This is a genomic window from Paenibacillus sp. FSL R7-0273, from assembly GCF_000758625.1.
GTDB lineage: Bacteria > Bacillota > Bacilli > Paenibacillales > Paenibacillaceae > Paenibacillus_AQ.
This window is the reverse complement of the sequence record NZ_CP009283.1, coordinates 3871383-3929053: the sequence shown is the minus strand read 5'-3', so window position 1 is coordinate 3929053 and position 57671 is coordinate 3871383. Positions and strand designations below refer to the sequence as shown.

The 57671-nt window shown below is 53.3% G+C and carries 34 protein-coding genes (2 of these 34 cut by a window edge); 1 reads left to right on the top strand and 33 read right to left on the bottom strand.

What is annotated here, in order from left to right:
* The 6 genes from R70723_RS16640 to R70723_RS16615 all read right to left on the bottom strand — a co-directional run.
* Positions 1–167 carry the 5' portion of an extracellular solute-binding protein gene (locus tag R70723_RS16640; RefSeq protein WP_039873545.1) on the bottom strand. Its footprint begins 1489 nt before the window's first position, so the window shows 167 of its 1656 coding nt (coding positions 1–167); it begins with the start codon at positions 165–167; its stop codon lies beyond the left edge, outside the window.
* A 40-nt stretch (positions 168–207) separates the two neighbouring features.
* On the bottom strand, positions 208–1101 hold the full coding sequence (locus R70723_RS16635; protein ID WP_047171146.1) for a carbohydrate ABC transporter permease: 894 nt from the start codon (positions 1099–1101) through the stop codon (positions 208–210).
* A gap of 17 nt (positions 1102–1118) precedes the next feature.
* Positions 1119–2084, bottom strand: coding sequence for an ABC transporter permease (locus R70723_RS16630; protein WP_039873542.1), 966 nt, complete (start codon positions 2082–2084; stop codon positions 1119–1121).
* 263 nt (positions 2085–2347) lie between these two features.
* On the bottom strand, positions 2348–3982 hold the full coding sequence (locus tag R70723_RS16625; RefSeq protein ID WP_331281942.1) for an extracellular solute-binding protein: 1635 nt from the start codon (positions 3980–3982) through the stop codon (positions 2348–2350).
* Positions 3983–4004: 22 nt separating this feature from the next.
* Positions 4005–6260, bottom strand: a complete 2256-nt coding sequence (locus R70723_RS16620; protein ID WP_231574739.1) for an AraC family transcriptional regulator — start codon at positions 6258–6260, stop codon at positions 4005–4007.
* A 257-nt stretch (positions 6261–6517) separates the two neighbouring features.
* Positions 6518–8440, bottom strand: a complete 1923-nt coding sequence (locus tag R70723_RS16615) for a right-handed parallel beta-helix repeat-containing protein (RefSeq protein WP_039873536.1) — start codon at positions 8438–8440, stop codon at positions 6518–6520.
* On the opposite strand from R70723_RS16615, the gene R70723_RS16610 reads away from it, so the two are divergent.
* Entirely contained in the window at positions 8416–9318 is a 903-nt protein-coding gene (locus R70723_RS16610) for a helix-turn-helix domain-containing protein (RefSeq protein ID WP_231574738.1), read from the top strand. The genes R70723_RS16615 and R70723_RS16610 overlap by 25 nt on opposite strands.
* Positions 9319–9460: 142 nt before the next feature.
* Here the strand turns inward: R70723_RS16610 and R70723_RS16605 are convergent, their stop codons facing one another.
* The 27 genes from R70723_RS16605 to R70723_RS32120 form a co-directional block, all read right to left on the bottom strand.
* Complete coding sequence (locus R70723_RS16605; RefSeq protein WP_039873535.1) at positions 9461–11419, bottom strand: ABC transporter permease; 1959 nt, start codon at positions 11417–11419, stop codon at positions 9461–9463.
* On the bottom strand, positions 11409–12173 hold the full coding sequence (locus tag R70723_RS16600; RefSeq protein WP_039873534.1) for an ABC transporter ATP-binding protein: 765 nt from the start codon (positions 12171–12173) through the stop codon (positions 11409–11411). Before R70723_RS16600 ends, R70723_RS16605 begins: the two co-directional genes overlap by 11 nt.
* A gap of 69 nt (positions 12174–12242) precedes the next feature.
* Positions 12243–13274, bottom strand: coding sequence for a sensor histidine kinase (locus R70723_RS16595; RefSeq protein ID WP_039873533.1), 1032 nt, complete (start codon positions 13272–13274; stop codon positions 12243–12245).
* The gene (locus R70723_RS16590; protein ID WP_231574737.1) at positions 13271–13984 is read right to left on the bottom strand and encodes a response regulator transcription factor; all 714 of its coding nucleotides are present in this window, start codon (positions 13982–13984) and stop codon (positions 13271–13273) included. The genes R70723_RS16595 and R70723_RS16590 overlap by 4 nt, the downstream gene beginning before the upstream one ends.
* A gap of 39 nt (positions 13985–14023) precedes the next feature.
* Positions 14024–14272 carry a phosphopantetheine-binding protein gene (locus R70723_RS16585; RefSeq protein WP_039873530.1) on the bottom strand — a complete coding sequence of 83 codons (249 nt, stop codon included), beginning with the start codon at positions 14270–14272 and terminating at the stop codon, positions 14024–14026.
* Complete coding sequence (locus R70723_RS16580; protein WP_039873528.1) at positions 14269–15651, bottom strand: coproporphyrinogen-III oxidase family protein; 1383 nt, start codon at positions 15649–15651, stop codon at positions 14269–14271. The genes R70723_RS16585 and R70723_RS16580 overlap by 4 nt, the downstream gene beginning before the upstream one ends.
* Complete coding sequence (locus R70723_RS32125; protein WP_156123823.1) at positions 15648–18485, bottom strand: non-ribosomal peptide synthetase; 2838 nt, start codon at positions 18483–18485, stop codon at positions 15648–15650. The genes R70723_RS16580 and R70723_RS32125 overlap by 4 nt, the downstream gene beginning before the upstream one ends.
* Before the next feature lie 6 nt (positions 18486–18491).
* Complete coding sequence (locus R70723_RS16570) at positions 18492–18758, bottom strand: acyl carrier protein (protein WP_039873527.1); 267 nt, start codon at positions 18756–18758, stop codon at positions 18492–18494.
* A gap of 29 nt (positions 18759–18787) precedes the next feature.
* Positions 18788–20416: an amino acid adenylation domain-containing protein gene (locus R70723_RS16565; RefSeq protein ID WP_039878892.1), complete on the bottom strand. Its 1629-nt coding sequence runs from the start codon at positions 20414–20416 to the stop codon at positions 18788–18790.
* A complete protein-coding gene (locus R70723_RS16560; RefSeq protein WP_052421349.1) occupies positions 20409–21563 on the bottom strand; it encodes an acyl-CoA dehydrogenase family protein in 1155 nt (384 codons plus the stop codon). The genes R70723_RS16565 and R70723_RS16560 overlap by 8 nt, the downstream gene beginning before the upstream one ends.
* A gap of 25 nt (positions 21564–21588) precedes the next feature.
* Positions 21589–23217, bottom strand: a complete 1629-nt coding sequence (locus R70723_RS16555) for a class I adenylate-forming enzyme family protein (RefSeq protein WP_039873525.1) — start codon at positions 23215–23217, stop codon at positions 21589–21591.
* 21 nt (positions 23218–23238) lie between these two features.
* Positions 23239–24279, bottom strand: coding sequence for a hypothetical protein (locus R70723_RS16550; protein WP_039873524.1), 1041 nt, complete (start codon positions 24277–24279; stop codon positions 23239–23241).
* 16 nt (positions 24280–24295) lie between these two features.
* On the bottom strand, positions 24296–25369 hold the full coding sequence (locus R70723_RS16545) for a 3-oxoacyl-ACP synthase III family protein (protein ID WP_081957403.1): 1074 nt from the start codon (positions 25367–25369) through the stop codon (positions 24296–24298).
* Between the two features lie 25 nt (positions 25370–25394).
* On the bottom strand, positions 25395–25664 hold the full coding sequence (locus tag R70723_RS16540; protein ID WP_039873521.1) for an acyl carrier protein: 270 nt from the start codon (positions 25662–25664) through the stop codon (positions 25395–25397).
* Between the two features lie 24 nt (positions 25665–25688).
* Positions 25689–26696, bottom strand: coding sequence for an electron transfer flavoprotein subunit alpha/FixB family protein (locus R70723_RS16535; RefSeq protein ID WP_081957402.1), 1008 nt, complete (start codon positions 26694–26696; stop codon positions 25689–25691).
* Entirely contained in the window at positions 26693–27520 is an 828-nt protein-coding gene (locus R70723_RS31625; RefSeq protein WP_047171145.1) for an electron transfer flavoprotein subunit beta/FixA family protein, read from the bottom strand. Before R70723_RS31625 ends, R70723_RS16535 begins: the two co-directional genes overlap by 4 nt.
* Positions 27521–27526: 6 nt before the next feature.
* A complete protein-coding gene (locus tag R70723_RS16525) occupies positions 27527–28039 on the bottom strand; it encodes a flavodoxin family protein (protein WP_039873520.1) in 513 nt (170 codons plus the stop codon).
* 80 nt (positions 28040–28119) lie between these two features.
* Positions 28120–28926 carry a 4'-phosphopantetheinyl transferase family protein gene (locus tag R70723_RS16520; protein WP_052421347.1) on the bottom strand — a complete coding sequence of 269 codons (807 nt, stop codon included), beginning with the start codon at positions 28924–28926 and terminating at the stop codon, positions 28120–28122.
* A gap of 10 nt (positions 28927–28936) precedes the next feature.
* On the bottom strand, positions 28937–29716 hold the full coding sequence (locus R70723_RS16515; protein WP_039878884.1) for an enoyl-CoA hydratase-related protein: 780 nt from the start codon (positions 29714–29716) through the stop codon (positions 28937–28939).
* An 8-nt stretch (positions 29717–29724) separates the two neighbouring features.
* The gene (locus R70723_RS16510) at positions 29725–30957 is read right to left on the bottom strand and encodes a hydroxymethylglutaryl-CoA synthase family protein (RefSeq protein WP_039873517.1); all 1233 of its coding nucleotides are present in this window, start codon (positions 30955–30957) and stop codon (positions 29725–29727) included.
* Positions 30958–32262, bottom strand: a complete 1305-nt coding sequence (locus R70723_RS16505; protein WP_047171144.1) for a beta-ketoacyl synthase N-terminal-like domain-containing protein — start codon at positions 32260–32262, stop codon at positions 30958–30960. It lies immediately after the preceding gene.
* Positions 32249–32503 carry an acyl carrier protein gene (locus tag R70723_RS16500; RefSeq protein WP_197071782.1) on the bottom strand — a complete coding sequence of 85 codons (255 nt, stop codon included), beginning with the start codon at positions 32501–32503 and terminating at the stop codon, positions 32249–32251. The genes R70723_RS16505 and R70723_RS16500 overlap by 14 nt, the downstream gene beginning before the upstream one ends.
* The gene (fabD, locus tag R70723_RS31620; RefSeq protein ID WP_052421345.1) at positions 32500–35988 is read right to left on the bottom strand and encodes an ACP S-malonyltransferase; all 3489 of its coding nucleotides are present in this window, start codon (positions 35986–35988) and stop codon (positions 32500–32502) included. Before fabD ends, R70723_RS16500 begins: the two co-directional genes overlap by 4 nt.
* Before the next feature lie 29 nt (positions 35989–36017).
* A complete protein-coding gene (locus R70723_RS16490) occupies positions 36018–36695 on the bottom strand; it encodes an MBL fold metallo-hydrolase (protein WP_039873516.1) in 678 nt (225 codons plus the stop codon).
* 141 nt (positions 36696–36836) lie between these two features.
* Positions 36837–39431 carry an alpha/beta fold hydrolase gene (locus tag R70723_RS16485; RefSeq protein WP_179088001.1) on the bottom strand — a complete coding sequence of 865 codons (2595 nt, stop codon included), beginning with the start codon at positions 39429–39431 and terminating at the stop codon, positions 36837–36839.
* Positions 39432–39445: 14 nt separating this feature from the next.
* Complete coding sequence (locus tag R70723_RS16480) at positions 39446–48448, bottom strand: SDR family NAD(P)-dependent oxidoreductase (protein WP_039873511.1); 9003 nt, start codon at positions 48446–48448, stop codon at positions 39446–39448.
* A 53-nt stretch (positions 48449–48501) separates the two neighbouring features.
* Positions 48502–57671 carry the 3' portion of an SDR family NAD(P)-dependent oxidoreductase gene (locus R70723_RS32120; protein WP_052421344.1) on the bottom strand. The gene runs 43 nt beyond the window's last position, so 9170 of the gene's 9213 nt are visible here — the last part of the coding sequence; the start codon falls outside the window, past its right edge — the gene reads right to left on this strand; its stop codon occupies positions 48502–48504.

The window sequence follows — 57671 nt, the reverse complement described above, 5'->3', positions numbered from 1 at the left end:
TAATCCGGATAATTACCTTCCGCTGACTCTGCGGCAGGGCTGCTTGTGGCACTGTTTGCCGGCGATTTTGAAGGAGTATTTGCTGCATTATTATTCGAACACGCTCCGGCAAGGCTGGCTGTCACCAATAATGCCAGACTCAAACCCATATACTTTTTCTTATTCACGAATGACCCTCCTAAATTAATAATCGGATTCTGGAAAATCCTATTCCTTTACTGCCCCTTGCAAGGTACCTTTGACAAAGTAATTCTGAACAAAGGGGTACACGCAAAGAATGGGAATCGTTGCAAAGACAACACATGCCGCTTTCAGCACCTCGGGGTTGGTCAGTGACACTGAAGTAATCTCATTCTGGAAGCTTTCACTTGCTTGAACTACCAAATAATAGAGTTTTAATTGCAGCGGTCTCAGATCAATATTCTGTTTGATGTAGAATAAAGCATCCCCATACGAGTTCCAACGGCCTACTGCGTAGAAAAGAGAAAGCGTCGCGATAATCGGCTTGGATAATGGCAGGACGATACTGAACAGGACCCGATAGTGGCCTGCCCCGTCAATACGGGCCGATTCCTCCAGGCTGTCCGGAACGCTCCCTGCAATTGAGTTTTTAAAGATCAAAAGATTGAATGCACTGAAGGCACCTGGCAGGATCAGTGACCAAATGGTATCAAGCATATTCAAATTGTTAATCAGCAAGTAATCCGGGATCATCCCGCCGCCAAAGTATAAGGTAAACATAAAGAGAAAGCTTATCACAGTGCGGCCCTTAAATTGCTTGCGGGATAAAGGGTAGGCTGCACATACCGTGACAATCATGCCGATTATCGTGAACAACACCGTAATTAGAATCGAGACATACAGCGATCTTATAATGCTCGCATCGGCAAAGATTTTGAAATAGGCATCGAAATTGATCCCTTTTGGAATTAGAAATACCTTGTTCCCTATGACGTAGTTGTTGTCACTAAGTGATTTGGCAATCACATGCAAAAAGGGGAAAAGGCATGATAACGATGCGAGAAGTATGAATAATCGAATGAGCAAATCCCAGATATCTATTCGGCACCGTCCAACATAGTGGTTAACAGACGGTTTAATGGTAATACGCCTCCTTTCTAAATCAATCCGTCTTCACCTAATTTCTTGGCGACACGATCGGCTATCAGTACCAGTGCGACCCCGATTACAGCCTGGAATAATCCTAGAGCTGTCGCACGGCTAAAGTTTCCATTCTCAATCCCCCATCTGAATACAAGAACAGGAATTGTGGTCGTAAACTCGGTTGTCGCTTGATTGCTAAGCGTAAAGACTTTTTCGAACGATCCGCCCATAATCCCGCCTAAGCTCAGAATCATCAGCGTCACGATGGTCGGACGGATACTCGGTAATGTGATGTTCCACATTTTGCGCAATCTCCCGGACCCATCCACTGTTGCAGCTTCATACAGCTCCGGGTTAATCCCGCTGATCGCAGCCAGATAGATAATAGATCCCCAGCCCATGTTTTGCCATACTCCAATGGCCAGATAAGTGAACAACCATTGCGTATCTTCCTGAAGAAACGGGATCCGGTTACCACCTAACTGAGCGATTAGATTATTGATCATCCCGCTGCCTTGGCCAAGCAGCTGATAGGCGATTCCGCCGATAATAACCCATGACAGAAAGTGCGGGAGATAGAGCAAAGTCTGGTTCACTCGTTTGAATACCATGCCTTTGATTTCATTCAATAATAACGCCAGCATGATTGGCATGAAGAAGCCTAGAATCAAATCCAAAATATTGAGCAGCAGTGTATTACGCACTGCGAGCGCAAAATCAGGCTTTGCAAACAAACCTCTAAAAACGTCCAATCCAACCCATTCGCTCCCCAGGAAACCGTTTGCAATTTTATAATCCTTGAAAGCAATAATGAGCCCAAACATGGAAGCGTACTTAAAGACCAGCACAAAGGCGAAAGGTATTAGCACTAAAGAGTAAAGCTGCCAGTCTCTTCTTATGTAATACCCGGCCCCCTTCTTACGTCTTGCATTTAATAAAGCGGTCTCATCCGTGGTAATGATATTACCTGCAGTCTTCATATTTTCACCCCCTTATACCCTCATGTCCGAAAACCATTTTTTAGCTCCGGCTTCCACTAGGTTAGCTCTACATCAATGGGATGGTAAATCACGAGTATTGATTAACGATGTCAGATTCTGATTTTTTTGCGCTTTTAGAGCGTTTTTGAACGGAAAGGTATCAATTCATGCCGTTATAATCAATTATTGCTATGCTTTTGATACAAAAATAACAAAAAAACACACGCCGTGTTACTGGCGCATGTTCGTCATTAGAGAATTCATTAATATATTTTATATTGACCCGCGTTAATCGCCTGCTGCTTCTCGTCCAAAATTTCCTGATAACCCGCTTCGAGGTATTTTATTATTGCCGCCTCATACTTAGCTTCGAATTGCTCCTCTGGTGCCAGGATGATATCTAGATAAAGCTCCTGAAATAGATGGCTTAAATCCGTTTTATATTCATTGACCTTCGTTAATACAACGCTAAACAGAGGATCTGTTATACCGTATGCCATCACTTCTTTCTGGTACTTGAGCATGTCCTTCACAATATACTCATAGCCTGCAGGCGACCAGTTTATCATATTTGCCTTGAGCGTAAGCTCAGGTGTTCTAAATAAAGGGGTTTCAGTCACCAGTGCCCAATAGTCTTTATTGTTGTTCTGCGATAATTGAGATTCACCTTTGTAATTCGGATCTTTATGCGGAAGGCCATCGGCGTCCAGAGAGTAGTTCTGTCCTTCAATCCCATTCTGAAGCAGGAACAGATGGTCAGGCTGGCTTATCCACTCCAGATACATCCATAAGGCCGCGCGTTCTTCGGAAGATGTTGCATTGTTTATCCCCATGATGAAGCCAAACGGCCAGTCAGCCCGTCCCAGCGGGACTTTCCCTTCGGGCACAGCGCTTGTTGGAGGCAATACAGCAAACTCGGCTTCCGGATTATTCATTAATGTTGCTTCAAAAACGTCGGTATTGCTTGTCAGATACATCCCGAATGTCCCTGCTTTACCCGCGACAAACTCAGCCTTGGCTTTGTTTTCATCATCGCGCAAATAGAATTCTTTATCAATTAGACCGTTATGATATTGATAGCTCAGATTGCGCAGCCAGGCCTCGGATGCTGAGGTTGTAAAATCCGCCACTGACAGATCTGCATATAACGCATGCTCTTTCGGGTTAATAGGCCAGTCACGGAATGGAGCGCTATAAGTAAAAACATTTCTTGTCAGTGCGCTACCGGCAAAGCCGATTTCGGCTTCCTTCCATTTCACGAGCATTTCGTTGAATTTCTCCAGGGAAATAAGATTCTCAACCTTCATGCCAACCTTCTCTACCCAATCTTTTCGAATGATATTGACATAGTTTCCATATCCGGGGCGGTCGGCAAAGAAAAAGATATTTTCCCCGTTGATACGGCCGTATTGCTTTATCGTACCGCTCATCTTGTTCCAATAGGTTGGGGCGTAAAACTCCGCTTCTTCCCAGTCCAGTTCCTGCATGACGCCTTCCCCGTAATAGGCAAGCGCCTGGGGCATGTCATAATGGACAATAAGATCCGGTGCTTTTCCCGAGGCGAGCAGCTGCTCGTAATTCTTCACTTCATTCACACGGGAAATCGGGATATACCTTACTTCAATATTATAGGTATCGCCGAATTCCTTTTGAATCCAGCGTGTATAGTAGTTATCAGTTACGTTCCAGCCCTCAAATGCCCGTTCATAGACCGGGATTTCAAGAGTAACTTTTTCAGGGAAACCTGATGAATAATCGGGATACTTCACCGCCACATTTACATTGTGAGTGTCAGACAGATTATATACCGTGATATCCTCGTTCCTGCAGCCCGCCAGAAGAATAAATATCACTGCTGTTATCATGAACCTAGCGATCATTTTCCATATGCGCATCATATCCCCTCCATCGCACGTTATTCTATATACTCTGATTTCTGTCGGCTTTGTACGTGCTGGGTGCTACTCCTTCAAATTTGCGGAAAAAGTGATTTAAGCTTCTGACATTGTAATACCCGACCTCGGATGCAATTTGGGTAATCGTCTTTTCGCTCTCCAGAAGCAGCTGTTTAGCTCTCTCAATCCTTAGCTGATTAATATAATCAATCAGGCTTTTTCCGGTTTGCTCATACACGATTTTCCGCATATAGGAATAGCTTATTCCTATACTTTTCGCCATCTCTTCAAACATGATTTCCTCACGGTAATGCTTATGGATATACTCAATAATCCGATCAGCATATTTATTAGATTCACCTGATTTCCTTCCAAGAAACCCGACGATTTCTCCGTAGAAAAGATGAAGATATTCCTCCAGCTCATTTTGCGTTTCAATAACAGAGAGGGTAGCATAGATGCTAGGCTTCCCTGCGAACAATTTAGAGGTGTTCACATCATTTTCTTGAAGATACTTAATCGTAACACCTGCCAATTGGGAATAGATGAACAGTATATTTTCATAAGAAACGTACTCGGCGTTGTTGATTTCCATACGGATAAGATCCAATTCTTTGATAATAATGTCCAGATCACGGTTCACAAGGAAATTCAGGATGCGCCGCTCGCTGGCCAAGGGGTACATGTACTTGGTATCGTGACATGACTCTTCCTTCCATGGCAGGATACGCCCGCTTCCGGCAGCAATCCGAAGTTTAATGGCTTCGGTTGCTTCAACGAGCTGATCTGACACCAACCGGATGTCATCCCCCTGCGTACTGATACCAATCGTGACGGTTTGCTGAAAGACAGCTGCTGCCTCTTCCCGGATTTGATCGAGTACAGAATAGAATTTGTTCTCGTTGTTGTTCCATATGGCTTCTCTATAATTCATTATTATTGCAAAATAACCGTTATCCTGATAGACACAATGTCCAAGCACCTCATCGGAAAAATACTGATAACAGCGTGCAATAAACATCAGGCGGTGATAACTGCGGGTCTCGAAATTATTGTCGGCAGCATACTGCCTGTACCCGTCAATAGAGACAACAGCAACCAGGAAATACGTTTCAGGAAACAAATCTGCTACCTGGCCGTTTACTTCCCCGCGCAGCAGATTATGAATGGCGAGGCTGCGGGCATCCTGCTCACGTTCATTTAATAACCGCTGAAGTCCCTCTTCCTCTTCCTGCATCTGTTTGAATGCTGAATTCAGCAGCGTTAGTTCATTTTTATCCCGTGATCGCATGCCCGGCTGGATACGTATCTTCTGAACCAGTTCTCTAACCGGTCTGGAAAACCATGTTGCAAGAACCACCGCCAGCAGAGTTCCCGCAAAAATCAGACCTATGGTCAACATGATCAGATTTTTCTGAGTGGCAAGAGGCTGATTCAGAAGATAATCAAGCGAATATATGCTTATATAAAGCCAGCCGTATTCCTTGGATTGGGACCAGGCGTACAACGTCCGTTCCCCATTGTCCTCATGGATGGTATAACCTTTTGAGGCTTTCTGATCCGCAATTTGACGTATAAGCGCATCCTTTTTCCCGTTTGTAAGCAGCTTGCTTTTATCAGGATGAGATATGATCATACTGTCAGCGTCCAAGAGATAATATTCCTGCGCACCTGAATTGTCAGACTGAAGATATTGCTCGATCTGACTCTCTCTTAAATTCACAACGATCGTGCCCTGCGTAGAAGTCGCCAGACGATTTAAAGGCAGGACTAAAGAAATTACATTTATACCGGAATCCAGCTTGCGGGGATACCATATACCATTGATTCCCTTCTGTCTGGCATAAGCCTTCTCTAACCAGTCAATAGATTCATACTTATCCAGACTGGTGATGCTTTTATCGGTAGAAATGACGTAATCGGAATTTTGGAGATAAAAGTAGGATGAATACACGCCATCTACACTCTGATTGAGGTAAGTTAATTCCTCCATTACGTTCATTCCTCTGCTCAAACTTTCATAGTCGGTTTTAAGCTGCTCAAAGGATTGAAACGGGCGGAGCTGATCAAAGATGCTTGTACCGCCTAGCCGCACAGTGCTTTGGGACAAATTAAGCAATGCATTCTCATAAAGCTTCCGATACGTATTCAATTCAGCCAGTGAAAAATCGGCGATAGCGTGTTCAGAATTTCTCACAAGTTGAGTTGAGCTATACCAGGTTGACAGTGCCGTCGGAATGGCCATAACGAAGAAAAGGATGCATACCAGCTGCAGCACCATTGGAATTCGCTTCATAGTACTCCCCCTCTGTGTCTAATACGGTTATATTATTCTGCTGCAGCTATTTTTGCAGGAGTATAAAACGCTTTCAAGAATGAGTGTAATTTGTTTCTGGAAGCTTTGACACGTTTAGTATATCAGTCTTTCTGGCTCTAAAGTGGAAAAGTTTACATTTTCTCCATCCAATAAGCAGAAAGCTTCTAGCACGAATAATGAAAAGCAACAGACCTGCCTATGGGCAGGTCTTGATTAGATTCTTACCAGATTCTGATATAATTCTTACCGCTTTTCAGCTGCGTAATCGGTCCGGCCGGACTTTGGGCATTCAGTGCTTCGTCCAGAAAGTCGGTATCCAGAATGACTTCACTGCCATCCGGATTCTCAAACTCAGCATCGACGATCCGGACACGGGGCAAGGTAGCCGTAGACTGGATTTCCCCTTTAAAATCCTCGTAGCCTACAGGCAGGTTAATGGCCAAATAGCCCTCTCCCCCCAAGTCAATAACACTCAGTTTGGGATTAAAATCTTCGTCCACAAGCTTGTGCTCTTCCCGTTCATAGGGCTCTGCTCCATTTAAGTACGCATTTCTGTTAATGTAAACAGGCTGCCCTACACGTTCGAACTCCTCGACGTCACCGTTCTGCTTGTTGGCTTCCTCGATATACTCCGGTAAAGAAGAGGTGTACTGTTTGTAATGTGAAGTTCCAGCGCCTTCAAAGGCTTCACCGCCGACAAACAGGTTGTTGTAATAACGGTCGTCTCCGCCGTATGTCAATGCAAAACCGGCTATTTTCGTGCTGTGAGGAAGATGATACTGGGTAGAACGGTTGAGAACCTTGCGCTGGTGCATTTTTCCCCCGATTAAATTGTTAATATAAGCCCCGCCTTGAGCCACGTTGTCCAGGGCATTATCAGAAGTTAATATATTGTGGTCTACGATATAGGGACCATGGCTGACTTCAATAAACAAGTCGCGGTGGTTGCGGTAGAACAGATTTTTACTGATCCTTGTACCCTGTGTCTGCCAATCCAGCCAGATGCCCAGCGTACAGTCATGAATACGGTTATGGTGAATATGAACATCAATCGGGGCGTGCAGCTTAATGCCCGCAATTTCGTGTCCCCAGAATTCACGTTTTACCGCGATATTATAAATATGGTTATGGTGAATTTCACTAAATATGCAGCCCATATGGCCTACGATGGCATTTTGCCCGCAATCGTATATGGTATTGTTCCGGATGATGTGAGAACCGATATTTTCTTTGCTCCAGCCCATGCGTTCAGCGGTAAAAACAGACTCCAGCTGGTATTGGTATCCGGGCTTGTCCTTGCGCAGCGAGCGGTAATTTTGGCCTGTGGAAGCTTCTTTTCCGATACTGACAGCACTGCATTTGGCATCGTGAATAATGTTGTTTTCGATAATCCAGCCTTTGCTCCAGTTAGCACCGATCAGACCCGGCTGATCCGCAGTCGGTGGCGCCCATGGTGTAGCGGCATGGGCCATCTCAAACCCCCGTACCGTAATGTAATCGACTCCGGTCACTTCGGGATAGAAACAGGATCTGCGGACATTAATTTCTACCAGCTCCTGATTGGGATCTGCGTTCTGGAAATTCGCATAGAGGATCGTATACTCTTCGTTCACCTCCGCATACCAGACATAAGTAGTCTGCTTCGGATCGGGAAGAGGGACCGTTTGCTGTGTCCAGAGATCATGGGTTTCCGTTCTTTCCGCGGGCTCTGCAAGCTGATCGTAAGAGCTTACCTCATAAAGAGACTTACCGTTCAAATAGACGTCCCCAAGATGCTTCGTTTCCTCGACTGTAACCAGCCAATCACCGAATATCTCCTCGACATAAGGATTGAAGGCACCGAATATGGAAGACGGGAGTACCGCTGTCCATATATTTCCCTCAACAGGTTCCCACTCCCGGACATGCTCGGAGCCTTTGATGACCACCTTTTCACCGGCTGCAGCCTGATATGTAATTCTCCTGCTGTTGCTAAGTCCTTTGTTCCTTGGTTTTACCCATTCCCGGTATATGCCTTCATGTACGGTCACCGTATCCCCAGCAACAGCGGCAGATGCCGCTTGATTGATCGTCAAAAAGGGATCGCTTATCGTCCCCTGTCCCTGGTCAGAACCGTTTTTTGCCACATGATATTCCACTGCCATTAACCTCCTGCGGATTAAGATATCCCGATTATAAAAAAACTACGGGTGGTTATTCTACGCATTACATAGTACACTTTGAGACAATATTAGTGTTTAAGAGAAGGAGAGAGAAGGGCGTGGAGCCTATATTTGAAAAACATGGTGTGATTGAAAAAGACTATTTCACTCATTTCCGGCTCAGCAGCTATCAATTCCCCCTGCATTTTCACCGGGCGTACGAGTTTATTTACGTCAACGACGGAAAGCTTTCCGTAAGAGTTGATGAACGGGAGTATGAGGCTACAAGCGGAGATATGGTCATTATTTTTCCTAATCAGCTGCATGAATTCCGAACGATAGGACACTCCCTGATTACGGTGATCCTGTTTGCGCCGGAATGGGTGAGTGATTTTTATACGGACTATAAGGGTTTTGTTCCTGCAGATAATATACTTAAAACCAAGACTGAACCTGACCCGGAGTCGCTGGAAACGAAATACGCGCGTAAGAGCTTCCTGTACGGCGTTTGTGCGGAACTGATCCGCCGGATGCCATTTACAGAGGTTCAATATTCACCGCAAACGAAAATACTTTATAAAATCCTGCTGTTCGTGGAAGTAAATCACAGCTCGGATTGTACGTTAAAAGTAATGTCCCAACAGCTTCAGTACGACTATTGCTATCTTTCAAAGCTGTTTGTCCGGTTGATGAAAATGTCCTTCACCGATTATTTGAACCGCTACCGGATTTCACAAGCGTGTTATTTATTAAAAAATTCCTCTCAAACCATTGGCGAAGTAGCCAGTCAATGCGGCTTTAACAATTTAAGGTCCTTTCACCGGAATTTCCGGGTTATTACCCGTCAGTCACCAACAGAATACCGGACTTCGCGCAATTAAGGCATTAATAAAACAGAAAACCCGCGCTGGGCGCGGGCTCTTGTGGGACAAAGGTCCTAATATAATCTCTAAAATAATATTATTTTTGGGGCTAAACTTGTTTAAATATGGAATTCTTCAGATCTGCTTCCCTGCTCCGCTATTAGGCCGCGCTCGTCAGCTTTCTCAGCACTTCCTGGCTGTATTTACGTTTGGTAATCAGATAGAAGCTGAGCTGGAAGACAAAGTAGATGCCCACCACGATGGTGGTGTTGGTCATGAATTCGCCTATGATATCAGAGCCGCTCATGACATGGGTAATCAGATAAATGAAGCAGTAGCCGAACACGCTGCCCAGCAGCAGCGGGACAAAGAAGGTAATCAGCAGTTCCGCTGACACGACGCCGCGTATTTCCTTGTCGCTAATGCCGACTTTGTACAGCTTGCGGAAGAACACTGTGGCATTGCCCATTTCGGTATATTGCTTGAAGTACAGCACCATGCCTCCGGCAACGAAGAATAACACACCAATCATGGTCGTGATGAAGACAAACAGCGAATAGTTTTTCTTCAGCTCCTTGTAGGCATCCACCTTGGAGGCAACCTGGAACAATTGGCCGCTGCCTTCCTTATCCATGGCATTCAGGGTATCCTTCAGTTTGAGAACAACGCCTTCCGTGCCTTTCCACGATTCAAAATTAATGCCGTAATGGGTGCCGGCTGCAGCCGGACTCACCTTGGCCTGCATATCCGCATAATCTTGGTTGCTTACGACAATGCCTGAACTCGTCGGATAGGCGCTGGCCGTGGCGATCCAATCACCGTGATAGGAACCGGTTATTTTGTAATTGAACGTTTGCGTTCCATCCGTAAACTGGATGTCCGCGCCCTGCTCGATGCCGTGTGAGCCCGGTTCCCAGGCTGTTACGATGTTAAGGGCTTCTCCGGTACCAACCTGAACCTCTTCCCCGGTTAACGTATTGTACATATCTTGCGAAACTATCGGCTTCGTCTTTAAGACATCATACTTGTCGCCTTCCAGATTCATTTTCAGGTTAAGGAAGCTGGTTTCTTTAATATCCTTGAGCGGATCGGAGGCTTGCTTCAGCAGCCCTTCCAGCTCATTCGCCGGAATCTCATGAATGCCCGCGACTGAAACGAACTCAATATCGTATTTGTTGCGCTCGGCGATGCTTTCCGACAATTGCAGCAGCGAGAACGGCGAAGCCACCAGGAAGATGGTCATGCCGCTCAGAATGCTCAGGATGAACATGATACGTTTGTTCTGATTGAACTTATGGTTGATCTCGGTGATCGACAGAATGTGGTGATAGTAAAACTTTTTATTCTTCAGGAAGCTGATCAGTGTGTTTCCAAGATGGGAGATGACCATATAGATGCCGATGAAGCTCATGAGGATATAGGTGATGATCATAAAAGGATTGGTGTTCAGGCTCTCATGATTGGAGATGATGACCAGCAGGACAACCGATGCCAGCACAAGCCCCACACCCACAAGTCCGAGTCTGCCCTCATGCTTCTTGGCCTTATTGTCTGTCCGGCGGGAATCCTTCATCAGCTCCGCAATGTCCAGCTTGCCGACCTTTACACTTGAGATCATCTGCGAGATGGCGAAGATAAGCGTGAAGACAACCGCCGTCACGACAAAGCTGGCTGCGCTGAGGGAATAGGATACTCCCTGCAGATCCAGAAGGTCAATGGCAACATTCTGAAACAGCCGCGAAAAAATCGAACCGGTCACAATGCCCGCAATCATGGAAGAAACGCTGATGATCAGGTTCTCGAGCAAAATGATTTTTTGGAGATCGTTCTTGTGCATGCCCAGGGACATGAAGATGGCGAACTCCTTGCTTCTTGCCTTGATAAATGAAGAATGCGCATAATTGATGAAAAAGATGGAGAACAGCGTGAGCGCGGCCAGACTCAGCATCAGCACAATCTGTATGACATCCTCGGTCGCCGCTTCACGGACGCTGGTATTGAACAGCAGGGCTGCATACAGGAAAAAAATTGTAATTGCAAATGTGCTGCAAATGAAATAGGAGAAGAAATTGCGGACATTGCGCTTGAAGTTCTTGATGGTCACATCTCTAAACGTCATTGCGTTCCCCTCCGATGACTGCCAGACAGTCAAGGATTTGATCAAAGAATTCCTTGCGCACGCCGGTGCTGACAATTTCCATGCAGATCGCGCCGTCTTTAATGAAGATGATTTTTTTGCAGAAGCTTGCGGCAAAGGCGTCGTGGGTAACCATCAGGATGGTGCTGTTGCGCTCCTGGTTCATTTTTTCAATACATTTCATAACCGCATTGGAGGATTTGGAATCAAGATTACCCGTAGGCTCATCGGCAAAAATAATATCCGGATCATTGACCAGCGCCCGGCTGACCGCCACACGCTGCTGCTGGCCGCCCGAAATGTTGTAAGGATATTTATTTCCGATATGGTCGATGTCGAACAGGCGCATTAGCTCCTCGCTCTTGGCTTCCATTTCTTCCTTGTCCCGCTTGTCAAGGATCATAGGCAGCATGACATTTTCCTTAAGGGTCAGGCTGTCCATAAGGTTGAACTCCTGGAAGACAAAGCCGAGATGCTTTCTGCGGAAAAGCGCCATTTCATTTTTGTCGAGTGAAGTGATATTTTTGCCCGCAATGTACACTTCGCCATAGCTGGGCTTGCCGATGCCGCTCAGAATATTAAGCAGGGTGGTCTTGCCGCTGCCGGAAGGGCCCATGATGCCGATGAAGTCCCCCTCTTCCACATTGAAGCTGACCGAATCCAGTGCAACCGTTGTGTTATCGCCGTTCTGTACACCGTATACCTTCTTAACCTCTCTGACTTCCAATACGCTCACAGTTTCATCTCCCTTATGTTCTCGGTAATAGCTTTATTGTATTGAAAGCAGCCAATTACTTCCATTCATTTACGTTACGCTTTCTTTCATTTTTGAAAGGTAAGAAACCGTCACCTCAGTGCCGACGTTGATTTCTGAAGCGATTTTCAGGCCATGGCCCAGCTTCCGGGCGATTTCCGAAGTAACGTAAAGTCCGATGCCGGTGGCCTGGCTGTGGGTTCTTCCGTTTTTTCCGGTGAAAAAAGGCTGGAAGACGCGCTGCAGGTCCACTTTTTCAATGCCGATCCCTTCATCACGGATGGACAACACCACCTGGTCCCCGTTCTGGTCGATCCGGAAATGGATGTATTTCGTCTCCTCCTTGGAGGCGGAATATTTAATGGCGTTGGAGATGATCTGCTCCAGCATGACCGCATTCCATTTGCTGTCCGTCATGACCATGACGCGCTCATACCTGCACTCCACCATGGGATAGACATTGTTGTAGATATACTGGTTACGTTTGCTGTTAATAACCCCGCGCAGCGATTCCAGCAGGTTCACCGGCTCGGGGGTATAATCCCGGGTAAAGTGCTCCAGCCGGAAAAACTTCAGCATCTGGTTCAGCATGTTCAGAATCAGATCCTTCTCTTCCTCAATATGCTGGAGCGCCTGGGCGTTCAGCGGGCTGTTCATTTTATGATTTTGCAGAATCAGATCAATTACGGAAAGCGGCGTCTTTAAATTATGTATCCACTGGGAAATAAGCTTATGATTGTTGTCCGTCTGCGTTTTAATTTCGTAGATCTGATCCTGATACGTGCGGTGAATGCGGTAAATCAGGTCAATCACCGCCTGCTGCCCGTAAGTGAAGCCCTTTTCCTCGACCTCAACATTGTCCGAAAGACGCTGAATCTCCCGGTGGGTTGATACGTAACGTACCAGGCGGAAGCACATAAAGATGACAAAAAGATAGAAATAAATACTGAGCATATAGGTAAGCTGAACACTGCTGCTAATGTAGAAATTGCAGTAAACACTAACCAGAATATGGCTAAGAAAATAAACGAAAGTAAAGGACAGATGATCGCGCAGAAATCCCCGGAACAGCTTCATGCTCATGACCGGCTCCCTCCTGTCTGGCCCAGCTCGAAAATATAGCCGACTCCCCGCTTCACCTTGATGACATCCTGGAAACCCAGATTTGCAAGCTTGCTCTTCACCCGGGTCACATTGACGGTCAGCGTATTGTCGACCACGAAATGGACATCATCCCACAGTTCCTCCAGCAGCTCTTCTCTCGAAACAATCGTATCCTTCTTCTCCATCAGCTTCTTCAGCAGCTTGTACTCATTCTTGCTCAGCTCTTCCACCATTCCGTTGTGGGAAATGCTGAAATTACGGTCGTCAAGGTGGATGGGGAGTGTCTCCTTCTCGGCCTCAGGCTTGCCGGAATACTCCCCGTACCCTCTGCGCAGAATTGCCATGATCTTGGCCAGCAGCACCTGAATGTTCAGGGGCTTGACGATATAATCGTCGGCTCCCAGCTCCATGCTCAGCACTTGGCTGGATTCCTCGTCCCTGGCGGAGATGATAATAATCGGTACGGTCGTCTTCCGCCGGAATACACGGCAGTAATAGAAGCCATCGTAATACGGCAGATTGAGGTCGAGCAGCACAAGCTGGGGTGCTTCCTGCTCGAAAATTTTTTCCACCTGGAGGAAATCAACCACCTCAACCACCGCATAGCCGTATTTCTGTAAAATGTCCGTCATCAGGGTACGGATTTTGATATCATCTTCAACAATCATGATTTTGAACAATGAAGTCACCTCGTAAAAGCCCGGATGAGAACAGGATACGTCCTCCGCTTAAGAAGCCTCGGCCAGCTTGCCGTCGACAAAGCCGATTATGGTCTCAATACTCGCGAAGTTCTCATGGATCAGTTCCTCGGGCAGGATTATGATGTTGAATTCCGTCTCCAGTCTGGAGACCAGCTCTAAAAGCCCCAAAGAAGTCAGCAGCCTGGATTCAAAAATATCCGTCCCGGGCGACAGCTCGGCCGCCGGGATGCGGGTCAGCCCCGCTACGATCATTGTAACTTGTTCTTGTCTTTTCATATACTGTTTTCTCCAATCCTGGTGGATTTATAGTAGATATCAAAGGCAAAGGCGATAGTGCGGATAAAATGCTTGCCGGTATCCGTAACCGTAATGAGTGCGGTGTCCACGCCCTCCAGCAGTCCATCCTTCTCCATGCCTCTAAGGAGCGTCAGCTCCCCGGCAAAATAACGGTCGAAATCAATGCCAAACTGTGTGCGGATGGCAGTTTTGTCGATGGGAGAGCCGCCGAGCAGATTTTTGAGCACAATCTCCTCGCGAATCAGATCATCGCCGGACAGTTCGTGGGTTTTGCCGCTTTCAATAGGAAATAAGGAGTGGCTGAGCAGCTCATAATACCGGTCCATCGGCGCCACATTCTTGTAATACCTGCCTCCCACCTTGCTGACAGCGGATTTGCCCAGGCCGAGCAGATCGTGGGAGGTTTCCTCGGAGGAGCCCATGAAATCCCGCGCTCCCCTGTGGCCTGGGGTGAGAGAGGGATGGGTTTCACGCCCGTTTCTGCGGATAAACGTATCCGAACCAAGCTCCTCATAGTCTGCTGACAGATAACGCCGCGCCAGGTCGTAAAGCAGTGAGACAATATACGAATTGGGCAGGCTAAGCAGCGGAATCTTGCGCTGCAGCGGATAGACGGCGGGATAATGGGCGTAGGGAAAAGCAACGATTTTGTCGGGAGCCATCTTTACGATCTCCTGCAGCGTCCGCTCGAACTCTCCCAGGCCCTGAAACGGCAGACCGTAGCACAGATCCACGTTGACGATAAAGCCCATGCTCCGGGCCAGGCCGATCAGTTCCCTCGCCTCCTCCACATCACAGTCCCGGTGGATGGCGCTGAGCACTCTTTTGTCAAAATCCTGAATCCCGAAGCTGATGTAATTAAAGCCCAGCTCTTTCAGCAGGCGAAGCTTCGATTCCGTAACGATCCGTTTGTCGGGATAAGCCTCCAGCTTGATGCGGGCGTCCGCTGTAAATTCAATATACCTGCTGAGAATGCCGTGCAGCCGCTCGATTTGCGGTTCGCTCAGATAAGCCGGCGTTCCGCCCCCCCAGTGCATATTGTCCGATACTACCTTTGTGCTGCGGCCGCCAAGCTTCAGCTCCAGCTCCTTCTCCAGTGCATCAATATAAAGCTCCTTGTCTTCTTCCTTGCCGCCCAGCACCCGGTCACAGCAGCAGTAATAGCAGACGGTCCGGCAAAATGGAATATGAACATATATTTGCGCCGACTGCAGTCCGGCGAGGTCGGAAGCGATAATAGCCACCGGCGCCTCCTGCCGCCACTGGCTGTCCACGGGATAGCTGAGATACATAGGCTGGTTATACTCGTTGTATTTCCGCGTTAAGAAATCCAGCCGGTTTACAAGCGCCTGATTCATAAATAAGCCTCCTCTCCAAGCTCGTTATTCTGCACAGATCCGCACAGCATTTCGGCCAGCTCCCGTTCCTGATCCTTTATCTGCTGAAGCAGGTGCAAATGGGCTTCCCGGCGCTCCGGCGGCAGCATGATGCCTTTATGGTGGCGGATCAGGTCGCTGCGGATTTCCAGCCAGCCATCCAGAACAGCCTGGACAAGCGCAAGCATAGGAGGATCAGGAAAAAGCTGTTCCAGCCGGTGCTTCTCAGCCCGCTTGCAGTCGATTATTGACGTTACATTCGTTGCCAGGCCTGCGGCGGACTGTGAATGCTCTGTCCATTCCAGCAGGGCATAGGCGGCAGTGAAGCTGGACAGCGCGTCCAGGCCGCCAAGTATGGAAGGCTTATGTGCTGCTGCCAGCGCGGCCAGTTCAGACCGTTCAGCGGCCGGATCATATTTAAACGGCTCCTGCTCAGCGGGAAATTCGATCCAGGTATAGGCGTCTGCCGGACTTTGCAGATGCTCCCGGTAGCCGAGGCAGCTGTTCAGCAAATCGTGTGCGGCAATGCTCCGTTCCTTGTAATTGAGCGCATGCTCGTGGCTGTGCTCCAGAATGAAATACTTGCCGGAAGCTTCATCCTTTCCGTAGACCAGCAGGGTATGGGGAATATGCCGTTTCATGTAAGCGTCCCGGCGGTCCGGCTGGTAATAGCTGTCCACCCATACGATGAACAGGCTCTTACGGTTCAGGCCGTCGTCCAGCTGGGCAAGCAAAGCGCCGCTGTGCGGGAAATGCCGGAAATCGGCATTCAGCTGCACTCTGCGCAGAACCGCCTCGGGCGGTTCGTTTACCAGAGGCTCAAGGGCGATCAGCTCCCCGTCGTGCCTGCCCTGGGTGGAATAGGCGAAGATTTCGCTGCATAAATAGGCATTCGGATTGCGGCCGAAATAGTCCAGTACCGGAAATAGGGAATTGTAGAGGCAGCTTTTGTAATAAAACAGATTGAACGGTCTTGGCTTAAGTGCTGCGTTGATGGGTATACCGGCTGCTTCGGAGGCAGAGCGCTCTCCAGCCTTCCCCCCGCTTACGAGTGGAATTTCTTCCAGTAGCCGGGCCTGGCCCCGGATGGTCGGATGCCCGGTAACCTCCTCAAAGGATAGGTTAAATCCCGCCTGCAGCAGCTCGCTGTGTAAAGCTACAGCTTCAATGGAGCTTCCGCCGATCTCATAGAAATCATGCTCCGCACCGATGTTCCGGATGGGCAGTACCTTTTCCCACAGCCGGAGAATGTCCAGCTCCAGCGCTGTTGCGCAAGTGACATGGCCGCTTTCGGTAAGAAGGGCTGCGGCCGAAGGCGCAGGCAGCTGCTTTTTGTCCACTTTGCCGTTTGGATTCAGCGGCAGCTTGTCCAGTGTGATGAACATGGATGGCAGCATATAGGCGGGCAATTGGGCGGATAGCTGCTGTTTGATTCCGGATAGTGACAACGGATGCTCCGAAACCAGGTAGGCGCATAGATACTGGCCGCCGCTTTCATGGCTTCTTGCCGCGACAGCCGCATCCCTTACGCCCGGACATTCCAGCAGCCGCTTCTCCACTTCCTTCAGCTCCACCCGGAACCCGCGGATCTTCACCTGATCATCTGTCCGGCCAAGAAACTCGATATTGCCGTCCTCCATCATCCGTCCCAGATCCCCGGTCTTGTACATCCGGTCATGCCGGGGATTGCGGAAAGGATCGGGCAGGAAGGACCCGGCTGTTTTGTTCGGCTCCTTCATATAGCCGCGGGCCAGCCCGATGCCGCCGATGAACAGCTCTCCGGCTTCACCCCGGGCTACCGGCTTCCCCGCTTCGTCCAAAATGTAAAACAGATTCCCGTCAATCGGCTTGCCGTAAGGAATACTGTTCCACTTAGGGTTAACTTCATCCACGGTGTAGTAAATCGACCAGACCGCTGCTTCCGTCGCGCCTCCAAGCGCAGTCAGCCGCGCTTGGGGGAATCGGTAGCGGCAGCTTCGGGCCAGCTCCAGAGGGATCCAGTCTCCGCTCAGAAAAAGCTGCCGCAGCTTCGGCAGCCGGGCTTGCGGCTGAGCCTCGGCCAGATGCCGGACCAGATAAAGCAGCGTTGTCGGAACCGAGTTCCAGAAGGTGATCTCTTCGTCGATAAGCAGACTGCTTAGCTGCTTTGGATCAGCGACCTGTGCTTCCGGACACAGCACAATGGTTCCTCCTGCCGCCAGCATGCCGAATATGTCATACACGGAAAGGTCAAAGCAGACTGAAGTAATGAACAGCCCTTTGTCTCCGCTGCCCATATCAAGCTCCCGGTTAACCCAGCGGATCAGATTGACGGCAGCGCGGTGCCCGATCATAACCCCTTTGGGCATTCCGGTGGAGCCTGAGGTATACATGATATAAGCCAGGTCGTCTTCTTTCAGCGGAATATCCGGGTTATCAGCCGGTCCGGAAGCAGCCGGCAGCTCCGGGTCCAAAATAATCTGGGCGGGAACATTCAGCCTTTCCCGGTCCTCCGTAATAGCCGCGAAGGCGCTTGAATGACTGAGAATGTAATTTTTGCGTTCAAGCGGGTAGCCCGGTTCCACCGGCACGTAGGCGGCCCCGCTCTTCAGCACGGCAAGCAGCGCAATAATCATTTCAAATCTGCGGCTTACAATGACCGCCACGGTGTCATGCCGCTGAACTCCTTTGCGGATCAGCTTATGCGCCAAAAGGTTGGCCTGCCGGTTCAGCTCCCCGTAAGTCATGGAAATTCCGTTAAACCGGATCGCCGGATGCCCGGAAATCCGCTCCGCCTGTTCCTCAAACAGACGGTGTATTGTCATCGTTCGGGACAATGGGCGTCACCTCCCTGACATGGCTTGGGCAGCCGCATAAGCTTTTCCCAGCCGGGCCACTAGCGCTGTCATTTCACCGAGCGTTTCACAGCTGATCAGTTCATCGACCTGCTCCTCCACATTAAAGCCAAGCCGGGTTTCGATCATGGCGATCATTTCTACAATCATCACGGAGCTGACCGCCAGGTCGTCGGCAACCGATAAAGCCGGATGCATCTCTTCCTTCTCAAAATAGCATACTTCCGCGATGATCCCGTAAAGCTCGTCCAGCATCGGGCATATCTCCTTTCATAAGTTGCCTGTCAGAGCTGCTTTTGGAACAGCTGCTTCAAGCTCTGTCGGTCGACCTTTTCGCTGCTTCCCGTCGGAAGGCTCTCCATGACCTGAACCAGGTCGGGAATCATATAATGGGGCAGCCGGGCTCCTACAGCCTGTTTCACGCCCAGCACACTGAGCCTGCTCCCCGGCTGAGGTACTACTGCTGCACATAATAGCAAAACGTCATCCCCGTCGCGGATATCCACAACCGCCGCTTCCGATACTCCCTCCATATCATGAAGTGCCAGCTCAATTTCGGGCAGTTCGATCCGGAAGCCGGCGCGTTTAACCAGCGAGTCTTTGCGTCCGATCAGGACGAACGCCCCCTCTGCATTAATGGTGACCATATCCCCGGTCCGGTACAGCCTGATGCCGGATTCCGGAAAAGCGGGATGCCCGGTAAAGCTTAAAGCGGTCAGCTCCGGATTGCGGTAATAGCCCTTCATTACAATCGGGCCTCTTACGCACAGCTCCCCTTCTTCTCCGGCAGCGGCAATTCGCCCTTCATTGGTCAACGCAACGACCTCAGTATTGGCACAGGCGTAACCGATAGGCAGAGGCTCTTCCCGCAGCGCTTGTGCACGGTCAACCTCATAGTACGTGCAGACATTGGTTTCAATTAAACCGTATAAATTATAAAAGGAAGCCTGCGGCAGCAGCTCCATTGCCATTCTCAAATATTTAGGCTGAAAAACCTCGCCCGCAAACAGCACCTTGCGCAGAGAAGGAAGCTCACCCGGAGCCAGCCCGCCGTACTTGATTACGCTCGTCCAAAGGGACGGAACAGAGTACGCCCAGTTAATCCCTTCTTCCTTGACGGCGGCGGCGAAACGGCGGGGGTTCTGGATCACCTCAGGAGGCAGAATGACAAGTGAGGCCCCTGCCGCCAGCGGCACGAACAGATCAAAGACCGCCAGATCGAAATGGAAAGGAGCGATAGAAGCAAAAATATCCTGCGACTCCGGCTTGAAATACCCGCAGCACCACTCTATGAACGTTCGGGCGTTTAAATGGCTGATCATAACGCCTTTAGGTATCCCTGTTGATCCGGAAGTATAGAGAATAAAAGCCACATCGTCGCTGATAGCCTCCTTCCGGTCTTTATATAGACAGCGGGGAGACCTTCCGTGTGGAGAAGAGAAACGAATGATTCCATGCCGCTCTGCCGCGTCCGGCAGCTCAGACACTTCTTCCAGCGCATCTTCAAGGAGGACAATCTGCAGCGATTTCAGCATTGCCCGGTGCTGCGTTTCTGCGCCATTCCAGAGCTTACTCAAGGTCGCTGCATCCGTAAGCAGGTACCCGGTTCCGCTCTGCTCCACAATTGCCAATACTCTATGTACAGGGGCATATGCCGTATCAAGCGGAATATAGGCCCCTCCGGAAAAAAGCACCGCGAACATAGCGATTACCGCCTGCGGAGATTTCTCCAGACAGAGCGCGGCACACTCACCAATCCGTATCCCTTGGTGAATCAGCGTATCCGAGAGATGTATGCTCTGCGCAAGCAGCTCCCCGTAGCTCATATCCCGGCCGCGGTAACGCAGAGCAGTCGCTTCCGGGACATGTGCGGCGCTGCGGAGCAGATCATGCTGCAGAAGATAATCAGCCATATAGCTCACCAAGCCCTTCCAGCATGATTTTCTTCTGCATCTCGCTTGTGCCTGAATAAATTTTTGCTGCGAGAGAATCGCGGATTTGCTTCTCTACCGCACTTTCCTTCACATAACCGTAGGCGCCAAAAATTTGCACCGCCTCCAGGCTGTTTTGCACTTTGCATTCGGAGGTGTGCAGCTTCAGCATGGAGGCCCGGTGCATCTCGCGGCGTTCATGGTCAAAATCGTCGCAGGTCTTAAAAAGCATCAGCCGGCTTGTCTCCACACGCAGCCGCATATTTACCAGCTTGCCGTACACGCCTTCGAAATCGATCAGCTTCTGACCGAATTGTTTGCGGTGGCAGGCATATTGATAGACCTCTTCATACTGCTGCTCCATCGCGCCGACATGGTAGGCGGCAACCATAATCCGCTCCCACAGCATCGCTGTGAAAAAAACGCTCATGCCATGCCGCTCCCGGCCCAGCAGCCGCTCGCGCGCTACTGTGGTGTGGTTCAAAAGGACCTCACTCATGGGGCTTGTCCGCAGCCCCATTTTTTCAAACACCTGACCAATCCGGTATTCCGCGCCTTTCTTTTCCAGGATAAAGGCAGAGACATCCAGCGCCGGAATACCGCCGCTGTGCTTCCCGTAGACAAGCAGGCAATCTGCTTCGGGAGCCAGTGTGGCAAAGGTCTTGATGCCGTGCAGCTCATAGCCGTCTGCCGTTTTCAGGACAGCAGTGGAAAGAGCGGCTGAATCCGAGCCGGCCTCCGGCTCGGTAATCACGCTGCTGCCAATAAAGCGGCCGCTGATGAGCGGCTCCAGATACGCAGCCTGCTGCTCAGGGGTCCCATACTGCCACAGCGGAACTTGGCATGCCGACATCTGGGCGCATACGGAGAAGACAAGTCCTTCATCAAGGCAATTTTGCGCCAATGCGCGGATTGCCAGTGCCGTTGTCAGCATTCCTTGAGCGGTCCCCCCGTAGTCTTCCGGAAATGGCAGCCCCAGCAGACCCGTATCGGCGATTCTGGCCCATTTGTCCCGCCGGAAGACGGCACGTTCATCGTCTGCATACACGCCGTCATTCAGATACCGCACGCTCAGCTCTTCCATTAAGCCGCAGATTTGCTTCTGGTCATCCGTTAAGCTGAAATCCATGTGTTAGCTCCTCCAAGCCATGATTTTACCGCTGCTCCGCCATTCCTTTAACAATCCGGTCATTAAGCAGAAACTGGCTTTCCGCAGGAATGCCTTCCACCGCCCATTGCCGAAGGATGTTCTTCTGTACCTTTCCGGATTCCAGCACCGGGAACTGGGAGACGAGATGCACCCGGTCGGGTACCTTGTAATTGGCGATTTTGCCGCGGCACCAGGCTTTGATCTCCCCTTCGCTGAGCTGCTCTCCCGGCTTGGGAATGACAAAGGCCGTCAAGGCTTCACCCAGAATGTCGTCGGGCTGTCCCACAACTGAAACGTCCTCCACCTTATCGAAATTAAGAACACATTCCTCGATGTCAACCGGATAGACGTTGAAGCCGCCACGGATCACCATGTCCTTGATTCTCCCTGCGATACACAGGTTGATCCCATCCTCGTGATAGCATGCCAAATCTCCGGTATACAGCCAGCCTTCTTCATCAATCACTTCACGGGTCTTGGCCTCGTTCTTGTAATAGCCCTTCATTAAAAAGCCCTTGATGGCCAGCTCGCCGATCTCCCCTTTGGGGAGTTCCCGGCGGTCCTTGTCCACAATCTTTACCTCAAAGCCGTCGATGGGCCGGCCCACCGTATTCAGCCTGACTTCAGGCGGATCATCCAGCCGGGTCATTGTGACAAGGCCGGTAGCCTCAATAATGCCGTAAGCGTTAATCAGAGTGCAGCGCGTCGTTTCCTCAATTTTTTTTGCCAGGAACGGTGTGCATAATGACCCGGAAACCACTACCTTCCGCAGGTCTTTGAACAGGCCGGGCCGGCAGTAAGGCATTGCCAGGATCAGGCTCCACATCGTCGGCTGGGTATGGAAAAGATTGATGCCGTTTTTGGCGACATGGCTTAAGATGTCATTGGGATTAAAATTGGAGATCCATTTCATCGTGATGCAGGAGACGAAATAGACAAGTACGGCGTTGAAGCCCTGCGCCGCATACAGAGGGGCGATAGAGAAGCCGATGTCATCCCGGATATCCAGCAGCCTGCCGCCATAATACGAGGTTTCCACCAGGTTGCGGTGGGAGATCATGACACCTTTGGGATGTCCGGTAGTGCCGGAGGTATATCCCAGAATGGCGATGTCTTCGGGGTCAATGGATTCAAGGTTCCGCTCGTCCAAGGGAACTGCGCCGGGACTCAGCAAGCCGGCAAAAGGCATACTGCCCGGCAGCGTCCCTTCACCCAGCACGATATAATTCCGCATTTGCGGCAGCTCAGCCCTTAATCCGGACAAAAGAATTTCATCATAGTTGAAAATACCCAGCGTATCCTGATAAATAATCGTCTCCGCATCGGAGTCCGCCAGAATTCTGCGGATTTCATCCGGCTCATACCGGGTACTGACGGGAACGATCCACGCGCCGATTTTGAAGAGGGCGAAATAAACATATAAATACTCCAGACAGTTGGGCAGCAGCACCGCAACCTTGTCATTCTTCTTCACGCCCATGTCCAGCAGATTTGCGGCAATAGTGACCGAGAATTGATGCAGCCTGGCGAATGTTACCGTTTCATGCTCGAATACGACAGCCGCTTTGCCGGGATAGTCATTCTTCAGCGTGTCCAGCACGCAGCCGATGGTTAACCGCTCATATTGAATCATCCGTTGTTTGCAGCCCCTTTCTCAGTCCAGATAGGATAAATCAAATCCCTCGAAATGGCGCGCGGCCTCTTCTTCATTCAGAATGGCACCGATACAGCCCGGCAGCTTACGCGGACGCTGCATGGCCGTCATGATGTATTGGATATAGTTGAAATTGTTCGCAAAGGAACGGATGCCGATAGCCTGCATAATAATGCCGATAAACGCGCTCGGCGCAAGGTTCGTATTCATCATTTTGTCCGCAAATTCCGGGAACAGCGCCGCTTTCAGCTTCTCGACGCAGACGAACATAAATTTCTGCACCCGGATGAAAATATAATCTTTTTCCTTCTGATACAGCTCGTCGCTGTGAACCAGCTCTCCGTTTAGATAAAACTCGGCCAAGATCGGCGATTTGAGCTTCATATAGCCCTCTTCATCAAAGGTAATGTGGTTGAATACGTCATATAGTACAACCATATAGGAAAGGTCTTCCTTGTCTTTGAAATCCTGCAGTCCAGCAAGATACAGATTTCCCTCGGAGGCGTAAATGTCCACAATGTCCTCTTCATAGAATAACTGCCCGGCTCTGCCTTGCTGCAGCTCTTCCTTATACATAAAGTAAGAGGTGTATATGCCGCTCATGATCTCAAAAATATGAAAGCATTTGAACCTGTCGAACCGCAGCCGTGCAGCGAGCTTCCGGTCAAAGGGCTGGCCCTCGAGCTCTTCCTTCAGCCTGCTGTCCAGATAGTCTTTTGAGCAGAGAACGCCCTTACCGCCGTTGAAAAGATCATCTACCAGCGCCTCCCTGATAATGCCCTCCGGACTCACCGTCAGATGGATCATAAAGGAGAGGGAGACGTCCTGCTTGCGCATACGCGTAATATCGCGCTGCCAGCCGATGATGCGCAGGTTGCCTTCCTCGTCCATTTGCAGATTGGTGCCTCTGGCGCGGATCATGGGCACGATTTTGTCCATGCAGGTGTAGTTGCCGTAGGCCACCTTCTTGCGGATGATTTCTTTATCCAGATGCTCCTTGACGATCAGCTTGGGCACCGGAAAATTCGTTACTGTCTGCATCGCTCTCCCCCTTCCGCTACCATACGATGTAGGCTGCCCCGTAGGTCAGCCCGCAGGCGCTGCCCAGCAGGAGAATGGAATCACCCTTGCGCAGCAGACCCTGCTCCTCCGCCATGCACAGCCCGATTGGAATATTGGCGCTGCCCATATTTCCGTAATCCGGGAAGGTGTTGACCGGAAAGACTTTATCCGTCTGTACCTCCAGCTTGTTCAACAGGGAATTGGTTATGTTGCGCCCGAGCTGATGGGAGAAAATATAGCTGATCTCGTCCTTCACAAGCTTATGCTCATCCAGAAAGCGGTACACGAACGCCGGCATGTCCCGGATGACGCCAGCCGCGATGCCTCTGCCGTCCGCCCAGCTCATAAAGTCCATTCCATCAAAACGGGGGCCGGGCATGCTGATCTTGGGCGAAACATACAGTGAGAGCTCCCAGTCCGCATGATTGCGCTCCTCGCCATAACAGATTACCGATTTATCGCCGCTGTCTGCTGTCAGAAGCATGGCTGCGGCGCCTGCTCCGGCGAAGAACAGGTTCATTTTGTAATCCGCTTCGGCAAGCGTGTCCACTCTTCCGGTAAAGTTAGAGGCTTCCAGCAGCTCCAGCGGATTTTCACTCGTCACTACCAGAATACTGCGGTATTTGCCGGAATTGATGTACAGGCTGGCCAGCTCCAGCGCCTTCAGAAAGCCGTTGCAGGTATCGTTGATGTCGTAATAATTTCCGCGCTGCATCTCCAGCTCATGCGCCAGTATAATCGAATAGGAAGGCTCCCGGAACGGGTTGCATACACCGACAAAGAGCAGCAGATCGATATCGTCCGGGGTCATGCCTGCTTTGGCAATGGCTTCGCGGGACACCCTGACGGCCATTTGGACGGAACCCTCTTCACTGTAATCCAAAGAGCATGAGCGTGTGCGGATTTCCAGAAAATCGAGCTTCCGCTTGCTGCCGTACACCAGTTGTTCGAGATCATCCTTGGGCAGATGACTGAAATATTTTTCTGCGAACAATTCCACGATTTCCCCGTTCGTCAGCCGTCCGCCCGGAATCACATAGGCCAAGGATCGAATGGACAAATTCAACATGAACAAGCTCCCTCCACACAGTCAATTAAAATCCGCTTTGTACTCCATCGCCAAGACTCCGGTATTTAATGAACAGATCATAGGCTTCGCCCAGCGTGCGGGTCATCACTGTATCCTCTGCGCTGAACAGAACCTGATATTCCCGCTCCAGCCGCAGCATTGCATTCACAAGAGACAAGGAATCCACCCCCAGCTCCAGCAGCAGATTGACCTCGCGCGTGAGTCTGGAAGCGTCAATGCCGAGATATTCCGCAAAAATATGTTGAAACTGTACGAAGCTTATCGTTTCCTCCATTTTTTCACCCGCTTACTGTATGGTTTATTTGAGTTTATTCATTAATAGCGGCAGCGCGACAAACAGATCGGCTGCAATACCGTAATGGGCAGACTTGAAAATCGCTGCTTCTTTGTCCGGGTTAACCGCAATGACAGTGTCCATCCCCCGGATGCCTACTGTATGCTGAATGGCTCCTGAGATGCCGACAGCGATGTAGATTTTGCCGCTTACCTGTCTGCCGGTCAATCCGATCTGCCTGGAGCTGTCCATCCAGCCCTGATCGATAACCGGACGGGTCGCGCCTATGTCCGCCCCCAGACAATCAGCAAGCTCACGCACGAGCTCCAATCCTTCCTTCCCGCCGACGCCCCTTCCTGCGGCAACGATGATGCTGCTATTTCCGGAGGAAGGACGTGCGGCGGCCTCGCCAATCGTTTCGATAACCGAGGTGCGCAGATGTACGGGAAGGACAACCGGACGATGAATGACAATCCCTGTCCGGCTAGGATCGGGTCTTCCCGGCTGCATAACGCCGGGGCGGACCGTAGCCATCTGCGGCCGTGCCCGGGCGCAGACAACCGTAGCCAGCAGTGCTCCTTCCCTGGCGGGCCTGATCTGCAAAAGCGTCCTGTCCGGCAGGCTGATATCCAGGTCTGTGCAATCCGCGGTAAGCCCCGTATTCAGCCGGGAAGCCAGCCGGGCCGCAATCGATTTGCTATGTATGGCCGAGGGCAGCAGCACAATTTCCGGGCGTGTGTCTTCCAGAAGCTGGTGCAGCAGTCCGGTATAGATCTCTTCATTAACCGGCCACAGCCGCGGATCATCGAGGACGTATATTTTATGCGCGCCATGGCGGATACAGCCGCCGCTGAATGCTTTGCAGCCGCTGCCGATGAGCGCAACGGAAATTTCGGTGGCAAGCTGCGCGTTCAGCCGGCAAGCCGCGCCCAGCAGCTCATAGAGCACCGGCTGCGGACCCGCAGGCCCGCATTCCGCGATAATCATGATCCCCCGGTCCTCATTGCTGCCATACTGCCGATCCATCATCATATGCTCCTTTCGCCGCCACAGGAATGGAGCAGCTGCGCCGGGCCTCTTTCCCCCGGCTTCATTTGTCTGAGCAGCAGCTCTGCCACGACCCCGATCTGCTGCTCCAGGCTATCGCCGCCCGCAGCGAACGGATTCTGCGGGGAGATAACAGCGCTTGTCGTTTCCTTAACCCGGGTGGGTGAACCAGCCAGGCCGCATTGCTCCGGCGGCAGCTTGAGGTCCGCAGCGTTCAGGCGTCTGATGGTGCTGCGGTTCGCCTTGAGTATGCCCCTGACTGTCGCCATGCGGGGCTGGTTCATTCCGTGGTGGATGGTAATAAGAGCGGGTAACAGCAGCTCTATGGTTTCTTCTCCGGCGCCGGTATTCCGCCTGCAGATGATGCGTTGTCCATCCAGATGCAGGATCCCGGTCACATGGGTAGTGTGGGAGTAGTCCAGCTTCTCGGCAAGTGCAGGACCGACCTGCCCCGTCTCTCCATCCACGGAATGGCTGCCGCAAACCACCAGCTCCGCCTTGACTTCCGCGGACAATCCGCGCGCGATTACGGCGGCGGTGGCCAACGTGTCCCCGCCCGCAAATCTTTTGTCTGACAGCAGCAGCCCTTTGTCTGCACCAAGCGCAATGCAGCCCTGCAGCACCCTGGCCGCAGGCTCCGCGCCCATGCTGACCACAGTAACCTCGCCGCCCGCCGACTCGCGGATCCGCAGCGCTTCCTCAAGCGCAAACCGGTCAGCCGGATTCAGCGCAATTCCTTCCCGGGGAAGGCTGACCTGCTTGACGCATACAGCGATCCGCAATTGATTTGCTTTATGTGCATTCTCCATGCAGGATTAGGAGCTGCGGCGTAAGGCGTCCAACATCGGTTTGATGTTCTCCGGACGCACATCGTCGCAATCCCGCACCATTTCCTCTGCCATCGCCTTGCCCATAAAAATACGGGTCATTTTTTGTCCGATCCGCATCGTAGTCTTGTCCTTCTCCGCCAGCTCCCCGAACACGAACCGCCCCTCCAGCGGATAATATTGGATTGCAGAGCGGATTTTTTCGGGAACGCTTTTATGGTAGTTTTTTACTGCCGCTTCGCTTTCCACAGGGGTTTTGGAAACGGAGAAGAGGATCACTTTTTTATTCTGGATACGGGGCCAGATTTTCTTCAGATAATCACCGGCCACCAGTTTGCCCACCCGGACATAGGTGCCGAGAATAATGGTGTCATACCCGTCTGCCTCGGCCAAATCGAACTGGTCAATATCGGCCAGAGCCGCGCCAAGCTCCTTGGCAATCCATTCCGCATATTGCCGCGTACTTCCATAGACACTTGTATAAAGCACCAGACTTTTCATAAGTGAACCTCCCAAATGGTTGTGAATTTGAACCTTTAAAGTGCTCCAAATAAACAAAGGGCTTTGTCATTCCGGCAGTGTCATTTGAGTCCGTTAGCATACAGCCCTGCCGGAAGCTGCGGAAGACTGTTATGAATGCGCTCAAGCAGCCGGTCCTCTTCTCCGGGGGCAAAGGCTTTTGCCGGCAGTACCATGCTGAATATATATTCCTCGCGCAGCACAGATAGTGACAGGAACTGCGGGAAGTTGCAAAAACGTCCTACAACGCCATATTTCCTCCGCTCCAGCGTCTTCACCTCGAACAGCTCGGTTGCAACCGTAAAGCCGGTCAGCAGCACCTTGGACATTGCTTCCTTTGCCGTCCAGAGCAAGGTCAGAAATGCGGTCTGCCCCATATCCTGCTGAGGTCCTGAGCTAAGGCGCTCCTCCTCTACGGAAGTAATCCTCCGCAAAGCGTCCCTCGCCTGCTCGCTGATAAGCTCAATATCCACCCCTGCAAGCAGCCGCTGGTCAAAGGCAAGCGCCGCACCAAGGCTGTCGCAGTGGGTAACCGTGATTTTGCGGGAGCTGCCGGAGACGACGGGCTGGTTCATTATGCCGTGTTCAATGGCGATAGCGGACAGATCATCAGCTTCTCCTGCCAGTGCCAGCTTGGCGGACAGCTTCCCCAGTAAATAGCTGCAGCGGCGGCGCGGATATTGAAAGCGGGCATACTCCGCCTGTTCGGACAGGCTCAGATAATCTGCCGCAGCCGCTTCAGGAGGAAGGGCAGCCACAGTCAGTCGGAAAGAAGCGGAGGGCTCCACACCTTCCAGCTCAAAAGCTATATTCCATACTCCCTCCGCCCAATAATCCGCATAACGGCGAGTAAATGAAGAGTACCGCATGCCGGGTCACCTATCCTTTCTCCCACGGAAACCGTTTGTAGCGTACATAGTTTTGGATGCCCTCCCGGACCTCCGGCGATGCCGTCAGCTTGTCGATCTCTGCGATCGCTGTTTGCTCCATCGTTTCGTTGATGATCCACATCTGCTTGAAATAGCTTTTGATTTCCCGGACGGTTCCCGGGGCAACACGCATGATTCTCCGGTAAAGCCTTGAAATTACGGCATCGGGATCGGAAGATACTTCATCCGCCAAACGCCAGTGCAGCGCTTCTTCTGCGCTCAGCGGCAAGGTGGTCAAGGTCATTTTGTAAGCCTGCCAGTAACCGGTCCTGCGGATCAGATAAGGGCTGACCAGTGCGGGGATAAGTCCCCAGATGGCTTCCGGCAGTGCAAAGGTGGAACGGGGCGTAGCGACAACATAATCGCAGGCGGCCGCAAGCCCGACTCCTCCGGCCAGTGCCTGGCCGTCCACTTTGGCGATGACGATCTTGGACAGCCCGCTTATGGTCTTCATCGTGCGCAGAAAATCGGCTGAAGCCGGAGCGGCTTGCCCCGCTTCACTCCCGTTTTCTTCATCAAAGGCCTGGAAATTCATGCCGGTGCAGAAAAATCCCGCTGTTCCCTCTAGCACAATAGCTTTGCATTCTTCCCGTTCGTCAAGCGCAGCCAGGGCATGCAAGAGCTCGGCCACAAGCGGCGCGGTAAGGCTGTTCTTGTCCTCGGGGCGGCTTAGCCGGATGCTGTACAAGCCTTCAGACACATGGCTGAGCACTAGCGTGCGGTAAGTCATTAGTCCGTTCAGCTCCATGCGTATTTCCGGTGGAAATCATCGACTTCAGTCAGTACAAGATAACCCTTACCTTTGAAAAAATGCTCGTATACCCGGCTGAAGCCGGAGAAATCTACCTTCTTGTCGCGGATCCCGAACAGCCACTCCACATTCTGGTCCAGAATCTGCTCATACTCATCGAAGCTCAGCTCATAGCGGCTGTCCAATTGCCCGCCGATGTTCATCACTCCCAGCTTAGCGGCTGAGTCCGGCCCGATCACTCCGCTGTAAAATTCCGAGGAGCAGCCGGAGCCGTACGAAAACAACCCGACCCTGCGGTAGTCGTCCACCGGCGCATGGTCAATCAGGCTGCATAGGCCTAAATAAAGCGCAGCCGAGTACACATTACCGACTTGCATCCCGTAGATGAGTGCAGGAGCAACTCTTTTGTCAAAATCTTGCTGGACAGCGGCTCCCCTGAGCTTCATTTCATCGTGCATCAGCTTGCGGTGCGCGCCCTTCACCATCCCGCCGAACGGCGTATGGAAGGCCAGATAATCGAAGGTTTCCAGGAAATGAACGCCTTCCACCTTCTGCTTGTAATTCTTATAGGAATTCTCCAGGCAATCGAGGTAGGACAACAGGGACAAATCCGGATTTCCGGTCTCGATCTCCGGGAGCGGCCGGCAAGTATCCATCACTTCATAGCTGTATTGTCCGGTGGCCCCGAAATCCAGTTCCAGAATATCCGGTTTATCACTGATCAGCATGGCTATCGCGCCTACTGCCTGGGATGGTTCCCCATAGGTGCTTTTGGCAGCGGCACGGGCCACGTCTGTGGCTATTACTAGCGCCTTTGCTCCCGGAGATACATTGGATGCGACGAAGCACGCTGCCATGTGCAGACCCGCCGTTCCCCCATAGCACGCCTGTTTCAGCTCAAACAGGCGGCAGTTGCGGCCAAGCCCCAAATAATCATGGATATATGTACTTAGGGATTTACCGAAATCAACGCCGGATTCGCTCGCCGTAATGACGAGTTCAATCCGGTTCTTTTCTTCATCGCTTAAAGCATCGATGATCGGCTTTGCGGCGTTGACTCCATTGGTAACGGCGTCTTCACATGCTACGCCCACCGATTTGCGGTCCATCATCAGATTGTCGAACCGGCTGAGATCCAGCCCTCTGCCTTCAAAGATGCTGCGGGCCGAAATCGATGCCGGTCCTCCATAAAAATTAATGCTTTCAATTCCTGTCCGCATTCAGCACGATCCTTTCCTGAAAATAATCCCGGTGTTGATACCGCCAAAACCATATGAGTTACTCAGCGCATACCGGATATCGGCCGCCTCCGCCTTCTGTGAAGCGAAGCGGTGCTCCATGCTTACCGGCTCCTCTAAATTAATCTGCGGATGAAGAAATCCCCCCTGCATCTGAATGATGACAGCGGCGGCCTCCACTACACCGGCGGCATAGAGGCAATGGCCTGTCAGCGCCTTGGTTGAGTTGATCCGCACCTGTTCCAGATGTTCTCCGAATACACGCCGGATAGAGCCCAGCTCGGTTATATCTCCGAGCGGTGTAGAGGTTCCGTGGGCATTGATATAGTTAATGGAAGAGGCGGACAGCCCCGCACTGCGGAGCGCTTCCTCCATCGTTCCTGCCTGCCCTTCCTCATTGGGATCGGACAGGCTGTGTCCGTCAAGCGCCGCTGCGCCGCCGGCTACGATTGCCACCTCCTCCGCCTGGCGGGAATAGGCACTGTCCGCGCCTTCGAGGATGAGGCAGGCTGAGGTCTGCCCTAGAATAAACCCTTCGTGGCCCCTGTCAAAGGGGCGGCACGCCTTCTGCGGAGCCCCGTCGAAGCTGTTTCCGCCATAGGCGCCGATGTTGATGTAGCCCTGAATCTCCAGCGGGGATAAATCCGCCGCGGCTCCCACTACCATGCACACATCCACGATGCCGAGCTGAATCCACCGTGCGGCCTGCAAAATGGCTACATTGCCGCTTGCAGAAGCCCCTCCGACGGTCATGCCTTCGCCCCGGATGCCGAACATTTCACTGAGTACGCCGATCTGGTTGGTATCCATATAGCTAAGGGCATAGCGGGGATGCAGCAGCCCGGGCTGTTCAGCGAATTCTCCGTAAGCCGAGTAACCGGTGGCTGGGGAGATATTGCTGCCGGCGACGATGATGCCGATTCGCTCAGGGGCAGGACTGTATTCGTGAAGCCCGGCCCGGCTCCAGGCTTCCGCACCAGCCACGGCTGAAGCTTGAATCGACTTGCCTGAAATTTTGAATAGTCTGCCTGAGGGCCGGCTCAGAAGCGGTAAGTATCTGTGAAATTCCTCTTGAAGCTGCTGCACATCAAGCTCCGCTCCGATCAGCGGCTTGCCGCCGGGATACGTAAGTCCGTGCATATAACCAATTGCACTGCGCCCTTCCCGCAGATTCCGTTCGAAGCTTGAGATATCGCTTCCCGCCGCTCCGGCCAGGCCGATCCCCGTGACGGCGACCGGCCTGAGCTGCTGAAACCGGTAAGCGGAGCCGCCGCTAGAGGTTCTCATGCAGGTAATCTACAACCTCTCCGATGTTCTTAAGATTACCGAACTGGACGAGCGGAATTTTCAGCTGTAGTTCGTCCATCGTATCGGAAATGATATCGAAGCGGTCGATAGAGTTAGCCCCCAAATCCTTCATGCTCACTTCTCTGCTGATCCGTTGTGCATCCAAATCAGGCAGGATGTCCAGCATTTTATCCTTCATAATTTCAAATATCTGCTCTTTGCTAATCTCCGCTTTATTCACAGGGCAATCTCTCCTTTGGCTATAGTGGCAGCTTCATCCATCAGCTTCGCGGCGATGTCGCCGACTTTGCGGTTCCTCCAGGCTTCGAGCGGCGTACCCTTCACCCATTGATTGAAGGCTCCGGCCGCCGGCCCGCACATAATGCTGTAATTAACCTTGTTGGCGGTTTCTCCGGAAGTAGCCGTCTTTCTGCCGTTTTCGATATACCATTTAAAGACGGCAGCGAGCTGCTGCTTCGGATCAACGTTGACGGAGGCCAGCTCCTCCGGAGCCATCTCCCGCTTGCATTCTTCAAGAATGGATGTCATCGTCCGGCCGAAATATTTATCCTCCAGCTGACTTCTGGTTTTGGCTTCGAGCTGGCCGATGGAAGCGCAATTCCGGTACAGCTCGTATAATTTGTTGGCTCTTGCCGAGAAGAACAAGCCTTTCTTAACGACCTGCGCCTTGCCGCCCAGCTCGAACAGTTCAACTGAAGGCACATAGGCCATGTCATAAACATTGACCTGCTCCAGCACATCCTTAACTTCAGCACTGGCTCCGCTTTCCACCGTGCATTGATTAATTGAGCCGGTCAAAATAAAATCAGCTCCCATCAGGAACGTTCCTGCCGCTGCTTCAGGCGTTCCGATGCCCCCCGCTGCGCCGATATGGATGCCGCTTGCCGCCGCGAACTCACGCGAGACTTCACGCCGCAGGCGGATGACAGTCGGCAGCAGGCTTAGCAGATTGGCCTGATCTGTCGGACCGGCCGAATCGCCTGCGGCGCAAAGATCATCCGCCACCGGCACAAGCCTGGCCAGCTTTGCTTGCTCCGGTGTGATGCTTCCTGAATTCAGCAGCCTTTCGACGATGCGTTCCGGCGGCGGCAGCATGAACATTTTGGCGATATCCGGGCGGCTGATCTTGGCTATAATCCGGTTATTGGCTTGAACCGTTCCGTCGGGAGCTTGAGTAAGTCCCAGAATACGGTACTTCACCAGAGCCGGGGTTAGGGTCAAGTAGGAGGTTGCTTCAATTAATTGAATTTTTTCCTGCAGCAGCGTATCGATCAGCCGTTCCTCTCTGGCGGAATAGATCGGATGATACATCACGGTTACCCCAAAGGTACCGGTGTTCCCCAGCGCGCTGCGGATGCCGCGGATCGAGCCTTCCAGCTCCGGCTTAGACATTCCGCCAGCTCCGAGAAACGCGAGGCAGCCAGCTCTTGCCGCCGCCGTTACAAGCTCCTGAGAGGAAATTCCGCCGTTCATGCCGCCCATGACATAGGCATATTTCAGGCCGTAACGCCGCTTGAAGCCGGAGCTGCCTAAGCCTGTTCCGGTGACAGCTGCTGCTGCTTCGCTGTGAAGAGGCTCAGCCAATGTAACTATGCTTGCAGGAATAATAGATGTAATATTCGTTGTTACAGGAATTGAATCGTCTTTGCGCTCAAGATCGCCGGCCATGAAAGAGGGACCCGGATCGGCCGGAGCCTCATATGCAGGTACCGGCATGGCTTTGGATATCGCAGGCGCTTCGGTCACAGGCTCTTTATTGGCGGACATTTCCTCGGGAACAAGCTCAATGGCCGTAAGCTCCGCAGACACTGCTGTTTCCTCTAAGGTGATATCTGCCGCAGACTCTTCGTCGTGAATAATTAGCGGCTCCGCTTCTCTTTTAATTTTGCTGACCAGACCGGCGATTACATGGCCCGGGCCGAGCTGTTTCAGCTCTATTTCCGGATGTTTCCCCATCAGATAGCGTACGGATTCCGTCCATTTTACGCTGCTGAGCATTTGCTCGGTCATGTAATGAACGATATTGTTCACAGTGTAGGGTCTGGCTGTCAGGTTGGAAATGACGGGCATCTTCGGTGCCGCAAAGTTGAACTGCTCGAGGAACTGCTTGAACTGCATGGCGGAATCGCGCATGTACCGGGAATGAAACGCTCCGCTGACGTTCAAAACCACATAGGCTGCTGCGCCGTTGCCCTCAAAAATCTCCTTGGCCGCCAGGATATCCTCCTTTAATCCGGACAAGGCAATTTGCGTAGGGGTGTTAAGGTTGGCGACATCAAGCCGGTCCAGTCCGTACCGGGACAAAATCTCGCGGATCGCTTCTTCCGTCAGGCCGATGACGGCAGCCATGCCGCCTCCGGTTGCCGTATTCATCAGCGCGCCTCTTTTTTGTACAATCCTTAGTCCGGTTTCGAAATCAAATACGCCTGCAGCAAACAAAGCACTGTATTCACCCAGACTGTGTCCGGCAGCAAAATCGGGACTTTCTCCGTACTCCTGCTGATCCTTCAGGTAAGACAGTGCATTGACCACATAAAGCGCTGGCTGTGTATAAGCCGTAATATCCAGCAGCTTGCCGCTGTTCTTAAGGCAGAGCTCTTCAATTGAGTAGCCCAGCACCTTGTCGGCAACGGCGGTATATTCCGGAAACTCCTGAAACAGCGAGCCTCCCATGCCAACCGATTGTGCGCCTTGCCCCGGAAATAAGTAAGCTTTCATCTTCGCCTTCTCCCCATCCCTTGTAAGGTTCATCTGCCTGCAAAAAGCTATAGTCTCATTCAGCTTCTTCAGATCGCTGCCCATCGGGGTAATGATGGACTTTGTTTTTTTGGATTCCGGAGGGGCCAGAAGATTCCTGCAGAAGTTCTCCAGCGTTCCTGACGGCCCCAGATCCAGAAAAACTTTCGGATTACCATCTGCGGCAGCCTGTAATGCGCCCCTGAAATTCATTGGCTGTCTCAGCACATCCCAGAGAAAGCAGTCACCGATACGTCTTACGCTCCCGCCTGTCATGGCTGAATAGACCGGGATTTCAGGTAAGCCGTATCTACAGCCGTGCAAAATACCGCAATACGGCTCACGGAGTCCGTCGATGGCTGAGGAGTGAAATGCATAATTGACGGGCAGCTTCAGGCTGGCGGTATTTTTTTCTTTTAAAAATTGCTGAATGTTCGCGGCTTGCTCCCGGCTGCACGCAACGGTGAAATGCTTGTCATAGTTTACAGCGATCAGCTCGGCATTCTCATTGAGCGCCGTATGCTCATGGTACAGCCGCTCATTGTCCAGGATGGCGATCATCGCACCGGTTGTGCATGTTAACTTCAGCAGCTCCACTTGTTGGACGATAAGCTTCAGCGCCCGTTCCGGCGGCAGCACCTTTGCAACAGCCATGGCAACGTATTCTCCAAGGCTGACGCCCAGGACATGACGGGGACGGACACCGGCAGCGATCAGCGCTTCGGCCAGTGCATATTGAACCATGAAGACAGCAGGATGCGTATAAAAAATGTCATCAAACCGCGAACCCTTCCGCTTGGTATTATGATAAAGCTCTTCCACAACGCTTTTTCCGGTCAATTCCCGGAAGCTTCCGTCCAGCAGGTCCATCGTTTGGCGGAAGACAGGATTTGCGTCGTACAATTCAAGGCCCATTTTGTTATACTGGGAGCCTTGTCCGGAGAACATAAAAACCGTTTCGCTCTGCACTTTTGTACCTCCCGGAATCGAACATCTCTTTATTTAAAATCAAAAATTCTGGTATTGTTCTTCCGGTTCCTATATTTTACAAAATGATTAATATCATCAATCTGGAAATAAAGATTCTTTTTATACAAATAGCTCATTTCCCTGCCGGGAGGCTCTCCGAAGGAATGTCCCGGGTACACCTGTACATTGGCCGGGATTAGTGAGATCAGCCGGTGGATACTGTAATACATATCCTCTGCCGACCCGCCCTCGCTGTCGCACAAGCCGCAGCCTTCGATGAATACTGTATCCCCGGAGAACAGATTACCGCCGGCCCAATAGCAGACGCTGCCCTGAGTATGGCCGGGTGTGACGAGACAGTTAATGAGGGTATCGCCGATACGGATGCGTTCCATGTCCTCCACGGTTTTTAACCGGTTGCAGCGGTAACGGTAATACTCAGCCTCTCTTTTGGAAAGATAGACGGTAGGCTGATAGAGCATTTCCAGCTTGTTCACCATATTTGTATGGTCAAAATGGGAGTGGGTGAGCAGCACCGCTTCCAGCGTTGCCCCATGCTCGTTCAGTTTATGTACAAGCTGCGAAACATCCCAGGATGGATCCACAACAAAAGCTTTACGGGAGGATTTGTCGATTCCGAGATACGCGTAATTCACAAAGGTTATACATTGCGTCTTAATGGTAAACAAATCATAGGTTGCTTCCATTTCCGCCTCCTCTAAGGGATTACCTGTCATATTTCCACATATTACCTTGTTAATCTACTAAATTATCAGCTAATAGCTCCACTAATGTCAATGAATGTTTATGCTGTATAATGTTAAAAATCATCTTATTTTATTGAATATTTATTGATATTGGGCAACAGCCAGCACACAATCTGCCTCAAACCGCCCGGCATCGCTATTCGGAAGCACTTGAACCTCCCCGAAGCCGGAATCGGAGAGCACCTTTTCCCAGGCGTACGGATTAATGACCGGTGATTTGTGCCGTAGATTATGATCCTCGAAGACCCACCAGCCCTCGGCTAGCCCCCAGACCATATCTACCCAGCGCTGCGGCTTGCACGCTTCAATCAGCATCATGACCCCGCCCGGCACCAGAAGAGGCTTCAGATTGTCCACTGTTCCTCCAATGTCTCTGGTTGCGTGAACTACGTTCAGACCGAGCACGGCATCAAAGCTGCCCGGTACAAATCCCTGAGCCTTCGGGTCTTTGGTAATGTCAAACGCCTTGAAGTTCAGGCAGGCAAATTCAGGGTTCTGCCTCGCCTTGCCAAGGAAATATTCGCCGATGTCGGTAAACCAGTAGTTGACGTTGGCGCGTTCTGCAAGGGGAAGTAATTGGCGGGTCAACAGGCCCGTTCCTCCCCCTACCTCAAGAATATTGATTACCTTTCCCTGCTCCGCACCGTCAATCAGCAGCGCAAGCGCATCATGAACGACTCCGGCATAGACCCGCTCTTTACCATGCTCCACTGTATCCTGATTGCTCTGCTCCAGCGCCTCCGAGCTTCCTTTCGGAAAAAGCACGCTGACCGCAGGAATCCGGCCGCTGAGCGCCTCTTTGTACTTCCCGACGCAGTAATCCAGAAAGACAAGCATGCCTTTAAAATCGGGATAGCTCTCCAGACAGGCTTCGTACAGCGGCTGGGGATCGGAAACTGCAGACGGGGCTGCAATAAACTTCACCCGGCTGTCCATCAGCTTCACGATGCCATCTTCCGCCAGCATGTCGATCATGGAGTCCAGCAGTCTGGTGTAGGCTGCAGGCAAATGGAGATGCTGTGCCCACTCTCTCCGGTCGTGGATGGTGCCTGGGCTCACGTCAATGCCGGACTCCTTCAGGAACCGGTAAGCATAGCCCGTGCACAGCCGGTTAAGCTGTTCTTCAAGCCCCCCGTAGCATTCCAGTCCGCGAATCGACAGCTCCGCCGTGCGCCGCTGCTCGAAATCGAGCATTTGCTCCAGGTTGTCCTTAAGATTAAAAGAGCTTTGCCCGCAGTTTCCGGAAAGAAAGCCGGCTACCGCGCGGTTAAGCTGTTCATGGTGCGTCATAAACAGAAAATGCGCCGCATCTTCCAGTTCCAGCATCTTCGCTCCCGGTATGCTTGCTCCCATTACTTTGGATTGACGTGTATTGATAATAGTGTCGTTTCTTCCGTAGACGATCAGTACGGGTGCTTGGATCTGTGTGAGAATATTCAGGGTCGAATAACTTTTTTGGTTACCCGGCAGATAATACTCCATGTATTTGGTAAAAATCTGCTGATCAATACTCTTTCCGCATTCCAGCAGCTCCAGGTAATCGGTTCCGCCTGGCACCGCCTCCAGATCCTGGCGCATCGCATCATCCGCATTCATTTTCGGATTTTCATTGACAATTTCGTATATGGAGCTGACCAGGATGAGATGTGATACCCGCTCAGGATACATTACACTGAAGGTCTGCCCGAGCAATCCTCCCCAGGACAGGCCGATGAAGGCAACCGGCTCTGCTATGCCCAGGCTGTCCAGCACCCCGGCGACAATCTCCGCCCGGCCCTCCAGCGTGTAGTCGCTGATATCCTCGCTGAGGCCGCAGCCCGGATTATGGATACAGATGAGTTTATAGTTATGCGAGAAGTATTCAAGCTGCTTCAGTACCATCGGTGAAGCCATACCAACCCCGCCAACAAGAACAATCGGCTGGCCTTGACCGGATAAGACCACCTCCATGCTGTTGCCTGACGGCGTGTCAGCCAGCAGATGAATGTAACGGTGCCGGTCCTCCTTCATTTCTTTCAAGGAATAGGAGCGGTAGCGGCCGGACCCGGTTCTGTTATCGCGAAGTTCACTCCAGAACCGGAGGGGAAAATGATCCGTGCTGCCGATTAGCTGCAGGCCATGCGGAATGGCCTGATTTGTACCGGTTCCGCTTGGAGCCGGATTTTGTTTCGCTGTTGTGACATCTGGCGCAGCTGTAATCGCAGGCCGCTTGGCATTCCCCGTTTCTTGGGGCTGCTGAACCCCGGCTGCCTGGGAAGGCGTTTCCGCTGCTGCGCCTGCCATAGCGTATACAACGGCCGGTTCGGCGGGATTAGCATGAGACTGTTCCAGCAAATACCTGCTCAGCTCATTGATCGTGTCATACTCAAAAAAGGCATTCATCGGGAGATCCACCTTGAGGCGTTCGGCGATATGGCTGTGGAACGCCGTAAAACTGATGGAGTCAAAGCCGAAGCTCTTCCAGTCGGTATCCGGATGAATTTTGGCAGCCGGAACCTTTAGCACTGCCGCAACGCCGTCAACCAGCACTTTTCTGATTAAACGGTCCAAACCGTCCTGCGCGGCTGGAGCCGCATCAAGCGGCTCCGCCGGTACAGGCTGTTGTTTGCCCCGGATCATAACCAGCGCCTCTTCGGGTGTCAGCTCTCCGTTCTCCACCATTTTCAACAATTGCATTCTCGAGTAACTGCTCATTCCAAGAGATCCCCCACCAACATATTTAGATTTTCTGCGCTGATTTCCCCTTTATGCACCTTGGTCAGCCACATCAGGAGCTGCTCGTCATTTAAGGCTTCCGGTTCCTCGGCCCCCTCTTCCGGCCCTTTCTCCGGTATGGTTCCTCCCGGAATCCGGTCAGGTCCAGGCAGCCAATAACGCTCCTGGTCAAATGCATATTCCGGCAGCGGTGTCTTACGTATGGCATCTTTGTACCAGAAAGGCCAGTCGACAGCGACGCCCTGCACCCAGAGCTGGGCGATTTTGTCCAGCTTGCCGGACTGCATCAGCCCGTTTATGAAGAGCCTGCTTTCCTCACCGTCGAACAGCTTGCCAAGCGGAGAGCGTGTGCTGCTCTGACCCTCGTATATTCCCGGCAGCTCCTTGTTTCCGGAGATATAGGCTCCCAGCAGTTCGTGCAGCTTCTCCAGGCTGTCGGTCACAAAAGCCGCCCGCTCGCTGAATTCGGTGCGTCCGGTCTGCAGGCCGCAGGCAAGCTGCTCAAGGGAAACCGGGGCAGCGCTTCCGCCGGCCCGGGTCTCCCCGCCTGCCCCGCTTCCCGCATAATACGCAGCCACAGCTTCACTGTCATGCTGCAGCAGGAACATAACCAGGCTGTTTAAAGAAGAGAAGCCATACAGGGAATCTTTGAATTCCAGATGATACTTTTCTTTGAGCCCCTCCAGCAGCCGGACATTCTTTACTGCGTCAAGGCCGTATTCCTCAAGTACGGCATCGGCATCGATATCCTCCGGCGCCAGCCCCATAACGGCGGCGAACAGATAAACAACATCCTTCCGTACAGCCGTTTCAAGAGCCGGGACCGCCTGATCGTTGCTTGCAGTGCTGGCGTTGTCAAGATTGCGGGCTACAAACGCCTGTAACCGGCGGCTGTTCTCCAGCAGGCTGCTCCGGCTTTTGGCCGACAGCACAATTAGGCTTTGGCTCCGGCTAGAGGCAGGCATGACCACAGGATCATTCCGGTATTCTTCCAGAATAATATGCGCGTTGCTGCCGCCGACTCCGAACGAGCTGACGCCCGCCCGGCGCGGAATTTCCCGGCCGCGGGCATCGCTCAGCGCCTCCCAGGCAGCTGTTTCCCCGGCAATGCGCAGCCCGGTGCCCTCCAGCTTGAGGTAAGGATTCGGTTCATTGAAATGCAGGTTGCCCGGAACCTTCTTATGCTTCATGGACAACAGCACCTTGCAGATACTCGACATGCCGGCCGCCGATTCCAGGTGGCCGATGTTCGTCTTGACCGAGCCAAGGACACACTCAGGCAGCTCTGATTCCGGCTTGTCCCATGCCCGGTACAGCGTCTTGAAGGCTTTCTTTATTCCTTCAACCTCAATCGGATCACCAAGGCTTGTCCCCGTGCCGTGGGTTTCAATGTAAGTTACGGTGGAGGGATCGATGCCCGCACGCTCATGAGCCTGAACAATGACATCCGCCTGCGCCTTGGCATTGGGCGAAGTAATCGAGTTGGATTTGCCGCCATGATTGACCGCTGTCCCGCGGATGACCCCGTGAATGTAATCCTTGTCCCGGATAGCCGCCGAAAGCGGCTTAAGCAGCAGCGCTGCAGCTCCCTCCCCCCGGACGTAGCCGTCGGCGTTCTTATCGAATGTTTTACATTTGCCGTCTTTGCTGAGCATACCCAGGCTGCTGCCTGCAATGAACAGATTCGGGCTTGCAATCAGGTTGATGCCGCCCGCCACCGCATAGATGCAGTTGTCATGCCAGATCGACTCCGCCGCCCGGTGAATGGCTACCAGCGAGCTGGAGCACGCGGTATCCACAGGCTCGCTGGGTCCGCTCCAGTTGAAGAAGTAGGAGATCCGGTTGGACAGCATCGTCCGGGTCAGCGTTGTGGCGATATCCTCTTTCAGCAGCAGCTCCTGGTAATCACCATTAGATACGCCAATGAAGACGGAGGTGCGCGTGCCGGCCAGCGCATCCGCCGTATATCCCGCATTCTCCAAGGTATGCCATACCGTTTGCAGCATGTGGCGCTCCTGCGGGTCCATTTTCTCCGCTTCCATAGGCGAAATACCGAAGAACAGCGGATCAAAGGTATCGATGCCGTTGACAAAGGCACCATATTTCACATCCGTTCTGCCGGTCCCACTGCGCGGGTCGCCAAACCGGTCCTGCCAGTTCCAGCGGTCCGCCGGAATTTCCGTAACCATATCGCGCTTCGCTTCGAGGTTGCTCCAGAACTGGTCCAGATTATCCGCGCCCGGCATCGTGCCGCTCATGCCGATAATGGCGATCGGCTCTCTGGCTTGCGGCGATATTGGCAGGAGGGCTCCGGAAGCGGCTCCGTTTCCGGAGCGGGCAGCACCTGAGCTTTCTGGCACTCCTGTCCTTACATCCGGAGCCGGAAGCAGCGTTCGGAACGCATGTTGCGTAATGGCCTTCTCCATCTGCGGTACATGATCTGCGCCGTCGCGATCAGGAGCGGGTGCTTGTCCGGCGGTATTTCTTGTGAGTAACGGTTCAGCCGCCTGGAAATGCCGGTCAATGGCCGCTCCGTATTCCTCATAAACAGCTTCCGCAATCGCCTCCGGGGTAGATTGCTCAAAGAACAGAGTCGGTGTGATCTCCACGCTAAAGGCGCGGTTTATTGCATTGGACAGCTCTGTGAACGAAATGGAGTCAAAGCCCAGTTCAGCGAGATCCGAGTCGCGGCTGATTTCACTGCGGTCGCTCTTGAGAATTCCGGCCATTATACCGATCAGTGCATCCGCCAGCTGCGGAACCTGCGCCTGCCGGGAAACAGCCGGGGCCGGTTGCTTTTCTGCAGAGCGGATGCTTTCCCTGCGTGAAGAGCGGGTAAAGGCGCCAATAAGCTTGTCCCGGTCGCCAGCCGCCGCCATAACTTGCGGTTCATTCAGCGCCAGACTGTACCCGAAGGCCTGAATGCCTTCGCTATCTGACATAGGGCGCATACCGAATTTGTTCCACAGCAGTTCACCGGTAGCTGAATCAATCTGCATGCCGCCATTTTGCCAAATCGACCAGTTCAGTACCGTATCGCTTCTGCCTAACCGTCCGTTCATTAATGCGACATAATGATCCAGGAAGCTGTTCGCGTAAGCGTAATCGCCCTGCCCTATATTTCCGATCAGTGAAGTGGAGGAAGAGAAAGGAACAAACAGCTCCAGCTCCTCCATAGCCAGCGCTTCATATAAATGCACTGTTCCGTATACCTTGGGATTGAGCACCTCTTCGATTTCCGTCAGCTCTTTCTTGCCCCAAAGGGAATCTCTAACCACACCGGCGCAGTGGAATACGCCGTTCAGTCTGCCATAGGCTGCTTTGGCCGTGCGGACTGCTTGAGCCGCAGACACCGGGCTTGCCAAATCCATCTGAATATAGGTTACTTCTGCACCCAATGCCTTCAGCTCGTCCAGCTTCGCTCCGTCCGCGTTTGGACTTCTGCCGCAGAGCACAAGCTTCGCCTGACAGGCTGACGCCAGGTATTTGGCAAAGATAAAGCCCAGCCCGCCCATGCCGCCGACTATCATATAAGCGCCGCCCAGGGCCAGCTTCGGCTCCTGCGGGCTTACGGGCTGCATCGGAACCAGTTGACGCACAAACCGCATGCCGTCTTCATATTTCACTTCCGGTGTACCATCGCTTCCAGCCAGCTCATCCTTCAGGATAAAAGCAAGGGGCGTATCGCCTGTGCAATGAATCACACTGCCCAGCAGTTTCGGGTGCTCCAGGGTGAGCGAGCGGAAGAATCCCGCAAGCGCACTGTATTCAGCAGCGGACTCTTCCTTTTGATAAAAGCAGCAAAGCCTGGCTTCATGTCTAAAACGATAAGCGGATAGCCATTTGCAGAGCTGGAATACCGGATAGATTTCCCGCTCGATCCGCTCCTTCAGGCCTCCTTCCCCGTCATTGCCCAACCGGCACACAATCCGCAGCCGGGTTTCATCCGTAAGGCCGCATTCCGCAGCCAATCTGCCGAAGTCTCCAGCGAGAGACGGGTTAATACGGTAATGCCCGGCGTCAATTTTCTTGAAATGCCCGCCCCATTCAATGCGGACGGCTTGCCCTGGAGCAGTGCCTGCAAGCTGCCGGGTTTCCTCCAGGCCGGCGTTAATCAGGAGCAGGCGTTCTTCCTTATCACGGGCAATTAACGAGGGTTGAAGGGCAGCCTGGGCCCATTCCGTTTTGAAATAGACAGCGGATGTTTCAGGGGACGGCGCGCCTTGAAGTGCACCTGCCTGGAACGGCCGGATCGACAGCTCCTGCATGCTGGCTATCACCTCACCCGCCGTACTCAGGAACAGAATATCGAATTTAAGCCCCCGTGACGCTGACTGCTTCACATAAGCAAAAGCAGGCCTGATTGAAACGTCGAACAGCTCAAGCTGTCCCAGAACAAACGGCACATACAGTACATTGCGGTCAATCCTCCCTGTCTGATAGGCAAAAGCCACCGCGGATTGCAGGCCGCCGTCAGTCAGCGTCGGATGCAGCAGGAACTGGTCCAGCGTCTGATTCAGGCTTTCGGGCACTCCGAGCCGGGTGATTGCTTCCTCCTGATTGCAATGCAAAGCTCGGATACCCTGGAATCGGCTGCCGAGCTCTGCCCCCAGATGTCCCAGCAGCCCATAATAGGAGCGGGCCTCGGTTTCACCGCCGCTGCATCTTGCCAGGAGTGCTTCGATATCGTACTGCTCCAGCGTTCTCTTTTCCGCGCCGGACAGTTCCAGCCTGCCTTGAGCATGATTGGACAGTTGACCGTCCTGCGCAGAGCTGATACGGAAGTCTATGCCTTGGGCATCAGCCTGAAGGACCGTTCTTACGGTCTTCGGCTCCCGCTCTACGATGACCGGATTGGACCATACAACATTGCGGATCGCTGTTACGCGTCTTCCCGGATCTGCCAGTTCTCCGGCTGCCCGCAGCATTTCCAGATACACTACACCCGGCAGCACATGTCCATGGTCGGAAAGATAAAACTCACTTCCCTGAAAAACGGTTTCGAAAGCCTGCTCGTACAACGTCGATACATTGCAGCTGACCAGCGCATGCAAGCGGGAAAGGGAGTCTTCTTCCACCCGAGCAGCGGCTGGGGCTGGGAGTTCAGCTTCCTTGAGCGGCATCCAGTAACTTGTTTCCGCAAACGGATAGGTTGGCAATCCGGCCCGCTTGTGCGGCCGCTGTCCACCGTAGAGCTCTAGCCAGTCGATGCTTGCCCCGGCTGTCCAGGCCCCCGCGAGAGTGCTGGCATCGTTCGAAGAAAGTGCCCGTGCAACATCGCTTGCCGCCGCAGATTTGGCACCAGGCGCTGCCCCCGGCTTTTTGGCATTGCCGGTAAACAGCCCGTCCGTTTGCCGGGCATCGCAGAATGCCGTTAGCTGATGCCGTAGCTCATCAATGGAGCAGGCTACCGCTGCCAGCCGCTCCTCCATCTCTTCACGCCCGGTCTGGAGCGTATAGGCGATGGAGTGCAAATGGTCAGGCGTCTCAGAGTCCAGATAACGCATGAAGCGAGCCGCATATTCGCGCAGACGGCCGCTGTTTCTGGCGGAGAGAATAAACAGTGCAGGCTGGCCATAAGCCCCTGCGAAACGGACTGCCGGCTTCTCCATGTACTCCTGGATGACGGCATGGGCATTGGTTCCGCCGAAGCCGAACGAGCTGACGCCCGCGCAGCGGGGCTGAACCTTGCCGGATTCAGCCTGCGGTGCACCCCATTCTCTGCTGTCCTCCAGCACATAGAACGGCGATCCTTCAAGCTGAATATAAGGATTCAATTCCCTGAAATGCACATTGCCGGGCAGCTGCTTCTTCGAGAGGGCAATCAGAACCTTGATGAACCCGGCGATTCCGGACGCAGGCTCCAGATGCCCGATGTTGGATTTTAATGCGCCAAGCCCGATTGGTTGTCCGCTGCCCGGTGTCCTGTTCCAGCGGCGGTAGAGTTCGGCGAACGCTTTTTTCAAGCCGCTGATTTCAACCGGATCACCAAGCTCTGTGCCCGTCCCATGGGTTTCAATATAGGATACGGTCCCCGGATCAATTCCTGCCTCTGTGTATGCCTTCAGCAGCAGCTCCGCCTGGGCGTCCGGATTAGGCGCGGTCAGGGAATGGGCCCGCCCGCCATGATTCACAGCCGTACCTTTGATCACGCCGTAGATATGGTCGCCGTCCTCCACCGCCTTTTCCAGCGGCTTCAGCACCACAACACCGACGCCTTCGCCTTTGACATAGCCGTTCGCGCTCCGGTCAAATGTCTTGCAGCGCCCCTCTGGCGAGAATACGCCCATCACACCAGCGCCGACATAGGTATTTGGATCCAGCATAAGGCTTACGCCGCCGGCCAGCGCCAGCTCGCTTTCATGATGCTGGATCGACTTAACCGCCCGGTGAAGTGCAACAAGACTGCTGGAGCAGGCTGTGTCGACCGATTCGCTCGGCCCTTTGAAATTGAACAGATAGGACACTCTGTTGCTGAGGAGCGCGGTCGCGTTGCCGATACTGGACTGGGCATGCACCTTGTCCATATTGGCAGACAGGAGCTGCTGGTAGTCGGAGAACTGGACGCCCGCAAACACGCCGACCTGCCTGCCGGAGAGCTGCGACATTTTGTAGCCGCTGTCCTCCACCGCTCTCCAGGCCGCCTGGATGAACAGTCTCTGCTGAGGGTCCATCAGCTCCGCTTCGCGCGGGGAAATCTGAAAGAATTTTGCATCAAACTGGTCATGTCCTCCGATAAAGCCGCCCCAGCGGGAATTGGTCTTGTTATCCTGCTGTGGATCGGTGCTGTAATAAGCTTTCCAGTCCCAGCGGTCTGCGGGGATCTCCCGTACCTGGTTCTCGCGGCCGTCCAGGAAACGCCACAGCTCTTCCGCTGTATCCGCGCCGGGTAGCTTGAAGCTGAGACCGACGACGGCGACATCGCGGGCTGTTTTTTCCGCCGCCGGCTGCCCGCCGGCTTTTTTGCGGCCCTGATATTTACTGGAAAGGGGCTGTAAAGCCGGGGCCGGGTCTGGTGAGTCTGTGAAAATGGATTGCCCCTCGAACGGAGACATTGGCGCGGCTGGCGGCCCGCTGGACAATGTGCTATTGGGCTGAGCAGAAGGCTCCTCCAACGATGCCGCATCCCACTGGCTTACAACTGCCGGACCTTCGGGCACAGCTCCGCTCTTACCCGCATAGTAAGCGGCGACTTCTGTACTGAAATCCTCCTCCGCCAGAAAGTGTGCCAGCTCATTCAGCGTAGTTTTGGCAAAAAACACAGCCGGAGACAGCTCAACGTCATACAGCTCACTTAATCCGTCGGCATATTCCTTCAATGAAATAGAGTCGAAGCCGAAATCGCCCATATTTTCATCCATATCGAGCTTCCCGGTCTGCGTCTGCAGAACCTCCGCCGCCAAACGAAGCACATCATGCTTAACCTGCTCTTCGAGGAGCACTCCATGCTGCTGGCCCATTTCTTCCGGTCTATAATGCTTATCCAACTTGGTTATCCCCCCTTTAGCTTGACTTTTGCCGTTAGGCTTGATTAGGTTTAACTGCGGCGCCAGCTTGGAACGTTCCCCATAAATCACTGCCGTCTGCCCCCGTCCGTCCGCCATAACTGCTTCAAAGCAGCCGATTCCCTGCTCCGCCGTCAACTGCCCGATGCCCGAGGCTTGCAGATACAGCTTTTCTGCCCCGTTTTCGAGGTGCATGCCCCCCGCCTCCCAGAGCGGCCACTGGATGCTTATACTTTTGCCGCTGCGCATCCCCTGTTTAACCAGACCCTCGCGATATTCGCAAAAACGGTCCAAAAACCGGTTCGCTACCGCATAATCCCCTTGGCCAAAATCCCCGATCAGCGAAGAAGTAGACGAGAAGACGGTGAAGAAATCCAGCGGCTCCTCCTTCAGTGCCTCATCCAGCGCCAGGACTCCGTCCGTCTTGGGTTGCAGAACGGATGTAAACTCATGGGCCTCTTTCTGAAAAATTAGCTGCTCACTCGCTTTGCCCGCCGCATGAATGACGCCATTTATGGCCCCGAACTGCCGCTTGGCCTGTTGAATGGCCTGCTTGACGCTGGACCGGTCTGCAATATCGCAGACGATATATTCTGCTTGCGCCCCATAGCCGCGCAATGTTTCCAGCTTCAGCTCAAGCGCGGAGTCAGGTGTGCTTCTTCCGAGCAAAATCAGTCTGGAATGGTATGTACGGGCCAAGTGGCCGGCCAGAATCATGCCTAAAGACCCTGCTCCCCCGGTTATGAGATATATACCTTTGTTTTTTAACAAACCGGCTCTGTCCTGCAGCGTAATCTCGCCCAGCCGTTTTTCCCTCCGCAGCCCTTGCTCATATCGCACTTCATGGGTAAAAGGGTAGCTGAGGCACCGGATTTCTCCGCGCAGAATATCCGCCAGGGCATAACCGGCATCGCGTACCTCCACCTGGGTATAACGCAGGCGCGGATACACCCGCTCCAGTGATTTGCCGCATGCGCCCAGCGCTTCTACATCCAGCCGCTCCCCGTCTCCGTTCATGGAAACGGACAGCCACCGGTTGTTCAGGCGGAGCTTCAATGCATGGAAGGCTTTGATCCAATAAAACATACTGTCTATGGCGTATGCCGCATTTCCGGCCGCTGTTTCGATCGTCTGCCCTTGATTCCACAGCATCGCTACGCAGGCAATTTGCGGGAACGTCTTCGTCACATCGGACAGCAGAGCGGTGTAATCTGCTTGTTCCCGCCGGTTAACCGAGTAACAGCGCTCCGTTTCCTGGCTCAGGGATGCTCCAAGCCGTACCGTAACGACTGTGTATTCATCGGCCAGCGCGGCAGCGGCACTCCTGGTTTCCAAAGTGTCTGCCTCCACTACAAGCAGCAGTGTTCCCGGCTGCCTTTCCGCCGCAGCTGTTTGCAGAGCAGGGGCGGAATCCGCCCACTGCTCCTGAAAATAGATTATGTCCTTCTGTTCATCCGGTTTGCCGAGGCTCATTATGCTGACCACCAACCTATGTTTGATATGCCGCTTCCGTAATGCCGTGCGGATCAGACCGGAGCGGACGTTTCCAGAACCCCCGCGCCTTTTGTATGCATTGCTGTAAGCTTCAGAACCAGCTCTTCCATTGTCAGGATGACGTTATCTTTCGCATCAACCACTGTTATTTCATAGACGGCCGTGTTCTCCTGGAGCAAGCGCCATAAGGCCAGCACCCTTACCTCTGCTGCAAGCGCCCCATGAACGATACAGCGGGACATCGTGCGGTATTCCATGACTTCCGCTCCAAGGCTGATAGACACAAGACTCTGCACAAGCGCCTCCGCCGCCAGATCGTTAAAGAGAAGTCCGGATTCTGATCCGGCAAAAGCTTGCTTAAACCCTACGCCCATCATGGCCCGGCCGTCCCCGGTGCTGACCTCGCGGAGGGATTCTATGCAGCCTGCCGCAACCGCCGGAACGCATGGAAGCTGTTCAACCGGACGGAGACCGGAAAAGCTGTCCAGTCCCGGCACACCCGGCCCCGGCTGTCTATGCACTGCGGAGGATACTTTGCCTTGTGCGCATATGATGTAGTTACCGGACTCATCCTCAAAGCCTGCCTCACATTCAATATGACGTCCTTCTTCGTATAACGAAGTGACGAGCCTGCTTTCTCCCGCTTGCGGCGGGAGTGTACCCCACGCCACATCTTCAATCACACGGCACGGTATTTCAAGCGAAAGCTCTGATGCAGCCCGGAACAGTTCAATGAAAGAAGCGTAGCCGAAGGTCCGGGAGGAGTGTCCGCCGTCTAGCAGCGTCTCATACTGCTGCCTGCTGAAGCTTGATATATTGCGGTCTACCAATGGATGTATACTGCTGTCCGAGCGGCGCGGCTTTTCACCTGATTCCCTCCGTGTAATCCAGTAGCTCTCCCTTTCAAAAGCGTAAGTCGGAAGCGGAATAATCCGTGCCTGCCCCTGGCTGTGCAGGGAAGTCCAGTCGATTCCGGCCCCCAGGACCCACATCTCCGCCGTCGACTCGTCGTTGTGCGCCTCTGCCGCTCCAGGGCGGTCTCGTTTGGACACCGTTCCGGAGTAAATATCCGTGCGCTCCCCGCCGGAAATATAATCCGACAGCTTCTCCAGCGTCTCCGTGATTGAAGCAGCGGTAAAAGCCAAGCGGCAAGCCATTTCCTCACGGCCTGTCTGGAGCGTAAAGGCCAAATCGCCAAGCCCTGTGTCCGGGTAGCGCTGCATGAAGCTTCGCAGCTTTATAGCCGCTTGCTTGAGCGAATACGGCGTCTTGGCGGAAAGGACAATGATGTGGCCGTTACCTGAGGTTGATTGCACAGGCTCAGCCCCTATGCCGGGAGCTTCGTATTCTTCAATCAGTACAAAGGCGTTGGTTCCTCCTGCGCCGAAGGAGCTTACCCCGGCCCGTCTTGGAACAGAGCCGCCGCCGGAAGGTGTCCATGGGGCAGCCTGCTGCTGCACCCGGAAATGAGAATTTCCGAAATCGATATTGCTGTTGGCCTTTTCCGCATGTATGGAAGGTGCAAGCTGCTTGTGCTTTAGCTGCAGCAGCACTTTCGTGACAGAGGCAATTCCGGCCGCCGCTTCCAGATGGCCGATATTTGATTTCACCGAGCCGATGGAGCAGGACTGTCTGGCCGGCTGATATTCGCCGAACACCTGGTTAAGGGCGTTGATCTCGATAGGATCCCCCAGCTTTGTGCCTGTTCCGTGCGCTTCCATATAGGAAATGGTGCTTGCGTCCACATCCGCTTTCTTCAGCGCTTTGGAAATCAGGCTGACCTGGGCAACCGGATTGGGAACGGTATAGCCGCTCACTTTTCCGCCGTGGTTAATCTCAGTGGCCCGGATCACGCCATAGATATGATCATTGTCCCGAATCGCCTCACTGAGCGGCTTAAGCAGAACCGCCCCCACGCCTTCGCCCGGAACAAAGCCGTCCGCAGCATCGCCGAAGCTGTGGCATTTGCCTGTCGGAGACAGCATCCGTGTCTGGCACATCAGCACATATTTATAGGGATGCAGATAGAGATTGACCCCGCCGGCGACCGCTAAACGGCATTCCTTGTTCTTCAGGCTCTCACAAGCAGCGTGAATGGCCGCCAGAGAGGATGAGCAGGCCGTGTCAATTGCCAGGCTCGGGCCGCTGAAATTGAACATGTACGAAATCCGGTTGGCGATGGACCATGGCGACACATTCGGCATGGCCGACAGGTTGCCTCGTTCCCACTCCTCCGGCCCCCACAGCTGATAGGAGTATGTCGTGGCCCCGGCAAACACCCCGATGTTAGCCCCGTGACCCTCCTGATAGCGCTGGAGCTTGCTCTTGGTATAACCGGCATCTTCAATAGCAGACCACACCGTTTCGGCAAACATCCGCTCCTGCGGGTCCATGATTACCGCTTCGCGCGGGGCGATATTGAAGAACGCCGGATCGAACTTGTCCACATCCTCGACAAAGCCGCCCCATTTGCTGTACATCTTACCTTCCTGGACTTTATCGAAGCTGCCGCCGAGATATTTCCGGTAGTCCCAGCGGCTGGCCGGTATTTCTTCCGTGCAGTCTCTGCCTCCGGCGATATTGTCCCAGAACTCGTCCATATCTCCGGCATGCGGATATTTTCCGCTCAGGCCGATGATGGCAATGCGCTCATCCGCTGCCGTACTCGATGCCCTGCTTCCGCCGGAGTACCTGCTCGCAAAGGAAGACAGCTCCTGCCAGCCCGCCAATTGGTGAGTGTTCATATGGTTGTTGATTCCCTGCAGCAGACCGTCAGCAGGGACTGAAGCAGGCTGCTGCAAAGCTGGCGGCTCCGGGCTCAGCAGCTTTGCCAGCGCTTTGCCGTGCTGCTTCTCCAAATGCGCAGCCAGGCTTGCAATGGTCTGGTACTCAAACAGCAGTGTCTTGGAGACTTCTCCCAGATCCTCTTCCAGCTTGCTGTTGAAATAACCGATCATCACCGATTCAATGCCGTACTCTTCGAATTCGGTGTGAACATCGATTTCTTCGGTCTCCAGCTTCAGCAGCTCACTGAACATTCCGGTCAGATAGAGCACGGTTTGTTCCTGGAGGTCGCCGGGCTTACCGGTAAGTGGTTCATTGCCCCGGGTTTCCTTTTCGGCATGAGCTAAGTCCGGCCCTGCTGCCCCGCTGCGGTTCACACCTTCCAGCAGACTGTGCAACCGTGCCGGCTTTCCGTAGCCGACGATCAGCGGATTGGCTGCCTCCGGCTGCAGCGCGTATTCAAAGGCGGAGATTCCTTTATCCGCAGGCAGCGGAACCAGACCCGTCTGCAGCTCCAGTATTCTGCGCTGCTCTTCCGGCAATTGCATCCCGTCCGCTTCCCATAGCGGCCAAGCGACCGAGACGGTTCTGCCGGTGCGTTCTCCCTTGGCGGCAAGGTGCCCGCGGTAAAGTGCAAATTCATTCAAGAACTGATTGGCATAGGCGTAGTCGGCCTGGCCGGGATTGCCCGTCTCCCCGGTGAGGGAGGAGAACAGGAGCATCAGCTCAAGCTGCTCGTCTTTGAAGGCATGATCCAAATTCAGGGTGCTGATGACTTTGGAGGAAATGACCTGCTCAAAATCGGCGGTGTCTTTCTTAACGATATAAGCATCCCGGTGAAGACCGGCGCAATGCAGTATCCCGTTAATCCGGCCATACCGGTCTTTCGCCAGCCGGACAAGCGCCTCAGCGTCCTGCATCTTGGCGGCATCCGATACGATATATTCCGCCGTCCCGCCATAGGCGGCGATTTCGGCCAGCTGTACCTTCTTGGCTTCATCGAGCGGTGAACGTCCGGTGAGAATCAGCCGTGTACCTGCCGTCTTCGCCAGGTAAGCCGCGAACAGGCGGCCCAATCCGCCAAGTCCGCCGGTAATAATGTAAACGCCGTTTTCCTTAATGGTTGTAAACTGCGGCGGCTGGCTGGCGGCGTTTATTGCCGGAACCAGCCGTTTTACAAACCGGCCTTCTCCGCTATAGCTTACTTCCTGCTCCCCCTGGAAATGATTCAGCTCCTGTTCCAAAAGGCCCGGGACCTCCTCCGCCTTGAGGGAAGGATCGAGTGAGACCGTCTTGAAGCTGTATGCCGGACTTTCCAGCCTCAGCGTCTTAATGAAGCCGCCTAGCGCCTTATCCAGCAGTGCCGCTTCATTCCCATGGTCGGTAAAAGCATAGACCAGCCGCACCTTGCCTGCCGCCTTGCTTTCCATAAGCGCCTGAACCAGAAACAGCAGCGGATACAGGCTGCTGTTCAGTTTGGCCTCTGCGGCCAAATCAGGCGCATCTGCGAGATAAACCATCTGCTGCAGGCTTACACCCCTGGCTGTCAGCGAATGCAGCAGTCCGGCGAGCTGTTCTTTATCGGCGAAATTTAATCCATACTGATTATCGCCGGATTGTGCAAAATGCTCAGCCGGAGTTACGAAGATCAGCCTTGCCCCTGCTCCAAAGTTCCGTCTGAATCTTGGAAGCTCAGCCGCATCGGCCAAGAACAGCACGGTATCTCCGCTCAGGCTTCCGGCGGTTGCGGTGCCGGTTCTGCTTGGAATCCACTGAGGGGTGTAATACAGCATGGCATTTTCCGGTTCAGACGTTTGCAGGCGTGCTGTGAAAGCTGCCTCCAACCTCCAGGCAAGCTCTCCTTCCGGGGTTGCCGCAGTCAGCGTATATTGACCGTTGGAGCTGCTGTTCAACTTGATGAGCCATTGCTTGGCTGTTATGCGGCGATAAGCCCATTGGGCGGCGGATTGCAAGGACACCGGCCGGTTCTGGCCGGTTAAAGCGGCTGCCGCCAGCAGCAGCTCTCCGGCTGCACCTAACACTTGCGGGTCAAGCGAACCGGCCAGCCCGCCGCCGCAGTCCACCAGCGCAAGCCATGTATTCACATCGGGCCGTCCTATGCGGACTCCCGCCAAAGCCGCCGGAATCCCGTACAGCGTTTGGAGCTTTTGGCGTTCGCCTATGCTCAGTTCGTCCTTTGGCATTTCCGCCCCGGACAAGAAAGCTTCTGCTTCCGGCAGTTCACTTAGAATATGGGTTCCGGCAGCAAGGCGACACTGGAACAGCACCTTTTCTGCTCCATCCCTGATTTCACAAAGCGCGCCTTCGCCTTCAGGATAGAGGTATGCATCAAGCATCAGTCCATCCCGTTGCATCACCGGCCCTGACCAGACAATATCGGCAAGCGTCTGTTCCTTGTCGTATCCGGCAAGCTCCAGCGCTTCCCTGGCAAAAGCCAGTATGCCGGGAGGGTTCAAATAGGCTTGTCCCTGAATCGTATGAACTCCATAATGACGGTTGATTATTTCTGCGCGTGAGTTGAAGCGGAAGCCGCCGATGGTGGATAGATTGCGCTCCACCAGCTGCCCTGCACCAGGCACCTCGTGGATCAGTGCCGGGAAGCTGATTTCCCGGCGCTTCACCTCGTTTACCCAGTAGCGGTTTCTGGCAAAAGGGTACGTCGGAAGCGGAACGCGTTTGCGCTTGACGTCTGCATGAAGCTTGCGGAAGTCCACTTCCAGCCCGAGCGTCCACAGCTGGGCGATTTTGGCCGTATTTCCGCTCTCCAGCAACAGATCCGGAAGCGAAACGCCCGGCTGAATGCCGCTCAGCAGCTCCGCATATTCTTTAAAGCCCTTGGCGTTGCCCCGATACAGCCTGCCGCTGTCCATTTGCCCTTCGCAGTAGGCGCCAAGCAGCTCCTGCATTTCGGTGACGGAACCGGCAATGAGGGCCAGCCGTTCAGAAAAAGACTCTCTGCCGACCTGCAGCGTATAAGCGATATCCGCCAGACTGACTTCTTTCTCCGCCAGGGAAGCGGCATACCTGCCCAGCTTGCCGGCATATGCCTTCAGCCGCTCCTCCGAACGGGCAGACAGTACAATGACCTGTTCTCCGCTCTCCCCGGCGTCCGCATGGACCGGCTGGTGATCCTGTACCGGAATATATTCCTCCAGAATAATATGTGCGTTCGCGCCGCCCGCCCCGAAGGAGCTGACGCCCGCCCGGCGCGGGTATTCCTTCCGGCCTGAGGCTTCTTCCAGAGAAACACGGTTCCAGGCAGAGGCTTGCCGCTGGACGTAAAAAGGTGTCTCTCCGAAATTGATATGACCGTTCAGCTCCTCTGAATGCAGGGAGGGTACCAGCACGCCGTATTTCATTTGCAGCAGCACCTTGGCGATGGCCGCGATTCCGGCAGCGGACTCACAGTGCCCGATGTTGGATTTGACTGAGCCGATGGCGCAGAACTGCTTATCGCCTGTCCCGTCCTTGAAGGCTTTGACAAGGCCGCTGACCTCGATCGGATCGCCCAGCGACGTTCCCGTTCCATGCGCCTCAATATAATTGATTGTACGGGGATGAACGCCCGCTGCCTGAAGCGTCTCCTGGATGACTGCACCCTGCATAGCCGGATTGGGTACGGTATAGCCGGTCGTTTTACCGCCATGGTTGATGGAGCTGCCCTTGATTACTGCGTAAATGTGGTCACCGTCGCTGACCGCGCGATCCACCGGCTTCAGCAGTACAGCGCCGACGCCTTCGCCCGGCACATAGCCGTCCCCGCCCTCACCGAAGCTGTGGCAGCGCCCGTCGCTGGCGGCAAATTTCTGCTGGCTGAGGAATATGTACTTGTCAGGGTGGATCGAAACGTTCACGCCCCCGGCAATGGCGCAATCGCTCTCCCCCCTGCGGATGCTGTCACAGGCCAGATGGATTGATGTCAGTGAAGAGGAACACATCGTATCCAGTGCGATACTCGGCCCGTTCAGATTAAGATGGTAGGAAACACGGTTTGCAATGGAAGCATAGACCGAGGATAGGGCGATTTTGCGTCCGTCGACCTCTGCATCCAGCAGCTGGTACTGGCCGTACATGACCCCGGCGAAAACACCGACCCTGCGGCTGCCCAGCGTATCTCTGGTATATCCGGCATCCTCGATAGCGCTGTAGGCGCATTCCAGAAACAGCCGTTCCTGCGGGTCCATAATTTCCGCCTCACGCGGCGATATATTAAAGAACAAGGCATCGAAGCGGTCGACATCCTCCAGGAAGCCGCCCCATTTGCAGTACATTTTGCCAAGCTCATTCTTGTCCGTGGTATAAAATTCATCAATGCTCCAGCGGTCTGCGGGAATTTCGGTGATGCAGTCCTGCGCGCTGAGCAAATTGTCCCAAAACGTCTGCAGATCGGGCGACATCGGAAATTTTCCGCTGATGCCGACGATGGCGATATCCTGTGTGCTCGGCAGTCGCTCCGGGTTCGCCGGCTTTGGCGACGGGCCGGCAGCAGGCATTCCCTTGCGGTGAAGCTGCGGCTTGCCCGGCTGCGGGAACTGCGGCTGCTGAGCCTGACGGTTTCCAGAGCCGCTGGCCGCCGCTTTCCCGGTCGCCTGCGGTTTGATCACCTTGCCGAGAGTTGCGGCATGATGCTCCGCGAAAAATTCTCCAAGCTCCCGCAAGGTCTGGTGCTCGAACAGCAGCGTCTTGGACAGCTCGCCGAAGACCGCCTCAAGCTCCTCATTCATGCTCATCGCCATGATGGAATCAAAACCGATTTTTTCAAAGGAATCATCAAGACCCAGCGCATGAGGCGGGATTTTGGTCACTTTGATAAAAATCTGCTTTAGAAACTGCTCAGCGCCTTCCTTCAGTGCTGAAATGTCCATCTGCGGAGCCGGCTCTTCCGCCGGCGGCTTAACATTCTCCTGGCCGCCCGGCTGTGCCGGAGTGTTCATTTTACTGATGGCTTCCTCAATTGTTACGGCATCGCCGTACAGCACAAGGGTATTCTCATTCAAGCCCCTTCCGATCCCATCCAGGGCGTTCAGTCCCTGCCCGGTCGGAAGCGGCAAGATGCCCAGGTTCTTGCGGAGAATCTCCAGACTGTCCGCCGTCGTTGCCATGCCGCCCTCTTCCCACAGCGGCCAGTTGACAGAAATCAGTTTAAACGGGGCAGAGCCCCGGTTCTCAACTGCGAAATAGTCCATAAAGCTGTTGGCATAAGCGTAATCGCTTTGCCCCATGTTCCCGATTACAGCGGAAATGGAGGAGAACAGTATCATAGAATCCAGCGGCTCATTGCGGAACGTATGGTACAGGTTGACCGTTCCGGCAACCTTTGGAGCAAGCACCTTTGCCATAGATTCCCGGGTTTTGCGGAGAATAAAAGCATCCTCCGTCACCCCGGCGCAGTGCAGGATGCCGTACATGCGGGAAAAACGGGCTTTGGCTGCGGTGAGCAGCTGTTCCAGATCCGCTTGGCTGGCCGTGTCGCAGGCCATATACATAACCCGGCTTCCAGCTCTGCGAAGAACGTCCAGCTTCCGTTCACCCGCCTCGCTCAGCTGTGAGCGTCCGGTCAGGATGAGGTCAGCCTGCCGCGATTCTGCCAAATGTCCAGCCAGCATGTAGCCGAGCGCCCCCAGGCCGCCGGTGATCAGATAGGCAGGACGGTCCGTTGCAGCCGATGGCGGCGCAGTGGCGGCAGACGGCGCTTCATGCCGCAGCAGCTGCGGAACAAAACGGCGGGAGTTCCGGTAATGGACGGCGCGGAAGCCGTCCTGCATATGGCTAAGCTCCTGAAGCAGCGGCTGAACCGAAAGAGCATTAAAGTCAGCCCGGCCATGATCGGTCGAGACCGCTTTAAACAGCAGGCCGGGATTTTCAATCATGGCACTTTTGGCAAAAGCCTCAAGCGCCGCATGGACGGAGCTGTTCGGACCTTCTTTATAGTGGAACAGGAGGCTGGTTTTAGAGCGTTTTTTAAAAGACAAAACCGCCTTGGTCAGTGCAAATACGGAATAGATGCCGCTTTCCATGCCTTCCTCAAGCTTGCTGCCGGAGACCTCCTCCTGAGACAGTAGATGAAGAATGCTTCCGGGAAACTGGCCCTTTTTCTCCAATGTCTCCAGCAGCCTGACATAGGCGTGTTCATCGCCGATCCGTGTGGAAGGAAGACCAATGCCGTCTCCGCCGCCCAATTCTTCTGCCGTCACGAGTGTAAAGGAAGAAGCCGCGGAGGCAAAGACGTTTTGCAGAAGCGGACGGAGTAGGCTGTCCGCCGCCAGCACCAGTACATGGCCAAGCCTGTTCACCCCGCCTTCCGTCAGCGGCTGTTCCGTCAAATTCCGGGTGAAATACAGGAGATCCTGTGTATGCTGCTGCTTCAGTGCAGCGATCTGCCGGAGGCCTTCTTCTT

Coding starts and splice junctions, on each gene's coding strand:
- R70723_RS16550 (WP_039873524.1), bottom strand. CDS start 24,279: ATGCAGACAGTAACGAATTTTCCGGTGCCCAAGCTGATCGTCAAGGAG.
- R70723_RS16485 (WP_179088001.1), bottom strand. CDS start 39,431: ATGCAATTGTTGAAAATGGTGGAGAACGGAGAGCTGACACCCGAAGAG.
- R70723_RS16520 (WP_052421347.1), bottom strand. CDS start 28,926: ATGCGGTACTCTTCATTTACTCGCCGTTATGCGGATTATTGGGCGGAG.
- R70723_RS16625 (WP_331281942.1), bottom strand. CDS start 3,982: ATGATGCGCATATGGAAAATGATCGCTAGGTTCATGATAACAGCAGTG.
- R70723_RS16580 (WP_039873528.1), bottom strand. CDS start 15,651: ATGAATCAGGCGCTTGTAAACCGGCTGGATTTCTTAACGCGGAAATAC.
- R70723_RS16560 (WP_052421349.1), bottom strand. CDS start 21,563: ATGGATTTCAGCTTAACGGATGACCAGAAGCAAATCTGCGGCTTAATG.
- R70723_RS16525 (WP_039873520.1), bottom strand. CDS start 28,039: ATGAAAAGTCTGGTGCTTTATACAAGTGTCTATGGAAGTACGCGGCAA.
- R70723_RS16585 (WP_039873530.1), bottom strand. CDS start 14,272: ATGAAAAGACAAGAACAAGTTACAATGATCGTAGCGGGGCTGACCCGC.
- R70723_RS16630 (WP_039873542.1), bottom strand. CDS start 2,084: ATGAAGACTGCAGGTAATATCATTACCACGGATGAGACCGCTTTATTA.
- R70723_RS16535 (WP_081957402.1), bottom strand. CDS start 26,696: ATGATGATGGATCGGCAGTATGGCAGCAATGAGGACCGGGGGATCATG.
- R70723_RS16540 (WP_039873521.1), bottom strand. CDS start 25,664: ATGGAGGAAACGATAAGCTTCGTACAGTTTCAACATATTTTTGCGGAA.
- R70723_RS16515 (WP_039878884.1), bottom strand. CDS start 29,716: ATGACTTACCGCACGCTAGTGCTCAGCCATGTGTCTGAAGGCTTGTAC.
- R70723_RS16565 (WP_039878892.1), bottom strand. CDS start 20,416: ATGGCTGATTATCTTCTGCAGCATGATCTGCTCCGCAGCGCCGCACAT.
- R70723_RS16620 (WP_231574739.1), bottom strand. CDS start 6,260: ATGGTGCTGCAGCTGGTATGCATCCTTTTCTTCGTTATGGCCATTCCG.
- R70723_RS16555 (WP_039873525.1), bottom strand. CDS start 23,217: ATGATTCAATATGAGCGGTTAACCATCGGCTGCGTGCTGGACACGCTG.
- R70723_RS16595 (WP_039873533.1), bottom strand. CDS start 13,274: ATGAGCATGAAGCTGTTCCGGGGATTTCTGCGCGATCATCTGTCCTTT.
- R70723_RS16545 (WP_081957403.1), bottom strand. CDS start 25,369: ATGTTGAATTTGTCCATTCGATCCTTGGCCTATGTGATTCCGGGCGGA.
- R70723_RS16510 (WP_039873517.1), bottom strand. CDS start 30,957: ATGCGGACAGGAATTGAAAGCATTAATTTTTATGGAGGACCGGCATCG.
- R70723_RS31625 (WP_047171145.1), bottom strand. CDS start 27,520: ATGGAGAATGCACATAAAGCAAATCAATTGCGGATCGCTGTATGCGTC.
- R70723_RS16605 (WP_039873535.1), bottom strand. CDS start 11,419: ATGACGTTTAGAGATGTGACCATCAAGAACTTCAAGCGCAATGTCCGC.
- R70723_RS16505 (WP_047171144.1), bottom strand. CDS start 32,262: ATGAGAACCTCTAGCGGCGGCTCCGCTTACCGGTTTCAGCAGCTCAGG.
- R70723_RS16490 (WP_039873516.1), bottom strand. CDS start 36,695: ATGGAAGCAACCTATGATTTGTTTACCATTAAGACGCAATGTATAACC.
- R70723_RS16615 (WP_039873536.1), bottom strand. CDS start 8,440: ATGGCAGTGGAATATCATGTGGCAAAAAACGGTTCTGACCAGGGACAG.
- R70723_RS16480 (WP_039873511.1), bottom strand. CDS start 48,448: ATGAGCCTCGGCAAACCGGATGAACAGAAGGACATAATCTATTTTCAG.
- R70723_RS16570 (WP_039873527.1), bottom strand. CDS start 18,758: ATGCTGGACGAGCTTTACGGGATCATCGCGGAAGTATGCTATTTTGAG.